The 57265-nt window shown below is 56.4% G+C and carries 53 protein-coding genes and 2 pseudogenes (1 of these 55 cut by a window edge); 29 read left to right on the top strand and 26 right to left on the bottom strand.

What is annotated here, in order from left to right:
• The 11 genes from paaC to paaY all read left to right on the top strand — a co-directional run.
• Window positions 1-293, top strand: the end of a protein-coding gene (gene paaC, locus V5P19_RS06295) for a 1,2-phenylacetyl-CoA epoxidase subunit PaaC (protein ID WP_334401289.1). The gene continues 454 nt to the left of window position 1, outside the view; the window shows 293 of its 747 coding nt (coding positions 455-747); the start codon falls outside the window, past its left edge; the stop codon is at window positions 291-293.
• Between the two features lie 14 nt (window positions 294-307).
• On the top strand, window positions 308-805 hold the full coding sequence (gene paaD / locus V5P19_RS06290) for a 1,2-phenylacetyl-CoA epoxidase subunit PaaD (protein ID WP_334401286.1): 498 nt from the start codon (window positions 308-310) through the stop codon (window positions 803-805).
• A gap of 7 nt (window positions 806-812) precedes the next feature.
• Window positions 813-1883 (top strand): 1,2-phenylacetyl-CoA epoxidase subunit PaaE, encoded by a 1071-nt coding sequence (gene paaE / locus V5P19_RS06285; RefSeq protein ID WP_334401284.1) that lies wholly within the window; start codon window positions 813-815, stop codon window positions 1881-1883.
• Complete coding sequence (paaF, locus tag V5P19_RS06280) at window positions 1880-2647, top strand: 2,3-dehydroadipyl-CoA hydratase PaaF (RefSeq protein WP_334401282.1); 768 nt, start codon at window positions 1880-1882, stop codon at window positions 2645-2647. Before paaE ends, paaF begins: the two co-directional genes overlap by 4 nt.
• 2 nt (window positions 2648-2649) lie before the next feature.
• Window positions 2650-3435 (top strand): 2-(1,2-epoxy-1,2-dihydrophenyl)acetyl-CoA isomerase PaaG, encoded by a 786-nt coding sequence (gene paaG, locus V5P19_RS06275; protein WP_334401280.1) that lies wholly within the window; start codon window positions 2650-2652, stop codon window positions 3433-3435.
• A gap of 1 nt (window position 3436) precedes the next feature.
• Complete coding sequence (gene paaH / locus V5P19_RS06270) at window positions 3437-4858, top strand: 3-hydroxyacyl-CoA dehydrogenase PaaH (RefSeq protein ID WP_334401278.1); 1422 nt, start codon at window positions 3437-3439, stop codon at window positions 4856-4858.
• Entirely contained in the window at window positions 4848-5270 is a 423-nt protein-coding gene (paaI, locus tag V5P19_RS06265) for a hydroxyphenylacetyl-CoA thioesterase PaaI (protein WP_334401276.1), read from the top strand. The genes paaH and paaI overlap by 11 nt, the downstream gene beginning before the upstream one ends.
• On the top strand, window positions 5270-6475 hold the full coding sequence (gene pcaF / locus V5P19_RS06260) for a 3-oxoadipyl-CoA thiolase (RefSeq protein WP_334401274.1): 1206 nt from the start codon (window positions 5270-5272) through the stop codon (window positions 6473-6475). The genes paaI and pcaF overlap by 1 nt, the downstream gene beginning before the upstream one ends.
• A gap of 26 nt (window positions 6476-6501) precedes the next feature.
• Window positions 6502-7818 carry a phenylacetate--CoA ligase PaaK gene (gene paaK / locus V5P19_RS06255; RefSeq protein WP_334401272.1) on the top strand — a complete coding sequence of 439 codons (1317 nt, stop codon included), beginning with the start codon at window positions 6502-6504 and terminating at the stop codon, window positions 7816-7818.
• A gap of 87 nt (window positions 7819-7905) precedes the next feature.
• A complete protein-coding gene (paaX, locus tag V5P19_RS06250; RefSeq protein WP_334401270.1) occupies window positions 7906-8841 on the top strand; it encodes a phenylacetic acid degradation operon negative regulatory protein PaaX in 936 nt (311 codons plus the stop codon).
• Window positions 8842-8850: 9 nt separating this feature from the next.
• Window positions 8851-9447, top strand: a complete 597-nt coding sequence (gene paaY, locus V5P19_RS06245; RefSeq protein WP_334401268.1) for a phenylacetic acid degradation protein PaaY — start codon at window positions 8851-8853, stop codon at window positions 9445-9447.
• Window positions 9448-9520: 73 nt separating this feature from the next.
• On the opposite strand, the gene V5P19_RS06240 is transcribed toward paaY, so the two are convergent.
• On the bottom strand, window positions 9521-10459 hold the full coding sequence (locus V5P19_RS06240; RefSeq protein WP_334401266.1) for an omptin family outer membrane protease: 939 nt from the start codon (window positions 10457-10459) through the stop codon (window positions 9521-9523).
• A 226-nt stretch (window positions 10460-10685) separates the two neighbouring features.
• Between V5P19_RS06240 and V5P19_RS06235 the strand changes: the two genes are divergently transcribed.
• A complete protein-coding gene (locus V5P19_RS06235) occupies window positions 10686-11591 on the top strand; it encodes a LysR substrate-binding domain-containing protein (protein ID WP_334401264.1) in 906 nt (301 codons plus the stop codon).
• Between the two features lie 70 nt (window positions 11592-11661).
• On the opposite strand, the gene V5P19_RS06230 is transcribed toward V5P19_RS06235, so the two are convergent.
• From V5P19_RS06230 to V5P19_RS06195, 8 genes are all read right to left on the bottom strand, one after another.
• Complete coding sequence (locus V5P19_RS06230; RefSeq protein WP_334401262.1) at window positions 11662-12174, bottom strand: hypothetical protein; 513 nt, start codon at window positions 12172-12174, stop codon at window positions 11662-11664.
• Between the two features lie 138 nt (window positions 12175-12312).
• Window positions 12313-12930: an NAD(P)H-dependent oxidoreductase gene (locus V5P19_RS06225; RefSeq protein ID WP_334401260.1), complete on the bottom strand. Its 618-nt coding sequence runs from the start codon at window positions 12928-12930 to the stop codon at window positions 12313-12315.
• A gap of 73 nt (window positions 12931-13003) precedes the next feature.
• Window positions 13004-13597, bottom strand: coding sequence for a TetR/AcrR family transcriptional regulator (locus V5P19_RS06220; RefSeq protein WP_334401258.1), 594 nt, complete (start codon window positions 13595-13597; stop codon window positions 13004-13006).
• A 33-nt stretch (window positions 13598-13630) separates the two neighbouring features.
• The gene (locus V5P19_RS06215) at window positions 13631-16726 is read right to left on the bottom strand and encodes an efflux RND transporter permease subunit (RefSeq protein ID WP_334401256.1); all 3096 of its coding nucleotides are present in this window, start codon (window positions 16724-16726) and stop codon (window positions 13631-13633) included.
• Window positions 16723-17832 carry an efflux RND transporter periplasmic adaptor subunit gene (locus V5P19_RS06210; RefSeq protein ID WP_334401254.1) on the bottom strand — a complete coding sequence of 370 codons (1110 nt, stop codon included), beginning with the start codon at window positions 17830-17832 and terminating at the stop codon, window positions 16723-16725. Before V5P19_RS06210 ends, V5P19_RS06215 begins: the two co-directional genes overlap by 4 nt.
• A 74-nt stretch (window positions 17833-17906) precedes the next feature.
• Window positions 17907-18521: a TetR/AcrR family transcriptional regulator gene (locus tag V5P19_RS06205; protein WP_334401252.1), complete on the bottom strand. Its 615-nt coding sequence runs from the start codon at window positions 18519-18521 to the stop codon at window positions 17907-17909.
• A 281-nt stretch (window positions 18522-18802) separates the two neighbouring features.
• Entirely contained in the window at window positions 18803-19117 is a 315-nt protein-coding gene (locus V5P19_RS06200) for a PTS cellobiose transporter subunit IIB (RefSeq protein ID WP_334401250.1), read from the bottom strand.
• Window positions 19118-19213: 96 nt separating this feature from the next.
• Window positions 19214-19681, bottom strand: coding sequence for a nuclear transport factor 2 family protein (locus V5P19_RS06195; RefSeq protein ID WP_334401248.1), 468 nt, complete (start codon window positions 19679-19681; stop codon window positions 19214-19216).
• Window positions 19682-19783: 102 nt separating this feature from the next.
• Between V5P19_RS06195 and V5P19_RS06190 the strand changes: the two genes are divergently transcribed.
• Window positions 19784-20359: a TetR/AcrR family transcriptional regulator gene (locus V5P19_RS06190; protein WP_334401246.1), complete on the top strand. Its 576-nt coding sequence runs from the start codon at window positions 19784-19786 to the stop codon at window positions 20357-20359.
• Window positions 20360-20398: 39 nt separating this feature from the next.
• Here V5P19_RS06190 and V5P19_RS06185 read toward each other — a convergent pair whose 3' ends face one another.
• Both V5P19_RS06185 and V5P19_RS06180 read right to left on the bottom strand, forming a co-directional pair.
• The gene (locus V5P19_RS06185) at window positions 20399-21160 is read right to left on the bottom strand and encodes a hypothetical protein (protein WP_334401244.1); all 762 of its coding nucleotides are present in this window, start codon (window positions 21158-21160) and stop codon (window positions 20399-20401) included.
• A gap of 1 nt (window position 21161) precedes the next feature.
• On the bottom strand, window positions 21162-21359 hold the full coding sequence (locus V5P19_RS06180; protein WP_334401242.1) for a hypothetical protein: 198 nt from the start codon (window positions 21357-21359) through the stop codon (window positions 21162-21164).
• A gap of 258 nt (window positions 21360-21617) precedes the next feature.
• Here V5P19_RS06180 and V5P19_RS06175 point away from each other — a divergent pair, with 258 nt between their 5' ends.
• Genes V5P19_RS06175 through V5P19_RS06140 form a run of 8 tightly spaced genes read left to right on the top strand, consistent with a single transcriptional unit; the run spans window position 21618 to window position 27495 of the window.
• Window positions 21618-22052 carry a nuclear transport factor 2 family protein gene (locus tag V5P19_RS06175; RefSeq protein WP_334401239.1) on the top strand — a complete coding sequence of 145 codons (435 nt, stop codon included), beginning with the start codon at window positions 21618-21620 and terminating at the stop codon, window positions 22050-22052.
• The gene (locus V5P19_RS06170; RefSeq protein WP_334401237.1) at window positions 22049-22768 is read left to right on the top strand and encodes an SDR family NAD(P)-dependent oxidoreductase; all 720 of its coding nucleotides are present in this window, start codon (window positions 22049-22051) and stop codon (window positions 22766-22768) included. Before V5P19_RS06175 ends, V5P19_RS06170 begins: the two co-directional genes overlap by 4 nt.
• Window positions 22765-24033 carry an FAD-dependent oxidoreductase gene (locus V5P19_RS06165; RefSeq protein ID WP_334401235.1) on the top strand — a complete coding sequence of 423 codons (1269 nt, stop codon included), beginning with the start codon at window positions 22765-22767 and terminating at the stop codon, window positions 24031-24033. The genes V5P19_RS06170 and V5P19_RS06165 overlap by 4 nt, the downstream gene beginning before the upstream one ends.
• A complete protein-coding gene (locus tag V5P19_RS06160; RefSeq protein WP_334401232.1) occupies window positions 24026-24748 on the top strand; it encodes a DUF1365 domain-containing protein in 723 nt (240 codons plus the stop codon). The genes V5P19_RS06165 and V5P19_RS06160 overlap by 8 nt, the downstream gene beginning before the upstream one ends.
• Window positions 24745-25965, top strand: a complete 1221-nt coding sequence (locus tag V5P19_RS06155; protein WP_334401230.1) for a cyclopropane-fatty-acyl-phospholipid synthase family protein — start codon at window positions 24745-24747, stop codon at window positions 25963-25965. The genes V5P19_RS06160 and V5P19_RS06155 overlap by 4 nt, the downstream gene beginning before the upstream one ends.
• Entirely contained in the window at window positions 25962-26447 is a 486-nt protein-coding gene (locus V5P19_RS06150) for a DUF2878 domain-containing protein (RefSeq protein WP_334401228.1), read from the top strand. The genes V5P19_RS06155 and V5P19_RS06150 overlap by 4 nt, the downstream gene beginning before the upstream one ends.
• Window positions 26444-26971 (top strand): hypothetical protein, encoded by a 528-nt coding sequence (locus V5P19_RS06145; RefSeq protein ID WP_334401226.1) that lies wholly within the window; start codon window positions 26444-26446, stop codon window positions 26969-26971. Before V5P19_RS06150 ends, V5P19_RS06145 begins: the two co-directional genes overlap by 4 nt.
• Window positions 26968-27495 (top strand): DUF3833 domain-containing protein, encoded by a 528-nt coding sequence (locus tag V5P19_RS06140; protein WP_334401224.1) that lies wholly within the window; start codon window positions 26968-26970, stop codon window positions 27493-27495. Before V5P19_RS06145 ends, V5P19_RS06140 begins: the two co-directional genes overlap by 4 nt.
• 2 nt (window positions 27496-27497) lie before the next feature.
• Here V5P19_RS06140 and V5P19_RS06135 read toward each other — a convergent pair whose 3' ends face one another.
• Window positions 27498-27956 carry a DMT family transporter gene (locus V5P19_RS06135; protein WP_334401221.1) on the bottom strand — a complete coding sequence of 153 codons (459 nt, stop codon included), beginning with the start codon at window positions 27954-27956 and terminating at the stop codon, window positions 27498-27500.
• Between the two features lie 4 nt (window positions 27957-27960).
• Entirely contained in the window at window positions 27961-28395 is a 435-nt protein-coding gene (locus V5P19_RS06130) for a DMT family transporter (protein WP_334401219.1), read from the bottom strand.
• Between the two features lie 99 nt (window positions 28396-28494).
• On the opposite strand from V5P19_RS06130, the gene V5P19_RS06125 reads away from it, so the two are divergent.
• Window positions 28495-29427 (top strand): LysR family transcriptional regulator, encoded by a 933-nt coding sequence (locus V5P19_RS06125; protein WP_334401217.1) that lies wholly within the window; start codon window positions 28495-28497, stop codon window positions 29425-29427.
• A gap of 12 nt (window positions 29428-29439) precedes the next feature.
• On the opposite strand, the gene V5P19_RS06120 is transcribed toward V5P19_RS06125, so the two are convergent.
• The 4 genes and pseudogenes from V5P19_RS06120 to V5P19_RS06105 form a co-directional block, all read right to left on the bottom strand.
• Complete coding sequence (locus V5P19_RS06120; protein WP_334401215.1) at window positions 29440-30468, bottom strand: methionine synthase; 1029 nt, start codon at window positions 30466-30468, stop codon at window positions 29440-29442.
• A 23-nt stretch (window positions 30469-30491) separates the two neighbouring features.
• Window positions 30492-31466, bottom strand: coding sequence for a DUF1852 domain-containing protein (locus V5P19_RS06115; RefSeq protein WP_334401213.1), 975 nt, complete (start codon window positions 31464-31466; stop codon window positions 30492-30494).
• Window positions 31467-31645: 179 nt separating this feature from the next.
• Window positions 31646-32094 (bottom strand): annotated as a pseudogene (locus tag V5P19_RS06110) (Hcp family type VI secretion system effector).
• Window positions 32093-32203 (bottom strand): annotated as a pseudogene (locus V5P19_RS06105) (DUF2778 domain-containing protein); the annotation flags it as partial. The pseudogenes V5P19_RS06105 and V5P19_RS06110, both read right to left, overlap by 2 nt.
• A 269-nt stretch (window positions 32204-32472) precedes the next feature.
• Here V5P19_RS06105 and V5P19_RS06100 point away from each other — a divergent pair.
• Complete coding sequence (locus V5P19_RS06100; protein WP_334401211.1) at window positions 32473-33012, top strand: DUF2058 domain-containing protein; 540 nt, start codon at window positions 32473-32475, stop codon at window positions 33010-33012.
• 7 nt (window positions 33013-33019) lie between these two features.
• Here the strand turns inward: V5P19_RS06100 and V5P19_RS06095 are convergent, their stop codons facing one another.
• On the bottom strand, window positions 33020-33706 hold the full coding sequence (locus V5P19_RS06095) for an RluA family pseudouridine synthase (protein ID WP_334401209.1): 687 nt from the start codon (window positions 33704-33706) through the stop codon (window positions 33020-33022).
• Between the two features lie 88 nt (window positions 33707-33794).
• Window positions 33795-34400, bottom strand: coding sequence for an FMN-dependent NADH-azoreductase (gene azoR, locus V5P19_RS06090; RefSeq protein ID WP_334401207.1), 606 nt, complete (start codon window positions 34398-34400; stop codon window positions 33795-33797).
• A gap of 205 nt (window positions 34401-34605) precedes the next feature.
• Here azoR and hrpA point away from each other — a divergent pair, with 205 nt between their 5' ends.
• Window positions 34606-38508, top strand: coding sequence for an ATP-dependent RNA helicase HrpA (gene hrpA, locus V5P19_RS06085; RefSeq protein WP_334401205.1), 3903 nt, complete (start codon window positions 34606-34608; stop codon window positions 38506-38508).
• A 32-nt stretch (window positions 38509-38540) separates the two neighbouring features.
• Here hrpA and V5P19_RS06080 read toward each other — a convergent pair whose 3' ends face one another.
• From V5P19_RS06080 to V5P19_RS06065, 4 genes are read right to left on the bottom strand one after another with little or no spacing between them, the layout of a single operon-like run.
• Window positions 38541-39200 carry an O-methyltransferase gene (locus V5P19_RS06080; RefSeq protein WP_334401203.1) on the bottom strand — a complete coding sequence of 220 codons (660 nt, stop codon included), beginning with the start codon at window positions 39198-39200 and terminating at the stop codon, window positions 38541-38543.
• A gap of 16 nt (window positions 39201-39216) precedes the next feature.
• Window positions 39217-40593, bottom strand: coding sequence for an efflux transporter outer membrane subunit (locus tag V5P19_RS06075; RefSeq protein ID WP_334401201.1), 1377 nt, complete (start codon window positions 40591-40593; stop codon window positions 39217-39219).
• On the bottom strand, window positions 40590-41672 hold the full coding sequence (locus tag V5P19_RS06070; RefSeq protein ID WP_334401199.1) for an HlyD family secretion protein: 1083 nt from the start codon (window positions 41670-41672) through the stop codon (window positions 40590-40592). The genes V5P19_RS06075 and V5P19_RS06070 overlap by 4 nt, the downstream gene beginning before the upstream one ends.
• 33 nt (window positions 41673-41705) lie before the next feature.
• On the bottom strand, window positions 41706-43352 hold the full coding sequence (locus tag V5P19_RS06065) for an MFS transporter (protein WP_334402702.1): 1647 nt from the start codon (window positions 43350-43352) through the stop codon (window positions 41706-41708).
• Between the two features lie 225 nt (window positions 43353-43577).
• Between V5P19_RS06065 and V5P19_RS06060 the strand changes: the two genes are divergently transcribed.
• A complete protein-coding gene (locus V5P19_RS06060) occupies window positions 43578-44372 on the top strand; it encodes a YdcF family protein (protein ID WP_334401197.1) in 795 nt (264 codons plus the stop codon).
• 198 nt (window positions 44373-44570) lie between these two features.
• Complete coding sequence (aldA, locus tag V5P19_RS06055; protein WP_334401195.1) at window positions 44571-46010, top strand: aldehyde dehydrogenase; 1440 nt, start codon at window positions 44571-44573, stop codon at window positions 46008-46010.
• A 38-nt stretch (window positions 46011-46048) separates the two neighbouring features.
• On the opposite strand, the gene gap is transcribed toward aldA, so the two are convergent.
• Window positions 46049-47050, bottom strand: coding sequence for a type I glyceraldehyde-3-phosphate dehydrogenase (gene gap, locus V5P19_RS06050; protein ID WP_334401193.1), 1002 nt, complete (start codon window positions 47048-47050; stop codon window positions 46049-46051).
• Between the two features lie 188 nt (window positions 47051-47238).
• On the opposite strand from gap, the gene cybB reads away from it, so the two are divergent.
• Window positions 47239-47769 carry a cytochrome b561 gene (cybB, locus tag V5P19_RS06045; protein WP_334401192.1) on the top strand — a complete coding sequence of 177 codons (531 nt, stop codon included), beginning with the start codon at window positions 47239-47241 and terminating at the stop codon, window positions 47767-47769.
• Window positions 47770-47805: 36 nt separating this feature from the next.
• Here cybB and V5P19_RS06040 read toward each other — a convergent pair whose 3' ends face one another.
• Window positions 47806-48873, bottom strand: a complete 1068-nt coding sequence (locus V5P19_RS06040; RefSeq protein ID WP_334401190.1) for an oxidoreductase — start codon at window positions 48871-48873, stop codon at window positions 47806-47808.
• Window positions 48874-48886: 13 nt separating this feature from the next.
• Window positions 48887-49630: a DeoR/GlpR family DNA-binding transcription regulator gene (locus V5P19_RS06035; protein WP_334401188.1), complete on the bottom strand. Its 744-nt coding sequence runs from the start codon at window positions 49628-49630 to the stop codon at window positions 48887-48889.
• 749 nt (window positions 49631-50379) lie between these two features.
• Between V5P19_RS06035 and V5P19_RS06030 the strand changes: the two genes are divergently transcribed.
• Together V5P19_RS06030 and V5P19_RS06025 are read left to right on the top strand one after the other, a co-directional pair.
• Window positions 50380-51717, top strand: a complete 1338-nt coding sequence (locus tag V5P19_RS06030) for a TolC family outer membrane protein (RefSeq protein WP_334401186.1) — start codon at window positions 50380-50382, stop codon at window positions 51715-51717.
• A gap of 119 nt (window positions 51718-51836) precedes the next feature.
• Window positions 51837-57265 (top strand): Ig-like domain-containing protein (locus tag V5P19_RS06025; protein WP_334401184.1); only part of this gene is annotated, 5429 nt, incomplete at its 3' end.

Raw genomic sequence — 57265 nt, 5'->3', positions numbered from 1 at the left:
CACGGAAAATGCAGCAGGCGGTTGACGCCCTGTGGCGCTTTACGGCCGAGCTGTTTGAAGCCGATGATGTTGAGCTGGCGCTGATGGAATCCGGCGTGGCGGTAGACCCGCGCACCCTGCGTCAGCCATGGGAAAACGAAGTCTTTGCCGGCCTGCGGGAGGCCACCCTGTGCGTGCCGGATGAAGCGGCGTATCGCACGGGCGGCAAGCGAGGGCTGCACTCCGAACATCTGGGGCCGATGCTGGCAGAGATGCAATATCTCCAGCGCATGTACCCCGGCCAGCAGTGGTAAGGAAGGAGAACGCCATGCAACGTCTCGTCGACATCGCTCCCGCGCAAATCCCGCAAATCTGGGCGCTGCTCAGCCAGATCCCGGACCCGGAAGTCCCGGTGCTGACGATTACCGATTTGGGCATGGTGCGCAGCGTCGCGGCAAAAGGGGAAGGTTGGGTGATTGGCTTCACGCCAACGTACTCCGGTTGCCCGGCGACGGAACACCTGCTGGGTGCGATCCGCGAGGCGATGACGGCGCAGGGGTTTACCCCGGTGCATATCGTGCTCCAGCTAGAGCCCGCCTGGACGACCGACTGGATGACCGGGGACGCGCGTGAACGTCTGCGTGAATATGGCATCAGTCCGCCCGTGGGCCACAGCTGTCATGTCCACGTCCCTGCTGAGGTCACCTGTCCGCGCTGCGCGAGTACCGACACCGCGCTTATCAGTGAATTTGGTTCAACGGCCTGCAAAGCGCTCTACCGCTGCAATACCTGCCGTGAGCCTTTCGATTATTTCAAATGTATTTGAGGCTGCCATGACAACGTTTCATTCATTAACAGTGGCAAACGTGGAACCCGAAACCCGCGATGCGGTGACGATAACGTTCGCAGTGCCTAACGATTTGCAGGAGGCTTACCGCTTCCGCCCGGGTCAACACCTGACGCTGAAAGCCCGGCTGGGTGGCGATGAACTGCGTCGCTGTTATTCCATTTGCCGCAGCGCCGCGCCGGGGGAAATTAGCGTGGCGGTCAAAGCCGTCGAAGGCGGGCGATTTTCCCGCTATGCGCGGGACGAGATCAAACCGGGCATGGCGCTGGAGGTGATGGTGCCGCAAGGGCATTTTGGCTACCAGCCGCAGGCCGGGCGTGAAGGGCACTATCTGGCGATCGCCGCAGGCTCCGGGATCACCCCGATGTTGGCGATTATCTCCGCCACGCTGGTCACTGAACCTAACAGCCATTTCACCCTGATTTACGGTAACCGCAGCAGCCAGAGCATGATGTTCCGCCAGGCGCTGGCGGATCTGAAAGACACATACCCACAGCGCCTGCAGCTGGTGTCCCTCTTCAGCCAGGAGACGCTCGACAGCGAACTTCTGCACGGCCGCATCGACGGTGAAAAACTGCAGGCGCTGGCGAAAACAGTGATCAACTTCCGTCAGTACGACGAAGCCTTTATCTGTGGCCCGTCGACGATGATGGATGAGGCCGAAGCGGCGCTTAAAGCGCTAGGAACGCCGGAAAACGCCATTCACCTTGAGCGCTTCAACACGCCGGGAACCGCCGTCAAGCGCACGATCGGCGTGCAGGCCGAAGGACAAAAAGTGACCGTGCGCCAGGACGGGCGCGACCGCGAAATCACCCTGACGGCGGACGATGAAAGCATTCTTGATGCGGCCCTGCGCCAGGGGGCAGACCTGCCGTATGCCTGCAAAGGGGGCGTATGTGCCACCTGCAAATGCAAGGTGCTGCGCGGCAAAGTGGATATGGTCACTAACTACAGCCTGGAGCCGGACGAGCTGGCCGCCGGATACGTGCTGAGCTGTCAGTCGCTGCCGTTAACCGCCGACGTGGTGGTCGACTTTGATGCGAAGGGGATGGCATGAGCGAACTGATTATCTCTCGTCACAGCCGCGTGCTGCAGCTCACGCTAAACCGCCCGGCGGCGCGCAATGCGCTGAACAATGCGCTCTTGATGCAGATTGCGGACGTGCTTGACGCCGCCGCCGCCGATAGCGCGATCTCTGCCTGCGTGATTTACGGCAGCGAACGCTGCTTTGCGGCCGGGGCAGATCTCAACGAAATGGCGGAAAAGGATCTGCCTGCCACCCTGAACGATATCCGCCCGCAGCTTTGGACGCGGATTAACGCCTTTACGAAACCGCTGATCGCCGCCGTTAACGGCGTTGCGCTGGGGGCCGGGTGCGAACTCGCGCTGCTCTGCGACGTGGTGATTGCCGGGGATAACGCGCGCTTTGGCCTGCCGGAGATCACGCTCGGCATTATGCCAGGGGCTGGCGGCACGCAGCGCCTTATCCGTAGCGTGGGCAAATCCCTCGCCAGCAAGATGGTGCTGACGGGGGAGAGCATCAGCGCGTTCCAGGCGCTGAGCGCCGGTCTGGTCAGCGACGTGTTCCCGGCATCGCTGACGCTGGAGTACGCCCTCAAGCAGGCTGGGCTGATGGCCCGCCACTCTCCGCTGGCGCTGCAGGCGGCGAAGCAGGCGCTGCGCCAGTCTCAGGAAGTCCCGCTTCAGGCCGGGCTGGCTCAGGAGCGGCAGCTGTTTACGCTGCTCTCTGCCACCGACGATCGCCGCGAGGGCATCGATGCCTTCTTTCAAAAACGCACCCCCGATTTTAAAGGACGCTAACCGTGGAATTTATCCTGAGTCATGTAGAGCAAGGCGTGATGACCCTTACCCTAAACCGTCCGGATCGCTTGAACAGCTTCAACGACGTGATGCACCAGCAGCTTGCCGAATGCCTGAAGCTGGCCGAGCGCGATGACGCTATCCGCTGTCTGCTGATAACCGGCGCCGGTCGCGGTTTCTGTGCCGGTCAGGATCTCAATGACCGCAACGTCGACCCCAACGGCCCGGCGCCGGATTTGGGGATGTCCGTTGAAACCTTCTACAACCCGCTGGTGCGTCGCCTGGCAAAACTGCCGAAACCCGTTATCTGCGCGGTCAACGGCGTGGCGGCGGGCGCAGGGGCAACGCTGGCGCTGGGATGTGATGTGGTCATTGCGGCCCGCTCAGCCCATTTTGTGATGGCCTTCAGCAAGCTCGGGTTGGTCCCGGACTGCGGGGGCACCTGGCTACTGCCGCGCGTAGCGGGGCGCGCCCGTGCGATGGGGCTGGCGCTGCTCGGTGACACGCTCAGCGCTGAACAGGCGCAGGACTGGGGGATGATCTGGCAGGTGGTGGATGACGACCAGCTTTCCACGACGGCACAGAAGATGGCGCTGCACTTTGCGTCACAGCCAACCTTTGGTCTCGGGCTGATTAAGCAGGCATTCAACGCTGCCGAGACCAACACCCTCGACGCGCAGCTTGACCTGGAGCGTGACTATCAGCGTCTGGCCGGGCGTAGCGCTGACTATCGTGAAGGCGTCAGCGCCTTCATGGCAAAACGCGTTCCGAACTTTACGGGGAAATAAGATGGTGAACATTCGCACTGTCGCCGTGATCGGCAGCGGCACCATGGGCGCGGGGATTGCCGACGTCGCGGCCAGCCACGGGCATCAGGTCCTGATTTACGACATTGCCGCTGACGCCATTTCACGTGCCGTTGACGGCATTCGTGCGCGGCTGGCTTCCAGAGTCGCGCGCGGCAAGCTCTCTGCCGATGCCAGCGGGCAAATTCTCGCCCGGCTGATCCCGGTAACGGATATCGAAGCCCTCGCGGCGGCAGATCTGGTCATTGAGGCGGCGTCCGAACGCCTTGAGGTAAAAAAGGCGCTGTTTGCAAAGCTGGCTGACGTCTGCCCGGCGCAGACGTTGCTGACCAGCAACACCTCATCCATCTCCATCACGGCGATTGCGGCAGAGATTCGCCACCCGGAGCGCGTGGCGGGGCTCCATTTCTTTAACCCCGCGCCGGTGATGAAGCTGGTGGAAGTGGTCAGCGGGTTGGCGACCTCATCTGAAGTGACGGATGCGCTGTGCGAACTGGCGATGAACTGGGGAAAACAGCCGGTTCGCTGCCAGTCAACGCCTGGGTTCATCGTCAACCGCGTGGCGCGTCCGTTCTATTCCGAGGCCTGGCGCGCGCTGGAAGAACAGGTGGCAACACCCGAGACAATCGACGCCGCGCTGCGCGAAGGCGGCGGTTTCCCAATGGGGCCGCTGGAGCTGACGGACATGATTGGCCAGGACGTTAACTTTGCCGTGACCTGTTCCGTGTTTAACGCCTTCTGGCAGGAGCGCCGTTTTCTGCCGTCGCTGGTTCAGCAGGAGCTGGTGTTGGCCGGACGGCTAGGTAAAAAAAGCGGGAAGGGTGTATACGACTGGCACGCTGACAGGCCTGCCGTGCAGTGGAGTGCGTCCGTCAGCGATAGCAACCCGGTGCGGGTAGAGAAAATAAGTGACAGCGTCACAAGAATTGACGAGCTGCTGTTAATTGAAACGCAGGGCGAGACGGCGCAGTCGCTGGCGGTGAAGCATAACAGACCGGTGGTGGTGGTAGACCGCATTGAGCGCGATGTGGCCGTGATTGCGGCGGCGTTCAGCAACCCCGACAGCGTCACGCGCAAGGCCATTGGGTACCTGCAGCAGCAGGGAAACCGGGTGGTGCAGATTGCGGATTACCCTGGCCTGCTGGTCTGGCGGACCGTCGCGATGATTGCCAACGAAGCGCTGGACGCCCTGCAAAAAGGCGTCGCCAGCGAAAAAGATATCGATACCGCGATGCGTCTGGGCGTGAACTACCCGAGCGGGCCGATTGCCTGGGGGGAGCGTCTTGGCTGGCAGCGTCTGTTAACCCTGCTGGAAAACCTACAGCGTCATTACGGTGAAGAGCGCTATCGCCCCTGTTCACTGCTGCGCCAGCGCGCGCTTCTGGAGTGTAGCTATGAGTCATAACGCCTGGCGTAACGCCCGCATCATGTATGAACAGGACGCCTGCGCTCAGGCGTTGGGGATCGACATTATGGACATGGACGACGGTTACGCGAGGGTGACCATGACCATTACCCCGCAGATGCTTAACGGGCATAAAACCTGCCACGGCGGACAGCTCTTTTCGCTGGCAGACACCGCGTTTGCTTATGCCTGCAACAGCCAGGGGCTGGCGGCGGTTGCCTCCGGTTGCTCCATCGATTTCCTGCGTCCGGGCTTTGCCGGCGACACGCTGACCGCCACGGCGCGGGTTAAGCATCAGGGCAAGCTGACCGGCGTGTACGACATTGAAATTCACAACCAACACCAAAAAACAGTCGCTCTTTTTCGCGGGAAATCTCACCGCATTGGCGGCAGTGTGACAGGAGAAGCCTGATGCGTGACGCATTTATTTGTGAGGGTGTTCGTACCCCGGTCGGTCGTTACGGTGGCGCGTTATCTGGCGTGCGCGCCGACGATCTGGGCGCCGTACCGCTGCGCGCGCTGCTGGCGCGCTACCCGCAGTTAGACGTGGAGCGGATTGATGATGTGATTTTCGGCTGCGCCAACCAGGCGGGTGAAGACAACCGCAACGTGGCGCGTATGTCGGCGCTGCTGGCCGGTCTGCCGCAAACCGTATCAGGCACGACGATCAACCGCCTGTGCGGCTCCGGGCTGGACGCCATTGGTTTTGCCGCTCGTGCCATCAAGGCCGGTGATGGTGACCTGCTGATAGCTGGCGGGGTGGAATCCATGTCCCGCGCGCCGTTTGTGATGGGCAAAGCCACTGCCGCGTTTCAGCGCCAGTCAGAGATCTTCGATACCACCCTCGGCTGGCGATTTGTGAATCCGCTCATGCATCAGCAATACGGAACTGACAGCATGCCGGAAACGGCGGAGAATGTAGCTGAAATGTTAAATATCAGTCGTGCCGATCAGGACGCGTTTGCGTATCGCAGCCAGCAACGCACCGCTCAGGCACAGCAGAACGGCGTGCTGGCACAGGAGATCGTCTCGGTGCAGGTGCCAGGAAAACAAGGGACGGTGACGGCGGTCTGCGAGGATGAACATCCGCGGGCGGACACCACGCTGGAACAACTGGCCGGGCTAAAAACCCCGTTTCGCAAAAATGGCGTGGTCACGGCGGGCAATGCCTCCGGCGTCAACGACGGCGCGGCTGCGCTGATTATCGCCAGTGAGCAGATGGCGCTCGCTCAGGGGTTAATCCCGCGCGCGCGTATCGTCGCCATGTGTACGGCTGGCGTTGAACCGCGTCTGATGGGATTAGGCCCCGTTCCTGCAACGTGCAAAGTGCTGGAGCGCGCCGGACTCAGCATTACCGATATGGACGTCATTGAACTCAATGAAGCCTTTGCTTCCCAGGCGCTGGGCGTGTTGCGCCAGCTGGGCCTGGCGGATGATGCCGCGCACGTTAACCCGAACGGCGGGGCGATTGCCTTAGGTCATCCGTTGGGGATGAGCGGTGCCCGGCTGGCACTGGCCGCCAGTAATGAACTGCATCGACGCAACGGGCGCTACGCGCTGTGTACGATGTGCATCGGTGTGGGTCAGGGCATTGCCATGATCCTTGAGCGTGTTTGAGCGATTAACACTGTGAGTACCCTACAATGACAAATACAACAAAGCTTGATCCGATCGAAACCGCGTCCCTTGATGAGTTACAGTCCCTGCAGACCGAGCGCCTGAAATGGACGCTTCATCACGCTTATAACAACGTTCCGATGTACAAACGCAAGTTTGACGCGGCGGGCGTTCATCCTGACGATTTCAACGAGCTGGCGGACATTCGCAAATTCCCGTGTACCACAAAACAGGATTTACGCGATAACTACCCGTTCGACACCTTTGCCGTCCCGATGGAGCAGGTGGTGCGTATTCACGCCTCGTCCGGCACCACCGGCAAGCCGACCGTGGTGGGATACACCCAAAATGACATTGATAACTGGGCCAATATCGTTGCGCGCTCCCTGCGCGCGGCGGGCGGCAGTGCGAAGGACAAAATTCACGTGGCCTATGGTTACGGGCTCTTTACCGGCGGCCTGGGCGCACATTATGGCGCAGAGCGTTTAGGCGCGACGGTGATCCCGATGTCCGGCGGACAGACGGAGAAACAGGCGCAGCTGATCCGCGATTTCCAACCGGATATGATCATGGTGACGCCGTCCTACTGCCTCAACCTGATTGAAGAGCTGGAGCGCCAGATGGGCGGCGATGCCAGCCAATGTTCCCTGCGCGTGGGCGTGTTCGGCGCCGAGCCGTGGACGCAGGCGATGCGCCGCGAAATTGAAAAGCGTCTGGGTATCACCGCGCTGGATATTTATGGGTTATCCGAAGTGATGGGGCCGGGCGTGGCGATGGAGTGCCTTGAAACCGCCGATGGCCCGACCATCTGGGAAGATCATTTCTTTCCTGAAATCGTTCACCCTAACGACGGCACGCCGCTTAATGACGGCGAGCAGGGCGAACTTCTGTTTATGACGCTGACTAAAGAGGCGCTGCCGGTTATCCGCTACCGTACCCGCGATCTGACGCGCCTGCTGCCCGGAACGGCTCGCACCATGCGCCGCATGGACAGGATCGGCGGGCGCAGCGACGATATGCTGATCATTCGCGGCGTTAACGTTTTTCCGTCACAGCTTGAGGAAGAGATCGTCAAGTTTGAACATTTATCGCCACACTACCAGCTGGAGGTCAACCGCCGCGGTCATCTTGATTCGCTTTCCGTGCGCGTTGAGCTAAAAGAAAGTAGCTTAACGTTGACGCACGAGCAGCGCTGTCAGGTCTGTCACCAGCTGCGCCATCGCATTAAATCGATGGTTGGGATTTCAACCGATGTGACGATCGTCAACTGCGGCAGTATCCCACGCTCGGAAGGCAAAGCCTGCCGCGTGTTTGACCTGCGCAAGGCGGCGGCCAACGGCTGAGCGTAGCGGTCGTTATCCCTCTCCCCGTGGGAGAGGGATATGTTTAATCCTGTGCTATGATTCATCAAGGAAAAAAATCACAACAGAATGAATCACATGAATAAACTCGACGCCTTCATCCAGCACGCGGTCAGCTCGGTACCCATCAGTGGAACATCGCTTATCTCCTCGTTATACGGTGACGCACTTTCCCATCGCGGCGGTGAAATCTGGCTTGGAAGCCTGGCCGCGCTGCTGGAAGGAATGGGATTTGGCGAGCGCTTCGTGCGAACCGCGCTGTTCCGCCTTAATAAAGAAGGTTGGCTGGATGTCGCCCGCATCGGGCGGCGCAGTTTTTACCGCCTGAGCGATAAGGGCCTGCGGCTGACCCGCCGCGCGGAGAGTAAAATTTACCGTGCCGAACTGCCCGCATGGGATGGTAAATGGCTGCTGCTGCTTTCTGAAGGTCTGGATAAAACCACGCTTGCCGACGTCAAAAAACAGCTTATCTGGCAGGGGTTTGGCACGCTGGCGCCGAGCCTCATGGCCTCGCCATCGCAGCATCTGGCCGACGTGCAGTCATTGCTCCACGATGCCGGTGTCGCGGAAAACGTTATCTTTTTTGAGGCCCATTCACCGCTGGCGCTTTCCCGTGCGGCGTTACGGGCGCGGGTGGAAGAGTGCTGGCAGCTTACCGAGCAAAACGCGATGTACGAAACCTTTATTGACTCGTTCCGCCCGCTGCTGCCGCTGCTGAAAGAGTCCGAGCCAGACGAACTCTCGCCGGAACGCTGCTTCCAGATCCAGCTATTGCTGATTCATTTTTATCGTCGCGTTGTACTTAAAGATCCGCTCCTGCCGGAGGAATTGCTTCCGGCGCACTGGTCGGGTCAAAGCGCGCGACAGCTCTGCATCAACATCTATCAGCGCGTGGCGCCGGGAGCGCTGGCGTTTGTCAGCGAGAAAGGTGAAACCTCGGTCGGCGAGCTGCCGGTGCCGGGCACGCTCTATTACCAACGCTTTGGTGGTCTTACGATTGCATAAGGAGTGAGGATGCCTGTTTATCAAATTGACGGCCTGACGCCGGTGGTGCCAGAAGAGAGCTATGTTCACCCGACGGCGGTGCTTATCGGCGACGTGATTTTGGGCAAAGGGGTTTACGTGGGGCCTAACGCCAGCCTGCGCGGAGATTTTGGCCGCATCGTGGTAAAGGAGGGGGCCAATATCCAGGATAACTGCGTGATGCACGGCTTCCCGGAGCAGGATACGGTGGTGGAAGAGGACGGGCATATCGGTCACAGCGCCATTCTACACGGCTGCGTTATTCGCCGTAATGCGCTGGTGGGAATGAACGCCGTGGTGATGGACGGCGCAACGATTGGTGAAAACAGCATCGTTGGTGCGGCGGCCTTTGTGAAGGCAAAAGCGGATATGCCTGCCAACCATTTAATTATCGGCAGCCCGGCGAAGGCGATACGTGAGCTGAGCCCACAGGAACTCGAATGGAAGAAGCAGGGAACCCGGGAATATCAGGTGCTGGTGGAGCGCTGCAAGCAGACGATGCATCAGGTAGAACCGCTGCGCGAAGTGGAAGAAGGGCGCAAGCGGCTGGCGTTTGATGAGAATTTACGGCCAAAATCGGCGAGCTAGGGCCGGTTATTGTTGCAGTCGTCAAAAAAGCCCCATCAGGGGCTTTATGTTTAATTAACGCATGCAGGTTGAATCAGAAGCGATATTGCAGGCCCGCTGTCAGGGTATAGTTTCTGTTTGAAATACCTGCTGCATCACCGCCAATAGAGTCTGATTCGCCACGGGTGGTGTCAATCATCTGAGTGCCGCCTTTGCCCTCTTCATAGCTGCTATAGGCAAATTCGGCAAAGACTTTAGCTTGGGGCGTTACGTAATATCCCGCATCAATTGACGCGCCGTAATAGCGAGAGTTTGTCGTTTTTTCACGGAAAGTCAGATCGCGCATGTAGTGCTCGTCGTTATCGTGTGCGCGAACCCAGTCACTGAATTTGAACAGGGCGTTAAATTCAACGTTATTAATGCGATACTGACCCACAAGGCCGATGTAAGGCATAGAGAATCGCTGACTATATCCAATACCCCGTTCACCGGCAGGGAAATTGCCCGTATTTGCGCCGTTGTCATAATTGTATGACCCACCGGTCGCCGTCCAGCTGAAACGGGTTTCCTGATAGCCCGCGGTTACCCCCGCTTTATAGTTACTGTCCTGGAATATCCAGCCTTTGACGTTAAGATCGTATTCGTTGGCATAATTCACATTCGTCGCAGGATGGGAGGAGTGGTCTGTCCAGGAGGATTGTCTTTCGTTCATCCAGTCATAGTCATCCATATGACCGGAGCCTGATGCCAGCGAGGTCCAGCCGCGAGCGTTAAGGGTAAGGAAAGTGTACGCATCCCAGGATACATCACCTTTCAGAATGGCAACGTTTTTTATTTTCCAGTCCAGCTGGCTTATTTTTCTCCCTGTAACGTCATCATAAACCATTTCATGAGATTTCCCACTCAGCATCCCACCAGAGGCTGAGACAGTGATGCTGCCTGGGGAAAAGTCAGGCGTAAATTGTGCTTGATCTGCATAAGCTACACCTGAAAACGTGGCTACCATCATTCCTGCAATAATACTTTTTTTCATTTTTATATCCCTAAACCAAATTTAATAAATAAGTGGCGGCTGAATATTAAAAGTCATACAAATAAGAATCAACTGCCAGTTTTGGTGATATTTTTTTGGGATCCATAGTGAGAGCATCCGTTTTCCTCTGATTGCTATGAACAATAATTTTATTTACGGACAAATTTGTTAGGATACTGACTTCGGCTGCGGGTCTGCTGAAAAAACCCTTATATTGAGGAGTATTATGTCCTTACCTCCACTGTATGCCCTGCGTGCCTTTGAAGTTGCTGCGCGGTTAAACTCATTCAGTAAAGCCGCTGAAATACTGAATATTACGCCCGGCGCGGTCAGCAGACATGTCCGTACCCTGGAAACGTGGTTCGACTGTGAGCTTTTTAAAAGACAGGGACCACGAGTAGAGGTCAGTGAAGCTGGGCGTGTTCTGGCAGGGCAGCTTAACGAAAGCTTCAGGAGTATGGAGTGGGCCTGCGGCGCATTCAAAAGTGAAAATCATTTGCTGCGTCTCAAAGCACCCAGCACCCTTACCATGAGATGGCTTCTTAACGTCCTGAGATCGTTTCGTGAAAATCATGAAAAACCCAAAATTGAAATAGCCAGCGTCTGGATGGATATTGATACCGTTGACTTCAGCCGTGAGCCGTTTGATTGCGCAATCCTGCTGGGTAATGGCAATTTTGGCGAGTCCACCGAGAGCAGGCTGCTTTTCAGTGAATGGCTTGTTCCCGTTTGTACTCCCTCTTTGCTGGAATCTGCCCGACAGCATCTTCCTCAATGCGATCTTATCCATACCACGCCTGACCGACGGGACTGGAAACGGTGGCTGAGAGAAACGGGATTATTTCCCGGCCTGGAGATGAGTGGCGGGGTGGTTTTTGACACGCTGGAGCAGGGAAGTCTTGCGGCCATGAACGGGCACGGCGTTGCAATGGCTGACCTGCGTCTCACGGCGGAGGCGCTGGAAAGTGGCCTTCTTGCCCTGCCTTTCAGGGAGGCCATCGTAACGGGCGACGGCTACTACATTGTCTGGCCAAAAAACTCGCTCCGAAAACAGAGCATAGATAGCCTGCTGGACTGGCTGAATCGCCACGCGCCGGGTGAGCCATCGCAGAATGTGGTGTGTCTTGATTGAGGATATCAGTCAGGAAAAAAAAAGCAGGATATTCGGTATGGAATATCCTGAAGAGAAGGCACATCTCTTTTTATGAATAGGGAATGTTAGCCATTTTTTTATATCTTTCCGGCAAGGCGCTGTTCAGGTTGAGCAGTTTATCCAGAATGGTAAATGTCGGTGCCGATCTCGCGTGCTCTGAATCCAGTAGCGCAGCGCGTAATATATTGGCCGCAGACGTCACTTTACTAAAATAAGCCTCGGACTCAGGGGTCTGTACCTCACCTGAAAGTGCATAACGCACCTGTGGCCAGGCTGAAAAGTCAAGTAATGGCCAGGTTTCTTCCTCTTTCGGCAAATTGGCAATGAGCAGCGCCTCGGCCTTAGCGGGGTCGCTTTGGGCAGCAGAAAGAATAGTCAGACGATGTATCAACGGCGAAATGACATCAGAATGGTTTTCTTCTGATGACAGCATATTAATTAACTCACGCAAATGAGAGTCGGGCGTTTTTGTATCAAACGTAATATTTTTCTTATCGTCACCGGCGTTTTTTTTACGTGACGATGCTATATCCATTAACTGCAATAAAACCTCAAGTGTCATGTGCGCTCCCTATACTCTCATCATTTATAGTTGAAGTGGTTTTGTTATTTTCGATCAACAATAAAGCAGGTGTTAGAGGATGATATTTCAGGAAGCGCGCGTTTGAAAAACGACAAATAATGGACTTTAACTTGAGTTTTACTCAACGTTCCCGTTTACAGCATCACTTTCAAGGCGTTGCATGAACGCGTCCACCTGCGCATGTGTGGCAGTATCGGCCTGATAGAGGATATCCAGCGTGACGTTTTTGAGCCCGCAGAAGCCAAACACCCCTTCAACCAGCTGAGTATGAAGGGCCGTGTTATAACCGTGCTTCTCGAACCCGTCGATATCGCTGCCTGCCGTCGCGATAAGACGGACGGGGACGTCGCGTAAGCTTCCCACAACCCGGCCATCTTCCGCCACTTTGTAAGCCCAGTTCAGGGTCAGCACGCGGTCAAACCAGCCTTTCAGCAGGCCGGGAACTGACCACCAGTACACCGGAAAAACAAACACCAACATATCTGCGCGATCCACGCGCTGCTGCTCACGCAGAATATCGTCGGGAAGCGCGCCGGCATCCCCGTGATAGAGCGCGAGATCGGGACGGACCATCGCCGGAGAAAAACCTTCAGCATGCAAATCCGCAATCTCTACCTGCGTACCTTGCTCCCGTAGCTTCGCGGCAATTCGCGCCGCCAGTGAATGTGATAACGAATTTTCGACAGGGTGAGCCGTGACGATCAGCGCATTGTTTATGGCAGTTGTTGTAGACATAGCGACCTCAAATAGGGATTTGTTAATCTATATGTTACTACTGGTAACTTATCTGTCAATCCGCAAACGCCGATCATTTTGTGCTGTTCGCGTAAGCCTCCAGGACTCCGGTCATTGCCCCCGTGAGCATATCTTCCGCGACATTGCGCGCGAGCACCCCATTGCCCGCAGCGGCGCTAAGCGCATCCGCCGCGCCAATGATGGCCGTCAGCACGGCTTCACCCGCAACACCTTTCAGGACGATGAACGGGGAAAGCGCGGTCCGCAGGCAGTCAGCACATTCGGCGACGCAGGCCTCCAGAAAGGCCTGCAATGCCCGTGAGCCGGACAGGGCTGCGGCGATTGGCCCTGTCTCTGGGCCTGCGCTGATTGCGCAATCAATATACGCGGCGCTGAAAAAGCGGAGAGTCTGTGCCAGCGTTTTGTTATCCACCGTCAGCGTCTCGCGGAATTTTTTTAACTGCCTATCGCTGTAATCCTGGTACAGCGCCATCAACAGGCCTTCACGATCGCCAAAGTGGTCGTAGGGGATAGGCTTAGTGACGTTCGCCCGCTCGGCGAGATAGCCCAGCGTCAGCGCCTCAGTGCCCTGCTGGCGCACGATTCCACGCGCCACTTCCAGCAGCTGCACCCGACGCTCCTCTTTTCTTAAGCGCTTAACAACCATAATGTCCTCATGTATGTATCTACTATTAGTAGTTTACAGGGTTTGTGCGGATGGGGATACGCCGGGTTTTGCTCCCTCAGCGCGGATCCTGAACCAGATGGCATACATCGCGGGCAAAAAGACCAGGGTAATAATGGTACCGCCCAGCGTTCCGCCAATGAGCGTATAGGCCAGCGTTCCCCAGAACACTGAATGCGTTAGGGGAATGAACGCCAGAACTGCCGCCAGCGCCGTGAGGAGCACCGGCCGTGCTCGCTGTACCGTTGCCTCAACGACCGCGTGGAAAGGATCGAGCCCATCCTTTTGGTTATGATCGATTTGCCCGATAAGAATCAACGTATTACGCATCAGAATACCCGAGAGGGCAATCAGTCCGACCAGCGCATTGATGCCAAACGGTTGATTGAACAACAGCAGCGTAGGTACCACCCCTACAAGCCCCAGCGGTGCGGTAAGAAAGACCATGACCATTGCCGACATGGACCGCACCTGCACGATGATGATCAGCAACGTCAGGGCAATCATAATGGGGAACAGCGGCGCCATTGCACGGGTTGCTTTGCCGGATTCCTCAATCGATCCCGCCATTTCGATACGGTATCCGGGCGGAAGTGAATCAATTATTGGCTGGAGCTGTTTCATCATGGCGACAGACACGTCCGGTGGCTGTAGATTGTCAGCGATATCGCCCCGCACGGTAATCGTGGGCGTGCGGTCGCGACGACGCAATAAAGGGTCTTCCATTCCGATCTCAACATCCCCAATTTGCGAGAGTGGAACGCGTTGACCCGCATTACCCACCAGGGTAAAGCCCTCAATTTTTGCCGGATCCAGACGGATATCACCGGCCGCGCGGCCGATCACCTGAACCGAACGAATATCTTCCCGCACGGACGTAATGGGCACGCCTGATAACAGGAACTGCAGCTGCTGGGCAACGGAATTCGATGTTAAACCGGTTGCCTGCAGACGGTTCTGGTCGAGGGTGAAATGCAGCGTGGGTACCCGCGATCCCCAGTCGGTATTGACGGTCCTCATCATTGGGCTTGCCTGCAGTACGGCTTTAACCTTATCCGCAATGTCGCGCAACGTGTTGGTATCTGGCCCCATAACCCGCCAGGCGACCGGGTAGGGAGAGTACGGACCAAACACCAGCTGCGTGACGCGCACGCGTGCTTCAGGTGCCAGGCCGCTGGCAACCGCTTCGCGAAGCCTGAACTTGAGCGCTTCACGAGACTCCGGGCTGTCCGTTAACACCACCATCTTCGCAAACGAGGGATCGGGCAACTCGGGGGCCATTGCCAGGTAAAAACGCGGTGACCCCTGGCCAATGTAGGCGGTCACGATCCTGGCTTCAGGCTGTTTGTTCAGCCACTCTTCTATTTTCGCCGTGGCTGCGCTGGTCTGCTCGATAGACGTGCCATAGGGCATCTGGACTTCAACCAACACTTCTGGGCGGTCAGACGTCGGGAAAAATTGTTTTTTCACCAGACCCATCCCCAGAATGGCGAGGATAAAAATGCCGATAACGGAACCGGCGACAAGCCATTTTCTGCCGATAACGCGGGTCAACAGCAGGCGGAACCGGTTATAGCGAGGCGTGTTATAAATGGCGGTATGACCACCTTCCACTTTATGAATATCCGGCAGCAGTTTTACGCCAAGGTAAGGGGTGAAAACGACGGCAACGACCCATGAGGCAATCAGGGCGAGGCCAACAATCCAGAACATGTTGCTGGTGTATTCCCCGGCGGTCGACTGAGCGAAGCCATTGGGCATAAAGCCGATGGCAGTGACCAGGGTGCCCGCCAGCATAGGGGCGGCGGTATGGCTCCAGGCGTAAGCAGAGGCCTTGATTCTGTCGTAGCCTTCCTCCATTTTAACGACCATCATTTCGATGGCGATAATGGCATCATCCACCAGCAGGCCCAGGGCAAGGATCAGCGAGCCCAGCGTGATGCGGTCGAAGTTAATCCCCGAGGCTTCCATCACCACAAACACAACCGCCAGCGTCAACGGTACCGCGGCCGCAACTACCACGCCCACGCGCCATCCCATGCTGACAAAACAGACGACCATCACCACCAGCAGCGCGACGAAGAATTTGATCATAAACTCGTCGACCGACGAGCTGATGTTCACGGACTGATCGGTAACCTTCGTCAGGGTCATCCCCAGAGGCATAGCGTCGTTAATTTTTGCCGTTTCGGCATCCAGCGCTTTCCCCAATGCCAGCCCGTTCCAGCCTTCACGCATCACAATTCCTAGCATCAGCGCCGGTTCATGCTGGTTACGGATCAGCAGGGTAGGAGGATCTTCATATCCGCGTTCGACCGTGGCGACATCGGAGAGCTTGAGCGTTTTGCCCTGCGCGATAAAGGGCGTATCGCGGATCTTCTGCAGCTTGTCGAACGCGCCGTCGAGGCGGATAAAGATTTGCGCGCCGCGGGTTTCAATTGAGCCTGCCGGGGTTAATACGTTCTGATTGTTTAGCGCACTGAAAATATCCTGAGGCGTTAGCCCCATCGTGGCGAGACGATCGTGCGAGAAGGCGATGTAAATGCGTTCGGCCTGCTCGCCGATGATGTTCACTTTTTTGACGCCAGGCACGTGCAGGAGCTGCTGACGCAGCGTTTCGGCATCGCGCACCAGAAGACGCTGGGGCTCGCCTTTTGCCTTCAGCGCAAAGAGGGCAAAAGTGACATCGGCGAACTCGTCATTGAACATCGGCCCCATCACGCCGGCCGGGAGGTTTTGGGTTTCATCCCCCAGCTTCTTTCGAGCCTGATAGAACTGTTCTTGCACCTGAGACGGTGGCGTATTGTCCTGCAAAGAGAGGGTGATAAACGCCATGCCGGGACGAGTATAGGTCTCGGTGCGATCATACCATTTGAGTTCCTGCAGGCGCTTTTCCAGCGGCTCGGCCACCTGATCCTGCATCTCCTGCGCGGTTGCGCCGGGCCAAGCGCTGATGACCGTCATTTGCTTAACCGTGAAGGGCGGATCTTCCGCGCGCCCTAGCCCGAAAAATGCGTAGATACCGGCAAGGGTAATCAGGATTATCAGAAACAGCGTGACGGAACGCTCGCGTACGGCAAGCGCTGAGAGGTTAAAGCGTCCTTCGCTCATGGCTGGCTCCTCGACTGCGCTGCATCTTGTCGATCGGCGAGCCGAACGGCTTCGCCTTCGTGCAGAAGATGCGCGCCTAATGCCACAATCTTCTCACCGGGCTTCACGCCACCCGTCACCTGCGCGGCGTCATCACCGACGCTAACCACGGTGACGGGCTGCCACGAAACCGTTGCAGGCCGAGCCGAAATCCGCCAGACGCCAGGCCCTTTGCCCGCATCGTAGAGCGAGGCCAGAGGAACCTGCATGACCTGGCGGTGTTCCGTGTTTTTTTCAATGTTCAGCGTGACGGTCGCCCCCAGCGGCGCGTTCGCCAGCGAGCCTTCCAGCACGTATCGTGCCTCGTAGGTGCGGGTAGTGGCATCGGCGGAATCGGACAACAGCCGCAGTTTGGCCGTAACAGGCTGAGTTTCTTTGCCGTAGAGCGTAGCCTGCGCTTCGCTACCCACCGCGGGGCGCAAGGTTTCTGATAGCTGCACCAGCGCCTCCCGCTGTCCCGCTCTGGCCAGCCGGATCACCGCCTGACCGGCACTGACGACCTGCCCGGGCTCGGCGAGGGTGTCCATCACCACCCCGTCAGAATCGGCCAGCAGGACGGCATATCCCGTCGCGTTTTGCGCCACACTTGCCTGCGCGCGGGCAGCGCTAAGCTCCGCTTTGGCCGCATCGGCGGCGGATTTTATCTGATCGTATTCTGAGGCGGAGACGGCGCCGGTCTTCACAAGGCCGCGATACCGCCCCTCATCACTGACCGCTTTCCTCGCGCGTGCCTGGGCGGCATCCACCGCCTGCTGCTGCGCCTGTGCCTGCAGCTTCAGGTCTACAGGATCAAGGCGCATCAAGGGTTGACCCTGCTTAACGGTCTGCCCCGTATCAACAAGGCGTTCCAGAATTTTGCCCTGAACCCTAAAACCGAGATCGCTTTGCGTTCTTGCCACGACTACCCCCGTAAAGGCGTGGGATGTATCGGCCGCAGGAATAACGGATGCAGATCTGACAAGCGGTGGCCGCGTGCGAGGATCGTCACTCGCGTGGTTATCGCCGCACGCCACCAGGGCGAACGGCAGGAGGCAAATGGCAAAACGGGCTGAATTGAGCCTGAGCATGGGAACCCTTATTGAATTAACAGGACGGATTCCGCATTCTCTGACTAGTGACCAATAAAGTCAATGGTCACTAGTCAGGGGGCGAGGCTTCTGAGAATGAGAGAGGAGAGAAGGACTGACGCCGTGGGGGCTTCTTCAAGATTGTACTGCAGCTGAATGGGGTTGATGAACGGGCACATGACCAGGTGGATCGCCTGCGTCACCTCGTCCAGCGGCGTTTTTCGTTCAAACTCACCGGCCTGTCTGCCCTCGACAACAATGCTCTCTATCAGCTTCATCAGCCCTTCTGCGTACTTCTCGGTTGAAGGCCACTTGTCACGGGCGGCAACGGCAGCAATGTCGTAAAGTTTACGATCGTGGAAAAAGAGTTCACTTCCTGCTTCAGTGAGCGCCCTGAACAGACGGCGCAGTTTTTCACTTGCCGACGGCGAATCGGCTATCGCTGAATGCACGGCAGCCATGATCAACTCCAGACGGTTAGCGCAAATAACCTCACCGATAGCCTGCTTGGAATCAAAAAACTTATAGATGTAGGCTTTTGAAATACCGATAGATTTGGCCAGTTCTGCCACGGTGGTTTTTTCGTAGCCGTAATGGCCGAAATGCTCAAAAGCCGCTTCGACGATTTGCTCGCGGACGGTGTGATCGAGTGGACCACGTATAGAGGGGATAGTCATATTTTTAGTCATTATTTCAGCTTAGCGTGACGGGCTTCGATTGACAATGAGTGACCATGTTATGATTTGGTCACTCCTGCAAAGGGTGAACCTACGCGTTAATCAGCCTGTTGAAACCCGACGAAGATAGATGGGCTGAGTGTATCACTGTTTTTCGCGCGATAGTGCGATACTGCGTGCGACTCTCGGGCGTAATATTTTTTCAGCGACGATGCCCCGGTAGCCGACCCGTTTTCTTCAGAACAAAACAAACTTTATACATAACAAAGGCCGCAAATAAAGCGGCCTTTCTATTAGAGGAACAGCTCAGGCATTTCGGCTTTAACAAAGGTCAAAACGTTTTCCGCATTAAGTGACGCATACGGCAGACTTTGGATGATGGCGATGGCGCGATCGTTTCCGACATTTTCTTTTATCTCATCGAGTTTATATTGAACGTGCGGTGCAATGAGAAACGCGTCGAAAGCGGGGGCTACGCTGGCGAAATTATCCAGCCCCACGGCACTAATGATGAGCGAGTCGCCTTTACGTTCAGCCAGCGTCTGCATTTTTTTGGCCAGCGAGTTTGCAGTATTCCCGAACAAACAGCATATCAGAAGCTTTTTCATTTTTTACCTCCTGAAAACCGTTCATAGGGTATTCCTGATGACTTCGCTGAAGTGAGCGTCACCTCTAACTTTTGTGTGCGGGAAATTAAAGTACGTTTACAGCCCAAGATCGCTCAGCGAAGGGTGGTCATCAGGGCGTCTGCCCAGCGGCCAGTGAAACAGTCGTTCAGAGGCAGTGATCGGCATATCGTTTACGCAGGCGAAACGGCGCGTCATGAGCCCGTCCGGGGCAAATTCCCAGTTTTCATTGCCGTAAGAGCGGAACCAGTTGCCTGAATCATCATGCCATTCATAGGCATAACGTACGGCGATTCGGTTTTCAGTAAATGCCCAAAGTTCTTTTATCAGGCGATAATCGAGCTCTTTTTTCCATTTTCGCTGCAGAAATGCCTGCGCTTCATCGCGATTATTCGCGAATTCAGCGCGGTTGCGCCATTTCGTTTCCAGAGAATAGGCCAGTGCGACTTTCGAAGGATCGCGGCTATTCCAGCCGTCCTCAGCCAGCCTGACTTTTTCAATTGCACTTTCACGTGTGAACGGGGGTAACGGTGGACGAGTATTCATTTCAATGACCTCAGATGCGTTGAGGTAGACAGGTCTGTCTACTGGTGTTAATCTATGCCTCATAATAACCACTGTCAACACATCACTTGAGGTCTCTGTCCTGTGAATACATCCCCCGCCAGTAACGATGCCAAAATCAGCGTGAAGGAGAAAATACTCAATACGGCGCATGATTTGTTTTATTCCACAGGCTTCAAGGCAACGGGGGTCGATACCCTGATCAAGCAGGCAAAGGTCACGAAAGTAACTTTTTATCGCTATTTCCCGAGTAAGAGTTTGCTTATCCTGGCCTATTTAGATTATCGACACGTACTGTGGATAAACTGGTTCGAAACCGCGCTGCGCCGCAATCTTGAAAAGGATAAGACCGCATCAGAGGCATTGTCTGAAACCTTAAATGAGTGGTTTATTTCCCCGGTATTCCACGGTTGCGCCTTTATTAACGCCAGCGCAGAAGCAAAATCCGAAGAGATTGAAAGTGAAATAAAAGAAATTTGCCGCAAACATAAATGGGCGACTCAGCGCAAAATCACTGAGTTGACCGGGATTGCCGATCGGGACGTTATTTCTGACATCATGATGCTGATAGATGGAGCCATTATTCATGCGCAAATGGGGATGGATACCCACGATATTATCAGCCAGCTGAAGCGCAGTTTAGAGAGAGTAACACGCTAAATCAGCTGCAGGCAGAATAACAGCTCCGGGCGAGAGCGCTCAATCTTCTTGCCGGGCCATCGTTAACGCGCTGGCGCTTGCAGGATCAAAGAGTGAAAGACTCTCAATCTGGTTCAACATAATCACTTTTCTGAAATCCATCGCGCTTTTGGGTTCCGAATCGAGCGAAATATCATGCCCGGCGTACCATTTGCTGTAGTTATTTTCGATGCAGAAGTTCATCGACTTTTCGTCGCGGTAGCCGCTCAGCATGGGGATAAGCACGATATTTGCCGTCTTTTCATATTCCAGCGTCGCGGTATGGATCATGCCGACGTAAATTCGCCTCGACCGTAAAGTGATCTGCGCCAGTTCGCCTTGCTCCATACACTGATAAAGCAGTTGTTCAATACCGCTCGACTGGGCCAGGCGTTGATACAGCTTTTTCCGACCTTCGCCGTCCAGCCGCGCGCTGCCCGCCCAGTTTGAACGATAGAGGCAAAAGAGAATGGCGAAGGCCAGCATCACCACGACCGGCGCCTGGATGCCTAAAAAACTCCAGTTCATAAAATCCATTTGCCAGTCAGCATACTTCTGCGAGGTGATATGGAACGTATTGTCGGCAGCCGAGAGCGCAAACAGCAGCAGCCAGAGCAGGCCGGTTGCGATCACGCCCTGTAAAACAAAAATACAGCCGTAAAGCGCGACGAGAAAGTAGACATCCCAACCGAAAGAACGCTTAATTTTAAACCGCGTCGAAAGATCGCGGCTGGTATACCAGTACCCGCAGACCATCAGCACCATGAATATTGCTGTTCCCATATCAGGCCCTCTTTAACGTATTAACATGGCGCAGGAAATCCTGGCGAACCTCGTTGCTCTTGTAGTTAACCGAGGCATTCCCATCCTGGTCGATAATAATACGATCCCCATCCTCTACGGCTTCGACGATCTCCTGCTGACTCATCACCTGCAGTAACGACTCAGGACTGGAAAAGAGTGACATCACTATGCGTCTCATGGTGCGGCATCCTTATGAATAAAAAGGATAAGCCTGGAAGAAAGAGGGCGTATTTGCCTTAAGGTAAAACTGAAAAGCAAAATACTGTGGGCGGCGAAATTTGAATCCCCCTAAAAAAGCGTGCTGAATGATAACTTTAATTCATTGAAAAATAATGATTATTAAAAATATCCTTGTGTAAACTTGGACAAATAACGTTACTTGTGTAAGTTTTAATTATGCGCTTACGCCACGTTGTTTACAGCCAGGATGTGACCCATGAGTACGTTGCCTTCCGTCATTTGTCGGTTTGTTGATTACTACGACACGCTGGATGCCCAGCCGCCGTCTGCGCTGGCCGCGCTTTATCATCCTGATGCCACGCTTATCGATCCTTTTGGCGAGCACCACGGGCTCTTTGCGCTCCAGCGTTATTTCACCCATCTGCTGGCGAATATCGAAAACTGCCGCTTTACCACCGATTCCCCCTTCGTGAGCGAACGCCGTTTTGCTGTGACCTGGGTTATGCACTGGTCGCATCCGCGCATCGCAGGGGGGGCCCCGCTGGAGCTGCCGGGCTGTAGCGTGGCGGATATCGAAAACGATCTGATTGTCCGCCAGCGCGACTACTACGATGCCGGAGAGATGATCTACGAACACCTTCCCGTGCTCGGCTGGGCGGTTCGTGGCGTTAAGCGGAGGGTGAAATCATGATGACGGTGCTGATCACCGGCGCAAGCTCCGGCATTGGAGCCGGGCTGGCTAAATCCTACGCCAAAGAGGGGCACCATGTGATCGCCTGCGGGCGCGATCCTGCGCGTCTCGAAGCGCTGCATCAGCAGTATCCCACCATCACGGTTCGCCTGTTCGACATGACAGACAGGGGCGCCAGTCGCCTGGCGCTGGCGGACTGCTATGCCGATCTGGTCATTCTCTGTGCCGGGACCTGCGAATATCTCGAACGCGGCGAGGTGGATGCCGCCCTGGTGGAGCGGGTCATGATGACCAATTTTCTGGGACCGGTGAACTGCATTGCCGCGCTGCAGCCGCAGCTTGCGTCGGGCAATCGCGTGGTGCTGGTCAGTTCTATGGCGCACTGGCTGCCGTTCCCACGGGCGGAGGGGTACGGCGCGTCCAAGGCTGCACTGAGCTGGTTTGCCGAGAGCCTTCGTCTTGACTGGGAGCCGAAAGGGGTTGCCGTCACGGTCGTCTCACCCGGTTTTGTCGATACGCCGCTGACGCGCAAAAATGATTTTTCAATGCCGGGCAGGGTGAGCGTTGACGAGGCCGTGCGGGCGATTCGCGCGGGGCTGGCGAAAGGAAAAAACCATATCGCTTTTCCGGCCGGATTTGGTCTGGCGATGCGGTTGCTCTCCGCTTTGCCCGCGTGTCTTCAGCGCCCGCTGCTGCGCAGGATGGTGCGTTCATGAAAATCGCCATTATCGGTAGCGGTATCTCCGGGTTAACCTGCGCCTGGCGGCTTGCCGGACATCATCAGGTTACCCTGTTCGAAGCCGGAGCCACGCCGGGCGGTCATACCGCGACGGTTGACGTGGCCACGCCGCAAGGCACCTACGCCATCGACACCGGGTTTATTGTCTATAACGATCGCACCTATCCGCGCTTTATGGGCCTGCTCAGCGAATTAGGCATCAGCGGGCAGAAAACGCAGATGAGTTTCTCGGTGCACAACCCACAGAGCGGACTGGAATATAACGGACATACCCTGATGTCGCTCTTTGCCCAGCGTCGAAATCTGGTGAATCCGACGTTTTGGCGGCTCCTCAGGGAGATAGTCCGTTTCAACCGGCTGGCGAAGCAGGCCCTGGCCGGTGAGGTCGACCCGCGCGACACGCTGCAATCGTTCCTGGAACGGCACCGCTTCACGCCCTATTTTGCGCGTCACTACATCCTGCCAATGGGGGCCGCCATCTGGTCTTCGTCACTGCAGGAGATGAAGCGTTTTCCGCTGCCGCTCTTTCTACGCTTCTTTGAACATCACGGCCTGCTGGATATCACGCATCGTCCGCAGTGGTACGTGGTGCCTGGCGGCTCGCGGGAGTACATCCGCGCCATGCTGGCGGCGCTTGGCAATCGTCTTACGCTGCACCTTAACGCGCCGGTTCAGCAGGTTATTCGTCATGAGCGCGGCGTGAATATTCAGCTCAAGAACGCCAGCCATACGTTCGATCAGGTAATTTTTGCTTGCCACTCCGCGGAGGCGCTCGCCATGCTGGACGCGCCAACGGACGCTGAACGCGATGTCCTGGGCGATATCGGCTGGCAGCGCAATGAGGTGGTTCTGCACAGTGACCGGCGCTGGCTCCCCGTGCGCGAGCGCGCCTGGGCGAGCTGGAACTACCGCCTCAGTGAGCGAGAACAGGCCAGCGCATGCGTTACCTACAACATGAATATTTTGCAGGGGCTACCGCCAGAAAGCCCGCTGTTCTGCGTCACCCTCAATCCGGAAACGCCGGTGGATGACCGTTTCGTCCTGAAGCGCTTCGTCTACGAGCATCCGCTTTTTAACCCCAAAAGCTGGCGCGCTCAGGCGCGGCGCGGCGAGATTAATGGGCAAAACCGGAGCTGGTATTGCGGAGCCTACTGGTATAACGGTTTTCATGAGGATGGCGTACGCAGCGCCCTTGACGTCGTGAAGGGATTGGCGCTCGGGGAGGGTAACGGCCATGAATAGCTGCCTTTATCACGGCGTACTGCGCCACCGCCGTCTTCAGCCTAAAGCACACCGCTTCACATACAGCGTCTTTATGGCATGGCTTGATTTGGATGAGCTGGATGCGATCGCGTCTGTGGGCGTACGCCGCAATCGCTTCGCCGCGGCCGCGTTCTATGACGCGGATTATCCGCTGGGTACGCCGCTCAAGGAAAACGTGCTCAGCCGTCTTGAGAACCTGACCGGCGAGCGTCCGGCCGGGAAGGTCATGCTCCTGACGCAGTTACGCTATTTCGGGTTTCATTTTAATCCGGTCAATTTTTACTACTGCTATGACCTGGAGGATACGCTGCGCTGGGTCCTCGCCGAGGTGCGCAATACTCCCTGGAACGAACGTCATTACTATGCGGTGGAGGGCCGGAACGCGCGCCCCGTTCAGAAAGCATTCCACGTTTCGCCCTTTAATCCGATGGATATGGTCTATCACTGGCGCTTTAACAGCCCGGAGCAGACGCTGCACATGCATATAGAAAACCACCAGGCGGCGAAGGTGTTTGACGCCACGCTCGCGCTGCGCCGGGAGCCCCTTACGCGATCCGCGCTGCGGTCGCTAATGTTGCGCATCCCGCTGATGACGCTCAAAACCGTTTTCGCTATTTACTGGCAAGCGCTGAGGCTATGGCTGAAGCGCGTGCCGCTGCATAACCATCCTGTCAGCAGGAGTGAACGCTCATGACCGATCCCGTCTTTGCGCTAGAACCCGATATCCCGCGCAACGTCCGCATCGCACGCTGGTTGCTTTTCCGTCTGCTGAGCGGTATTCGGGGTGGCTCACTCACCGTGCGTGAGGGGGCTCAGACCTTTCAGTTTGGAGAGCCTGCCGCTGCGCTGCATGCTGAGGTGCAGATCCTGACGCCGGGCCTTTACTGGCGCGTCTTAACGGGCGGCAGCCTCGCGGCGGCCGAGGCCTGGATGGATGGTGAATGGGACACCTCCCAGCTTACGCCGCTTCTGCACATTCTTGCGCTCAACGCAGACGTGCTTGGCCGCCTGGAAAAAGGTTTTCGGTTGTTCGGGAAACCGCTGGCGCGGCTGCGCCACTGGTCGCGGCGTAACTCCCGCGAACAGGCGCGTGAAAATATTGCAGCGCACTATGACCTGGGCAACGCCTTTTACGCGCATTTCCTCGACCCGGAGCTGCTTTACTCCAGCGCGCTGTTTACCGCCGAGGATCAGGATCTCACTGCGGCTCAGCAGGCTAAAATGGCGCGCCTGTGCGAACAGCTGTCGCTCAAGGCAAGCGATCATCTGCTGGAAATTGGCACCGGCTGGGGCGCGATGGCGGAATACGCTGCCCGTCATTATGGTTGCCGCGTCACCACCACCACGCTGTCGCAAGAACAGTACATCTGGGCGAAAGCGCGAATTGCCCGCGCCGGGCTGGCGGATCGGGTCGAGGTACTGCTCTGCGACTACCGCGACCTTACCGGTGAATACGACAAGCTGGTCTCTATTGAAATGATTGAAGCCGTGGGGCAGCGCTATCTGCCCACGTTTTTCCGCACCTGTCAGGCGCGTCTGCGCCCAGGGGGACGCATGGCAATTCAGGCCATCACCATTCAGGATCAGCGCTATCGTGATTACAGCAAGAGCGTCGATTTTATACAGCGCTACATTTTCCCCGGCGGATTTTTGCCCAGTATCACCGCGATGAATGAACTCATGACGCGTCATACCGATTTCGTGGTCAGAAATCTCTTTGATATGGGGCCAGACTACGCCCGCACGCTGTCGCAGTGGCGACAGCGTTTTGTCCATGCCTGGCAGGAGATTGAAACGCTAGGCTTCGATGAACGCTTTCGCCGGATGTGGCTGTACTACTTTGGCTACTGCGAAGCCGGGTTTAACGCCCGCACCATCAGCGTGGTGCAGCTTACCGCCGAGCGCGTATGAAGCATTACGTGCAGGTTTTCATCATGGCTATCGCGTTCGATCTCTACTGGACGCTGGTGGTGCTGTTTCGTGAGAGGGGGCTGATTATCTGGCTCGGGCTGGCGATAGTGGCGTGCCTGATGCTGTCGCCTGCACGTCGCGTGTCTGCCCTTTTGCTGGCGGCGGCGGGCAGTGTGCTCGACGCGCTGTGGGCCCTGACGGGGCTTATTGCCTTTACCGGGGAGTCACTGATGCCGCTGTGGATGGTGGCGCTGTGGCTGATGTTCGCCACCGTCTGGACACACCTGACCACCATCAGCACCTTGCCGGGCTGGGCGCTCACGCTGCTGGCCACGCTCGGCGGCCCGGTGGCGTATCTTATCGGCGAGCGGCTGGGGGCGATCGTTTTTCTGGAGCCGACCTTTATCGTCGTCTCCTGGCTGGCACCCGGCTGGCTGGTATTGATGCTGTTTTTCCACCTGCTGTTGGGGAGGCAACAATGAGAAACGCGTTACTGTGTATCGCCTGGCTCATGACGATGGCGCCGGGTGTACAGGCTGCCGACTGGCTCAGCTGGCGCAAGGTGGGGGATGCGACGCTCACCTGGGGGCCGTTCACCGTTTACTCTTCACAGCTGCGCACGCCGGACGGTCGTTATGCGGGGCCTGGTGAGGATCAGGCCCTGATCATCACCTATGCCCGCGATATCGACAAGGACGAACTGGTCGAAGCGACCCGTAATCAGTGGCAGGCACAGGGCATCCTGCAGCAAGAGCCGCAGAGCAACGCCTGGCTACGCATGTTGCAATCGCTCTGGCCTGACGTAGGGCCGGGAACGCAGCTGGCCTTTGTGCTTAACGACGGGCAGGGGCAGTTCTGGTATCGCGCGTCGGCTGCACAAAAACGTTTTATCCCTCTGGGGCCACGCCAGCCAGAAGCGTTCAGCTTGCGCTTTCTGGGCATCTGGCTCGATCCCCGCACGCAATATCCTGAACTGCGTCAGCAGCTGATCGGAGGTTCAAAATGAAACGTATCCTGATAATGGCGTTTGTCCTGACGATGCTGCTGGCAGGCTGTAGCACCGACGTCGCAGAGTACCGTGAGCAGCAGCCGAAGCTGGACATTTTTACCTGGTTTCAGGGCAACACTGAAGCATGGGGCATGGTTCAGGATCGCAGCGGTAAGCAGATTCGTCGGTTCCACGTGGTCATTGCCGGGGACGTTATTGGCGATACGCTGACGCTCAATGAACGTTTCGTTTACGACGACGGCGAGAAGCAACAGCGCGTGTGGCACATCCGCCGCGTCGGTGCCGATCGCTATGAGGGCACGGCAGGTGACATTGACGGCGTGGCTAAGGGGCAGGCGGCGGGTAATGCCTTTAACTGGCAGTACAGCATGAACGTTAAGGCCAGCGGCAACACCTGGCTACTGCACTTCGATGACTGGATGTACCTGCAGGATGAAATGCATCTGTTCAACAAAACGGAGATGAAGAAATTCGGCGTCACCGTCGCCACGGTGACGCTGTTCTTTACCCGTAAGCCCTGAATTTATTCGCGGGCGGCTTGCGGTTTACTGCTGGAATAGATGAAGACCAACGCAATGCCCAGGCAGACGACGGCGGCTAACCGACTCATTGAGAACGGAATAGCGTTGTTGCCCAGCCAGCCAAAGTTATCGATGAGCATGCTCATGGCCAGCTGGCCCAGGATAACAGCCACGGTGGCGACGGCAGTCCCGATACGCTGTACCGCGAGCACCATAATGACGATATAGGGCACGCCACACAGCGCCCCCAGCAACTGCCATTTTGGCACATCCAGCAGGCTGACCGCCTGTTTTGGCTCAAAAAAGAAAATGAGCAGGGCGGTCACCAGTGCACCAACGGAAAAGGTCAGAAAAGCGCTTTTGAACACGCCCACGCGGCTGCCCAACTGCCCATTAATCGCGGCCTGAATGCTCAGCGTCGCACCGCCCAGCACCGCCAGAATTATCATAATTACGGTCATATCGTTATCCCTGTGCAACCAACACCAGCGCGGCAATGATGAACGCCAGCGCGATGAGGCGTTTCGTGTTGATCTTCCGGTGAGGCGTTCCCAGCAGACCATAGTGGTCGATAATCAGGCTCTTAAAGACCTGACCGGCCAGAATGCCGATCATCGTCATGGCGATACCAATCACCGGCGCGGCAATCGTAAGAATGATGACATACACCGGGCCGAGCACGCCGCCGAGCAGCTGCCATGCCGGCTGCGCGAAAAATGACGGGCTGTTGCGCGGGCTGAAAAACAGCATCAGCAGGAACGTGAGTGCGGCCCCCACGCTGAAGATGCTGAACGTTGCCCACAGATCCCCAACTTCGCCACCCAGCGGACCCAGCAGGCCTGCCTCTATGGACAGCCCCATGCCGCCGGCAATCACCAGTAAAATTAAAATAAGCTGCATTGCACCTACTCTGTCGTTGTTGAGGCGACGAAGATTACGGCGTTAAAGCTTTGAGAAAAATGCCATAATGAAGGAAACACCTTTGCAGGATATGCATTAATGCACGACGCCGGAAACATCAGTATTCGATCGCTGCTGATCTTTATCGCGGTCTATGAATCGCAGAATTTTTCCGTGGTTGCGCGGCGGGAAGGTATCTCCGCATCGCAGGTTTCTCGGGTGATCCATCAGCTTGAAGACGCACTCGGCCAGCAGCTGTTCTATCGTAATACCCGGGCGATCATTCCGACGGAGAGCGGGCATCTGTTTGTGCGCTATGCGAGGGCGATGGCGGGAAATCTTGAGGATGCGCGACGCGAGCTTGATGAACGCGCGAGCGAGCCTTCGGGGACGATCCGCATGAATGCGCCGGTGTTTTTCGGCCAGAGGCATGTTGCGCCGGGCCTTCCCGGGCTGACGGCACGCTACCCGCGGCTGACTCTTGACCTGACGCTCACCGACGATTTTATCGATCCGCACAGGGACGCCGCCGACGTTATCTTTCGTATCGGCACGCTGACGGACTCGTCGTTTCACGCGCGCCCGTTTGGCCACCAGTTTTATTATCTGGCCGCATCGCCAGCCTATCTGCGAAAATTCGGCGCGCCCGAGGGGCCGGACGACTTAAGTCGCCACAGCTGTCTTGTCTACCGAGGATCTTCTGGCCCTAACCGCTGGCTGGTTCGCAGGCCGGGGGACGAGTGGGTCCATTATCCCGTTGCGCCGTTAATGACATCCAATAATGCAGAAACCTTGCTCATTGCGGCGCTGGGGGGAATGGGGATTGTGCTGTTTCCCGACTGGCTGGTGAGTGAGCGACTGAAAAGTGGCGAACTGATTGCGCTGATGCCGGAATTCGACTGTTCCATCAACACCGAACCCCAAACCATTGCGGCGATCTATCCCAACGCGCGGCATCCGCCCCTGAACGTCAGGGCGGTCATCGATTATTACGTTGCGCTATTCGGTACGCCGCTCTACTGGCAAACGTAAGCGGCATGGAGATTATCGGGTCAGTTCACGACGAATAATGTCAGCGCCCGCGCTCAATGCGTTCAGCTTGCCGTTAGCCACCTGACGAGACAGCGGCGCCATACCGCAGTTGGTGGAAGGGTAGAGCTTGTCAGCGTCAACAAACTGCAGGGCCTTACGCAGCGTATCGGCAACTTCCTCTGGCGTTTCAATGCCGTTCGTTGCGACATCAATCGCGCCGACCATCACTTTTTTCCCGCGGATCAGCTCCAGCAGATCCATCGGTACGCGAGAGTTGTGGCACTCTAGGGAGATGATGTCGATATTCGATGTCTGGAGCTTAGGGAAGGCTTCTTCATACTGACGCCACTCCGAGCCGAGGGTCTTTTTCCAGTCGGTATTGGCCTTAATGCCATACCCGTAACAAATGTGTACCGCGGTTTCGCATTTCAGCCCTTCCACGGCGCGTTCCAGCGCGGCAATTCCCCAGTCATTCACCTCATCGAAAAACACGTTAAAGGCAGGCTCGTCAAACTGGATGATATCCACCCCGGCCGCTTCCAGTTCCCGGGCTTCCTGGTTGAGGATTTTGGCGAATTCCCAGGCCAGCTTTTCACGGCTTTTATAGTGGGCGTCATACAGCGTATCGATCATCGTCATCGGCCCCGGCAGTGCCCATTTGATAGGCTTATCCGTGAGCTGACGCAGGTATTTTGCATCGTCAACGAACACCGGCTTTTGACGCGTCACGGCATCCACCACAGTGGGTACGCTCGCGTCATAGCGGTTGCGGATGCGCACCGTCTGGCGGTTCTCAAAATCAACGCCGCTCAGGTGTTCAATAAAGGTGGTCACGAAGTGCTGGCGCGTTTGTTCCCCGTCGCTGACGATATCAATCCCCGCGCGAAGCTGTTCGTCGAGGGAAAGACGCAGTGCATCCTGTTTCCCCGCGGCTAATTCCTGATCCTGTAACTTCCAGGGGGACCAGAGCGTTTCAGGCTGGGCCAGCCAGGTTGGCTTAGGCAGGCTGCCAGCCGTAGAAGTCGGGAGCAATGTTTTCATAATAAAAGACCTTTTTTGATGAATTAAAGCGTGTAGTTATCAGACCACTGCTCAAGAATATGTTTGTAGGGCTTAATGAAATACGTTTCTGTAAATCGACCCTGTTCAATCGCCAGGCGGCTTCTCTCTTCACGGTCATAAACAATTTTTGTTAATGAGTGATCCTGCTGGTTCAGATCCGGTCGATAGCACAGTCCCGCTGCCGAGTTAGCGTTATAAATCTCCGGACGATAAATTTTCTGGAACGTTTCCATCGTGCTGATGGTACCGATAAGTTCCAGATCGGTGTAATCACTCAGTAAATCCCCGGTAAAGAAGAACGCGAAAGGCGCCACGCTGTTCTCCGGCATGAAATAGCGCACGCTCAGGCCCATTTTCGCGAAATACTGTTCCGTTAAGGATTCACCCTCCGGTTGATACTCAATGCCCAGAATGGGGTGCTCGTTGCCCGTGCGGCGATAGGTATCCTTACTGGAGACGCTCAGACAGATCACCGGTGCTTTTCTGAAGTTCTCTTTGTATTCAGGTGACTTCACAAAGTGACGGAAAATATTGCCGTGCAGTTCGCCAAATTTTTCCGGAATGCTGAAGCGTTGCTGGTTCTTGTTGTGCTCCAGCAGCAGTACGCTGAAATCGTAATCCCGCACGTAAGAAGAGAAATTATTCCCGACGATACCTGGAATACGCTGGTTATTTTTTTTGTCGACAATATACGTTTGTAATATCTCAATGGCCGGGAATGATTTTTCCACGCCAATATTCAAATCGACTGAGATGATTTCAAGCTCAACCGCGTAGCGATCGGCGTTGGGGTTATCCCAGCGCGCTAGGGCGTTAAAACGGCTGTTGATCATCACCAGCGTATTGCGCAGGTTTTCCTGACGTTTTTCCCCACGCGCCAGGTTGGCAAAGTTGGTGGTTGTACGCGTATTTTCTGACGGGTTGTAATTCTCATCGAAGCAACTGCGCTTAAGGGTATATGTGAAAGCTTTGCTCATTGTGGTTATGCATCCTAAGTTCATGTTGCTAAGAAGTTACCAATGCATAATTTATGCCTGAGCCCGCGGCGCAGGGGAAGTGACTTAATTTCACTGCAACATGAGCGAACTTCATGAACAGTATTGCGCACAGGCTGGCGAGGGAAGTGAAAGAGTAAGGGGCATCACGCCCCTTAGCGTTATGCTGAAGGACGTTCGTTCCAGGCGTCACTGTGCATGATGTTCCCGTCGACGATGCGCCAGGTAATTTTTTCGTACTGCAGGCTTACGTTTTCAATATGGTTCATTTTATCGTTGGCAGCGATCTTCACGTTTGGCACGCTGCAGTTAACACCAGTAACCTTTACGTTCTCCATGAGTACGGTGTAATAACAGACCTTCTGTCCGGCATCATTAATATGATAGAACTTGATTTCAGCGCTTTTAAGCGCCTGACCGGTAGATGCTGCTTTGTAGAGATAGGGCGTGGAGCTATCAACTTCCTTTTCAATCCGCATGGATGAGTGTTGACGCGTGCCGGTGATCTTGCCGTTACGCTGTCTACCGGGAGGTTAATGCCATGGCTCAGCCCTATGATCTCAATGCTACCTTCACGGTCCTGAACATCAACGGAACCTTTAATATCCATTATTTCCGTAAATTCCCTGCCCGGAATGCGCCATAAACACGCCAACACCGTGCAGGTTAAAAGGCGCATAGTCAGCACCGTTAAGCAGCATTGTTCCTTTTAAGACCATATTTTCACCCACCCTTTTAATAATAAAAAGGCAGCCTACGCCTGTAGTGGGGACAGATATTGAACTCACATCATATTTATGATGTTGCTCATTTCTTATTAAGAAAATGACCTGACAATTTTTAATCACTCTTTAGGCGGTAACGTTAGTAAATGCTGAAGGAATAATGAACCAGACTCAGGCAACAAAACGCCATGCCTACTTCTCTGGCACACGCTCAGCAATTCCCGCTATAATCCCCAAAATTTCCAACCGGTTTAGAAACGATCATGACAAAACTCACCTTACAAGAGCAGATGCTGAAAGCGGGCCTGGTCAGCAGCAAAAAAGTGGCGAAAGTTCAGCGCACGGCAAAGAAATCACGCGTTCAGGCACGTGAAGCTCGGGAAGCGGTAGAAGAGAACAAAAAAGCGCAAATCGAGCGTGATAAGCAACTCAGCGAACAGCACAAACAGGCCGTGCTGGCGAAAGAGTTTAAGGCGCAGGTGAAACAGCTTATTGAGATGAACCGTATCACCGTTTCAAGAGGTAACATCACCTTTAACTTTACGGATGGCAACCTCATCAAGAAGTTAGAGGTGGATAAGCAGACGCAGGCCCAGCTGATCAACGGCCGTTTGGCCATTGCGCGCCTGGTGATTAACGCCAACGGCGACTGTGATTACGCTATTATCCCTGCCGTGGTGGCCGATAAAATTGCCCAGCGCGACGCGGAAAGCATCGTCTTAAACAGCGCCCTGAGTCAGGAAGAGCAGGATGAAGACGATCCGTATGCAGATTTCAAGATCCCTGACGATTTGATGTGGTAAGCCGCGTTCAAAACGACGCAGCGTGACGAGCGTTGATTGTTTTCCCGCTCACCGGATGAACAAAGTCCAGCGCGCTGGCATGCAGCATCAGCCGTGACGCGTTCTCCGCGCCCGGCATGTTAAGGCCGCCATACAAATCGCAGCCTAAAATAGGGTGACCCAACTGCTGGCAGTGAATGCGCAGCTGGTGGGTTCGCCCGGTTTCCGGCATCAGCGCTACCCGCGTCAACGCCAGCCCCGTATCCTGATAAAAGCGATCGACAACCCGGTAGCGAGAGCGGGCCGGTTTACCCGTGATGGCGCAAATCGACATCAGCGGAAAAAGCGCCGGATCTTTCGCTATCGGCGCATCAATGATCCCTTCGTCTTCCTCGACATGCCCGCAAAGCAGGGCGCTGTATCCCTTTTGCACGGCGCGCTGGCTGAACTGATGGCAAAGCGCGGCGTTAATCGCTTTATTGCGCGCAATCACCATCAGCCCGGACGTGCCAAAATCAAGGCGATGCACCAGCGTACAGCCGGGAAACGTCTGTACAAGACGGTAATGGACCGAATCGAGATTTTGCGGATTCTTGCCTGAAAGGCTCAGCAGACCGGAAGGCTTATCGATCAGCAGCAGATGTTCGTCCTGCCAGAGGATCTCAATGTCATCAAGACAGGGTGGGGCAATAAAATTATCGACAATGACTGACATCGGGCTGCCCGGCGGATGATTGGGAGCGGATGATAACGAATAACAGGGGAAAGAAAAACCCTCCCACCGGGCGGTGAGAGGGGGAATCTTAGGCTGCGACGAAGCCGTCGATAGCGGCTTTCGCATCAGACTGTGCTTTGGTCGCCACTTCCGGACCGTAAGCGATACCTTCAGCAAACACGAAGTTCACGTCGGTGATGCCGATGAAGCCCAGGAACACGCTCAGGTACGGCGTCACCAGGTCAGTTGCGGTATCTTTATGAATACCACCGCGGCTGGTCAGTACCACTGCACGTTTGCCTTTCACCAGACCTTCCGGGCCGTTTTCGGTGTAACGGAAGGTTACGCCAGCGCGCGCCACCAGGTCGAAGTAGTTTTTCAGTTGAGTGGGGATGTTGAAGTTGTACATTGGGGCGTTGATCACGATAACGTCGTGCGCCTGGAGTTCTGCAATCAGCTCGTCAGACAGGGTCAGCGCTTCCTGCTGGCGTGGGGACAGCGGAGCATCGCTTGGACGCAGTGCGCCAACCAGTTCGCCATCCAGCACAGGAATAGGCTGGGCCGCCAGGTCACGCACGGTGATTTCGTCAGCAGGATGCTGTTCACGCCACTGTTCAACGAAATAGTCGGACAACTGACCAGACTGTGAGTACCCTGCCAGAATACTGGATTTCAATACTAATACTTTGCTCATGGGTGATTCCTGTTTTTGCATTTGATTGAAGGGGGTTGCCCCGTTGCTTGTTGACACTCTATTCACAATCCTGTCGCAGGGATAGCGCAATATATCGAAGTCTATGTTCGAATTTTTTGAATAAGGCGCTGAAACCGCCGATGTGGTACTCTATATCAATCATTAAAAAGAGATTTTATCCGGCAGTGCACTGCCCGTTAACGCTATGACAGAACAACACAAATTAACCTTCCCGATACTCCTGCAACAGCTTGATAGGCTGACGCTACGCGACAAACAGCGGTTTGCCCGCCGTCTGCACGGGGTTAAGAAGGTTAAAAATCCTGATGCACAACAGGCCATTTACCAGGAGATGGCGAAAGAGATTGAGCAGGCCGTCGGTAAAGTCGTGCTGCGCGAAGCCGCGCGTCCGGCAATAACCTATCCGGAAAACTTGCCCGTCAGTCAGAAAAAACAGGACATCCTCAACGCCGTTCGCGATCACCAGGTGGTGATTGTTGCGGGGGAAACGGGCTCCGGTAAAACCACCCAGCTGCCCAAAATCTGTATGGAGCTGGGACGCGGAATAAAGGGGCTGATTGGTCACACCCAACCGCGTCGTCTGGCGGCACGAACCGTCGCCAACCGTATTGCCGAAGAGCTGCAAACGGAGCCGGGCGGCTGCATCGGGTATAAAGTCCGCTTCAGCGACCACGTCAGCGATAACACCATGGTGAAGCTGATGACCGACGGTATTCTGCTGGCGGAAATCCAGCAGGACCGGCTGCTGATGCAGTACGACACCATTATTATCGATGAAGCGCACGAACGCAGTCTGAACATCGACTTCCTGCTCGGCTACCTGAAAGAGCTGCTGCCGCGTCGTCCGGATCTGAAAATCATCATCACCTCTGCGACCATCGACCCGGAACGTTTTTCAAAGCATTTTAACAATGCGCCGATTATCGAAGTGTCTGGCCGTACCTTCCCGGTAGAGGTACGCTATCGCCCGATTGTGGAAGAGGCGGACGATACCGAGCGCGACCAGCTGCAGGCCATCTTCGATGCGGTTGACGAGCTGGGCAACGAAAGCGCGGGCGACATTCTGATCTTTATGAGCGGCGAGCGAGAAATCCGCGATACCGCCGATGCGCTCAGCAAGCGCGATTTGCGCCATACCGAAATCCTGCCGCTTTACGCCCGCCTGTCGAACAGTGAACAAAACCGCGTGTTCCAGGCGCACAGCGGGCGTCGCATCGTGCTGGCGACCAACGTGGCGGAAACCTCGCTGACCGTACCGGGCATTAAGTATGTAATCGACCCGGGCACGGCGCGCATCAGCCGCTATAGCTATCGCACTAAGGTGCAACGCCTGCCGATTGAGCCCGTCTCACAGGCGTCAGCTAACCAGCGTAAAGGCCGCTGCGGCCGCGTGTCGGAAGGGATCTGTATTCGTCTCTATTCCGAAGACGATTTCCTGTCACGCCCGGAGTTTACCGACCCTGAAATTCTGCGCACCAACCTGGCGTCCGTCATCCTGCAGATGACCGCGCTGGGGCTGGGCGATATCGCGGCGTTCCCGTTTGTTGAAGCGCCGGATAAGCGCAATATCCAGGACGGCGTGCGCCTGCTGGAAGAGCTGGGGGCGATTACCACCGACGAGCAGGCGACCGTCTACACGCTGACGCCGCTGGGCCGCCAGCTCAGCCAGCTGCCGGTTGACCCGCGTCTGGCGCGTATGGTGCTGGAAGCGCAGAAGCACGGCTGCGTGCGTGAGGCGATGATCATCACCTCGGCGCTCTCCATTCAGGATCCGCGCGAGCGTCCGATGGACAAACAGCAAGCATCCGACGAGAAGCACCGCCGCTTCCACGATAAAGAGTCCGATTTCCTCGCCTTTGTGAACCTGTGGAACTACCTCGGCGAACAGCAAAAAGCGCTGTCGTCCAACCAGTTCCGCCGCCAGTGTCGCGTAGAGTTTCTTAACTATCTGCGCGTGCGCGAGTGGCAGGATATCTACACCCAGCTGCGCCAGGTGGTGAAAGAGCTGGGTATTCCGGTGAACAGTGAACCGGCGGAGTACCGCGAAATTCATATCTCGCTGTTGACCGGTCTGCTCTCGCATATCGGGATGAAAGATGCGGAGAAGCAGGAGTTCACCGGGGCGCGTAACGCCCGTTTCTCTCTCTTCCCGGGGTCTGGTTTATTCAAGAAACCGCCAAAATGGACGATGGTCGCAGAGCTGGTGGAAACCAGCCGCCTGTGGGGACGCATCGCGGCGCGTATCGATCCGGAATGGGTTGAACCGGTGGCTCAGCATCTGCTGAAACGGTCATACAGTGAACCGCACTGGGAGCGCGCGCAGGGCGCAGTGATGGCGACGGAGAAAGTCACCGTTTACGGCCTGCCGGTTGTCGCGGCGCGTAAGGTCAACTACAGCCAGATCGATCCGGCGCTGTGCCGCGAGCTGTTTATTCGCCACGCCTTGGTGGAAGGGGACTGGCAGACGCGGCATGCGTTCTTCCGTGAAAACCTCAAGCTGCGAGCCGAAGTGGAAGAACTTGAGCACAAATCCCGTCGTCGCGACATTCTGGTCGATGATGAAGCGCTGTTCGAGTTCTACGACCAGCGCCTTAGCCACGACGTGATTTCTGCCCGTCACTTCGACAGCTGGTGGAAGAAAGCCAGCAAAGAGACGCCGGACCTGCTCAATTTTGAAAAGAGCATGCTGATTAAAGAGGGGGCGGAGTCGGTCAGCAAGCTCGATTATCCGAACTTCTGGCATCAGGGCAACCTCAAGCTGCGCCTGACCTATCAGTTTGAACCGGGCACCGATGCCGACGGCGTCACCGTCCATATTCCACTTCCTCTGCTCAATCAGGTGGAGGAGAGCGGGTTTGAATGGCAAATCCCTGGCCTGCGCCGCGAGCTGGTGATAGCCCTGATCAAATCGCTGCCTAAGCCGGTGCGCCGCAACTTTGTTCCCGCACCAAACTACGCCGAGGCGTTCCTGGGCCGCGTCACGCCGCTGGAGTTACCGCTGCTGGACGCTCTCGAACGTGAATTCAGACGGATGACCGGGACCACCATCGATCGCGAAGACTGGAACTGGGATCAGGTGCCCGATCACCTGAAAATCAGCTTCCGCGTGGTGGATGACAAAAACAAAAAGCTGCAGGAAGGTCGGTCGCTGACGGCGCTTAAAGAGGCCCTGAAAGGTAAAGTTCAGGAGACGTTATCCGCGGTGGCGGATGACGGCATCGAGCAGAGCGGGTTGCATATCTGGAGCTTTGGTCAGCTTCCGGAAAGCTACGAGCAAAAGCGTGGCAACTACAAAGTGAAGGCCTGGCCTGCGCTGGTAGATGAACGTGACAGCGTGGCGATCAAACTGTTTGATAATCCGTTGGAACAGCAGCAGATGATGTGGCGCGGGCTGCGTCGTCTGCTGCTGTTGAACATCCCGTCGCCGATTAAGTATCTGCACGAGAAGTTACCCAACAAGGCCAAGCTGGGCCTCTACTTTAACCCGTACGGTAAAGTGCTGGACCTGATTGACGACTGCATCTCCTGCGGCGTCGACAAGCTGATTCACGAGGCGGGTGGACCGGTCTGGACGGAAGAGGCGTTTGCGAAACTGCATGAGAAGGTGCGCGCCGAGCTGAACGACACCGTGGTGGACATTGCTAAACAGGTCGAGCAGATCCTGACGGCCGTTTTCAACATCAACAAGCGTCTGAAAGGGCGCGTGGATATGACCATGGCGCTGGGTCTGTCTGACGTCAAAGCGCAACTGGCAGGCCTGGTCTACCGCGGTTTTGTTACCGGCAACGGCTTTAACCGCCTGGGGGATACGCTGCGTTATCTACAGGCGATTGAAAAACGTCTGGAGAAAATGGCCATCGATCCGCACCGCGATCGTGCGCAGATGCTGAAGGTTGAAAGCGTGCAGCAGGCGTGGCAGCAGTGGCTTAATAAACTGCCGCCCGCTCGTCGCGACGATGAAGACGTGCAGGCTATCCGCTGGATGATTGAGGAGCTGCGCGTCAGCTTCTTCGCGCAGCAGCTGGGGACGCCGTACCCGATCTCGGATAAGCGTATTTTGCAGGCGATGGAGCAGATCGCGGCGTAAACATCGGGTGGTGTAGCCACCACCCGGCGTTATTAGCCGTTCACCACGGCGAGCGTAAAACCATCCCACCCTTTCACGCCCACGGTCTGTAAGGCCGTGGCCGTTAAGCGCGGATTATCGCCAATCATCTCGATGAACCGCCGTACGCCCAGCACGCGCGCGTCGTCGCTTTGGCCGTTAATCACATCACCATCGCGCACCACGTTATCGCCAACGATAAGCGTGCCCGGCCGCGAATAGTGCAGCGCCCATTCCAGATAGCCTGGGTTGTTTGGCTTATCGGCATCGATAAAGATCAGGTCAAAAGGGGGGCTATCGCTCAGGTTTTCGAGGGAAGCCAGCGCCGGACCTTCAATGAGATCGATACGATCCTTAAGCCCCGCCAGTTGAATGTTTTGTCGCGCTACGTGGGCATGCGTTGGGTCAGCTTCAAGCGTAATCAGCTTGCCGTCCGGCGGTAGGGCGCGCGCCATCCAGATGGCGCTGTAGGCGCCCAGCGTGCCGATTTCAAGAATACGCCTTGCCTGGACCATACGGACAAACAGCGCCAGCAGCTGTCCCTGATTGGCCGCAACGTCGTGTTCGGGTAACCCGGCACGTTGATTGTTTTCGAGAACCTGCTGGAGCACCTCGTCCTGCGGAATAAGCGAAGAAATCATATAATTATCTACTGCAGACCACTGTTGTTGCATAGATTGACTCCTTGATTTACGAAGACCATCCGCCGCCCAGCGCTTTATACAAATCAATCTGCGCCAGCAGCAGGTTATTTTTCACCTGTACCACGCTGGTTTGTACCGTGTACAGCGTACGCTGCGCATCCAGCACGTCCAGATAAGACGAGTAGCCGTTGTTATAACGGTTTTGCGCGACCCTAAGCGTCTCCTGAGATACGGCCTGCTGTGCCAGCAGTTCCGTTAGCTGTTCCTGATAGCGCGTAATGGCATCGAGGCTATTGTTGACCTCAGCGAAGGCATTACGCACGGTTTTCTCGTAACCGTAGAGCGCCTGATTGCGCTGGGACTGCGAAATATCGACCTGGGCATTCAGCGCCTGGCGGTTTAGCAGCGGCGCAAGAATGCTGCCTCCCGTGCTCCAGAGCTGCAGCGGATTGTCCAGCAGGCCCGACAGGGTGCGATCCTGTATCGATCCCGTCGCCGTCAGGTTGATCGACGGCAGAAGGCTGGCGCGCGACGCGGCAAGCGTGGCGTCAGCCGCAATCAGCTGCCGTTCTGCCTGCACAATATCGGGACGGCGATTGAGCAGGGTTGAAGGCAGCTGTGACGGTAAGGCCAGCGGCGTCAGCGCCTCGAAGCGTTCGCTGCGTGCGACCTCACCGGGGTTACTGCCTAACAGCAGACGCAGGGCGTTTTCCTGCTGTGCAATCTGGTGCTGTATCAACGGCACCTGCGACCGGGTTGCACGCAGTTCGGAGTCGGATTGCATGAGCTCCAGACGCGAGCTGTAGCCCGTTTCAAACTGCCGCTTAGCGAGGTTGAATGCCTCCTCACGGGATTTTAGCGTGGACTGGGTTACGCGAAGCTGTTCATCCAGTGACAGTAGGGTGACATACCCTGACGCCACCGAGGAGGCAACGGTCAAATCTGCGGCAGCGGCCGCGGCTTTCTGCGCGTCGAGCGACGCTTCTGCGGCGTTGGCCGTGCTGCGGTTCACGCCCCAGATATCGACATCATAGTTGGCGGTGAGGCTGCCTTTGTACACCGTGCCGTAGATCGGTAATCCCGTCGCGGCAGATTGCGAGCGGGCGCGCGTGCCCGTGACGCCTGCGTCCAGCGTGGGAAAGAGGCTACCGTCGGCGGCGTAAACCCGTGCCTGATATTCATTCACCCGTTCGCGGGCAATCAGCACGTCGCTGTTGTTTTTTAGCGCAAGATCGACGTAGCGGTTCAGGTTGCTGTCGTGAAAGTTACGCCACCAGAGCTGTTCCGCCGGGCTGGCGGGGCCGGCATCAGCGCGCCATTGTGTGGGGATCTGCAGTGAAGGTTGCGCGGGTTTTACGTCAACCGACTGGCATCCGGCCAGTATGACCGCCATCAGCAGGCCTGCTATCGGGCGCAGGGTCATTGTTTAGGCGCCCCCGTATCAATCGTCACCTGAACCGACATGCCCGGGCGTAAGAGCGCGGACTCTTCAGGTTTGCCCAGTACCTCGATGCGCACCGGAATACGCTGCGCAATTTTGACAAAGTTACCGGTAGCATTATCGGGCGTGATCGCGCTGAACTCGACGCCGGTCGCCGGAGAAATACTCTCCACGCGGCCCTGATACGCTTTATCGTTTAACGCATCGACGGTGAATTTCACCGGCTGTCCGACGCGTAAATTCGCCAGCTGCGTCTCTTTAATATTGGCGATTACCCAGTGCTGCGGCGGTACCAGCGTGGTGAGGTGCGTCCCGGCGGTCACGTACGCGCCCAGACGCACGGCGATTTGCCCCAGTTGGCCGTCGCGTGGGGCGACGATGCGCGTGTTTTGCAGATCGATTTGCGCCAGCTCCAGTGCGGCTTTGGCATTATCGACGTCCGCTTCCAGCGCGCCGCGATTCACAATCACCGTTTGCAGGTCCTGACGCGACATCTCAAGCGTCGCTTTGGCCTGGTCGATATCCGCGCTGCCCTGGGCGGCGCTGGCCAATGCCGCGTCACGCTCCCGGATCGAGAGCGAACCGTCGGCAGTTAGCTCCTTGACGCGCTTCAGGTCTGCCTGCGTTTTCAGGCTCTGGGCGTGGGCATTTTTCAGCGCGGCCTCGTTTTTAACGATCGTCGCCTCCGCGCTTTTACGCTGCTGGAGATTGTTATTGAGGGCGGCGATTTTCATCGCCAGCTGGGCTTCAGCCTGATGAACGCGCTGGCGATAGATACGGTCGTCAATCTGCAACAGCACATCGCCTTTTTTGACCTGCACGAAATCCTGAACATTCACCTCGGTGATATAGCCATTTACCTGCGGGCTGATGAACGTGGTCTGTCCACGCACGTAGGCGTTATCGGTGAACTGCGCGTGGCGGGTAAAAGGAGGCAACTGCCAGGCGTAAAGGATCACCAGCACGCCGACAATACCGATGGCTGCGGCGGTGAACACAGAAACAATGCGCACATTTTTGCGCGTGTTGGCCTGCTCTTTGGCGGCATCCTGCTGACTCATAACGTCTCCCAAAACTTCATTTATCACTATCCATTATTTGTTGCCAGTGGCGTTTTTCAGGGCCATGCGGGCGGTTATACGCAGGCGCAGCAAACGCCATAAAATCCAGACCAGCGTGGCGGCGGCAATGCTCGCCGTGAGAAGGTAAGTATCGTTGTAAGCCAGAATGTTTGCCTCAAGAGCGGTCACCGTTTGCAACTGAGTGATTGCCTGCGTCCCGAGCAGCGCGCTGTCGCCTATCAGGCTTTGGTACATCTGGGTATAGGCCTGTATGCGTTCACTCACCAGCGGGTTAAGCGTGGTGAGCTGATCGGCTAGCAGGCTGGAGTGGTACTTTTCGCGCCAGGTCTGGAAGGTGCCGAGAATGGCGGACCCCAGAAGCCCACCGAGGTTTTGGCTCATGCCAAACATTACCGAGAAGCTCACCAGGTTGCGCGGCTCGGCGATCACGCCGCCAATGGCTGCCAGCATCGCCGGGGCGAGGAAGAAGGCGCTGCCAAAGCCCAGCAGGAACTGGCTAAACATCAGCTGATCCGGGCGGGTGAGGTTGGTGGACTGGCTGTCGAGCAGCGACGCAATAATCATCAGCACCAGCGAGGTGATAATCGGCCACGCCAGCTTCGTCGGTTTGATCGTCAGACAGCTGGCGACAATCCCGCAGGCAATACCGGCAAAAATCGACCATGCCAGGTGCGTCATCTGTTCATTCTGCAGGCCGACATACTGCAGCCAGCCAATGACGCCGGTGTTTTGCTCCGCCAGGACGATGCGGATCAACAGCATGATCAGCCCCAAACGCACGATACTGCCGCTCGACAGCCAGCGCGTATTGAGCAAGGGGTTAGTGCGGTTGTGTTCGAAAACGATGGCGGACACAATTAACACCAGCGACAACGCTAAAGACCAGCCTATCCACGGGGCTTCGAACCACCAGTCCAGACGACCCAGGGAGAGCACGGCGCACAGCAACGCCATGCCGGGTGCCAGCAGAAAGAAGGTCACAAAATCTTTTTTCTCGAATACCTTACGCCGATCGCCGGGAGGCAGTTTTAATACCATCACGCAGGCCAGCGATATCAGGGCCAACCCCAGTTCGAAGAAATACAAACCACGCCACTCGTCCAGCTGGAGCAGTTCAGTAGAAAACAGCCGGGCAAGCGGGATAGCGAGCGACGATCCGGTGATGCCGATCGTCAGCGCCTTCAGGCGGTGCTTCGCGGGCCAGGCCTGAATCTGGTAATAAATTCCCAGCGAGCTAAGCGCGGCGGCCACCATTCCGTGCGCGGCGCGAACCATTAGCGCCGAGCTGAGATCGTTCACAAAGAGGTGGAAAAACGTGACCAACACATACAGCACCAAAAAACCTTCGGTGAAGGCGCGCAGGCCGTATTGTTGACGAAATTTCACCAGCAGCAGGTTGATGGAGATGTTGGTCATGACGTAGACGGCGGGCAGCCAGGCAATCTCTGTCGACCAGGCACCGAACGTACCCTGGAGGTTCTGCAGATTGGCCGTCACCACCGCATTGCCCAGCGCGCCCGTCAGGCACACCAACAGGCCAACGATGCCATAGGCGATCCGCTTTGGCGTGGGGTGTCCCGGTGTGGAGGGCGAACCCAGCAGGGCGGGTTTCTCATGTGGCTGCCACTCGCGAGGAGCATAAGGGTCGCGTTGAGGCAGGCGCATAACGTCTTTACCTTAGAAAAAGTTGAATAGTGATCGGACTAATGATTCTACGTCTGACGATAATCATAATTCAAATGAATATGATTATTGCATGTTAATCATCTGCCAAATGAATAGTTAAGGAAAAAGAGCGGCCTGGCGACGTGATGTTTCAGAGAGATCTCCTTTTTCGATATCATAATCGCGGTAGGCTAACCTAAACGCTGTAAGGAGGTTACGATGACACTGCCACTTTTTCCCTGTCTGCCCGAAGCCACGCTCAACGCCGTGAACACCGTCGGGCAATGGCTGGCGCAGGATGATTTTCACCCCCCACAGCCTGTGGATCGCGTGATTCTGGCGGGCAACGCGGTAATGCCTACGATCGATGCTGCCTGTCGCGTGGCGTCCGGGCAGGGCATTCCGCTGCTCATCAGTGGGGGGATCGGCCACTCGACGACGTTCCTCTATTCTGCCATTGCTCAGCATCCGCGCTATAACACTATCCCGACGACCGGACGAGCAGAGGCGACGATCCTGGCGGATATTGCCCGCGAATTCTGGAAAATTGCGGCGGACAAGATCTTGATTGACGATCGCTCTACCAACTGCGGGGAAAATGCACGCTTTAGCTGGAATATGCTTAAACATCACGGGCTACAGGCCGAACGGGTACTGGTGGTGCAGGACCCGACCATGCAGCGCCGCACGATGGCGACCTTCGCGCGGGTGTGCCGGGATGAAAAAATGTCCCCGGTATGGGTAAGTCATCCCGGTTTGACGCCGGTCCTGCAAAACAGCGATAACGGTCTGGTTTTTGCGGGCCCAAACGAGGGGCTTTGGCCGGTTGAACGGTATTTGTCGCTGGTGCTGGGCGAGATGCCGCGCCTGCGCGATGACGTCAACGGCTATGGCCCGGCGGGGCGAGACTTTATTGCGCACGTTGAGATCCCCGCGGAGGTTGACGCGGCCTGGTACACGCTGCGTAATGACGCCATTCTTACGGACGCGCTTGTAAGCCGTTCCCTGCTGTAACCCTCTGCCCGTTTGCGCCATCCTTTTCGCAAACGGGCATTAAATGTTGCTAGTTTGTAATTTTCAAATCCAGCTGACCCGATTCTTCTATGAGGTGCCTCACATAATCGGCGCGTCCGGTTAGGCATTTTGTCCTGTGACTATAGGTTTTAACAATGCATTTACTTGTTAAAAACAGCGTAATTACAGGAGCAGGTTATGACAGTACCCGTACAACATCCTATGTATATCGATGGACAGTTTGTTGCCTGGAAAGGGGATGCCTGGATTGATGTGATCAATCCGGCCACCGAAGAGGTCATTTCCCGCATTCCGGACGGCGGCGCCGACGATGCGCGCAAGGCCATTGACGCCGCAGAGCGCGCGCAGGAGGCATGGGAAGCGCTCCCCGCGATTGAGCGCGCGACCTGGCTGCGAAAAATCTCCGCCGGGATCCGCGAGCGTGTAAGTGAGATTGCCGCGCTGATCGTGGCGGAAGGCGGCAAAATTCAGCCGCTCGCGGAAGTCGAAGTTAACTTTACCGCTGACTATATTGATTACATGGCCGAGTGGGCGCGCCGCTATGAAGGCGAAATTATCCAGAGCGATCGTCCGGGCGAGAACATCCTGGTCTTTAAGCGCGCGCTGGGCGTGACCACCGGTATCCTGCCGTGGAACTTCCCGTTCTTCCTGATTGCCCGCAAGCTCGCGCCCGCGCTGCTCACCGGCAATACCATTGTGATTAAACCCAGTGAATTCACGCCGAATAACGCCATTGCCTTTGCCAAAATTGTTGATGCGATCGGCCTGCCGAAAGGGGTGTTCAACCTGGTGCTGGGGCGCGGTGAAACCGTGGGCCAGGAGCTGGCGGGCAACCCGAAAGTGGCGATGGTCAGCATGACGGGCAGCGTAGGGGCGGGCGAAAAAATCATGGCTGCGGCGGCGAAAAACATCACTAAAGTCGGGCTGGAACTGGGCGGTAAAGCGCCCGCCATCGTGATGGACGATGCCAACCTGGCGCTGGCGGTAAAGGCAATTGTCGATTCCCGCATGATCAACACCGGGCAGGTTTGCAACTGCGCCGAGCGCGTGTACGTGCAGAAGGGCATTTACGACCGCTTTGTAAACCGTCTGGGCGAAGCCATGAAGGCGGTACAGTTTGGTAATCCTGCGGAGCGCACCGATATTGCGATGGGGCCGCTGATCAACGCCGCCGCGCTGGCGCGCGTTGAGCAAAAAGTCGCGCGGGCGGTGCAGGAAGGGGCGAAAGTGGTCCTCGGTGGCAAAGCGGTGGAGGGAAAAGGTTACTACTATCCGCCAACCCTGCTGCTGGACGTGCGTCAGGAGATGTCCATTATGCACGAAGAGACCTTCGGCCCGGTTCTGCCGGTGGTGATGTTCGACACGCTGGAGGAGGCGCTGAAGATGGCCAACGACAGCGACTACGGCCTGACCTCTTCTATTTATACGCAAGATCTGAACGTGGCGATGAAAGCCATCAAGGGGCTCAAGTTTGGCGAAACCTACATCAACCGCGAGCACTTTGAAGCGATGCAGGGCTTCCACGCCGGCTGGCGCAAGTCGGGGATTGGTGGGGCAGACGGGAAACATGGCCTGAATGAGTATCTGCAAACGCAGGTGGTGTATTTGCAGTCATAGCAGGACGTTCCCCCTCTCCTTCGGGAGGGGGCGCTGGATCACAACGATGCAAACTTATCGAGCGTACGTACCAGCTGCGTAACAAACCCATATTCATTGTCATACCACGCAACCGCTTTCACCAGCTGCAGGTCGCCTGCTTCGCTTACCTCGGTCTGCGTAGCGTCGAATATAGAGCCAAAGTGCGAGCCGATGACGTCGGACGACACAATCTCTTCATCGGTATAGCCAAAGGATTTATTGCCCTGGGTGGCTTTTTTCAGCGCGATGTGAATCTCCTCGACCGTCACCTTTTTCCCCAAAATGGCGACCAGCTCGGTAACGGAACCGGTTTTCACCGGCACGCGCTGGGCGTGGCCTTTCAGCTTGCCGCTCAGAGCAGGGATCACCAGGCCAATCGCTTTTGCCGCCCCGGTGGTGTGGGGAATGATGTTCTCCGCCGCCGCGCGCGAGGCGCGAAGGTCTTTCCCGCGCGGACCATCTACCAGCGCCTGGGTGCCGGTATAGGCGTGGATGGTGGTCATGGTGCCGACTTTAATTTCGAAGGCGTCATTCAATGCTTTCGCCAGCGGGGCCAGGCAGTTCGTGGTGCAGGAGGCAACGGATATGATGGTATCAGCGGCATCCAGCGTGTCATCGTTGACGTTGAACACAATGGTTTTCATTTCTCCCGCCGGAGCAGAGATCAGCACCTTTTTGGCGCCCGCGTCCAGATGGGCTCTGGACTTCTCTTCGGAAGTGTAAAAACCGGTGCATTCGACGACGATGTCGACGCCTGCCGTTTTCCACGGAATATGTTTGGCCTCTTTTTCGGCGTAAACCGCGATGGTTTTGCCGTCCACAATCAACGCGTCTTCGGTGAAATCCACGCTCCACGGAAAACCACCGTAGTTAGAGTCATGCCTGAGCAGATAGGCCAGAACTTTGGGAGAGGTCAGATCGTTAATGGCGACGACGGTATTGCTGTCCTGGGTTTCAAGAAGGCGACGCAGTACAAGACGTCCAATGCGGCCAAAGCCGTTAATGCCAATTTTACTCATAATATTCTCCTGGTGAATGTGCTAATACGCCCGTTTGAACTCATCCAGGCTTAGACCATGCGAGGGCGGGCGGCAATTGAAGAAGCTTCATGCGCAGGGAAGTCATTGAAAAAGCATATAGAAAACTTAATGAATTTTTAAGGAAAGGGGATTATGTTGGCGCTAAATATGTCCCTTAAGGAAATCGTATGCGCACTAAATATACAGGCCTGCAGATAGGCATTCACTGGCTGGTGTTTTTGTTGGTTATCGTGGCGTATTGCGCGATGGAGTTCAGAGGCTTCTTTCCGCGAACCGACCGCCCGCTGATCAACATGATCCACGTTTCGTGCGGGATGTCGATCCTGGCGCTGATGGTGTTGCGATTGCTGGTTCGCCTTAAATTCCCGGCCCCGCCGATTCAGCCTAAGCCCAAGCCGATGGTCACCGGCATGTCCCATCTGGGGCATCTGATTGTCTACCTGCTGTTTATTGCGCTGCCGCTGATCGGTATTGTGATGATGTATTACCGCGGTAATGACTGGTATGCCTTCGGCATGGTGATGCCGCATGCCGCCGAGGGAAATTTTGACCGGGTGGACACCCTGAAAGCGTGGCACGAGACGCTGGCGAATCTGGGGTATTTCGTGATTGGCCTGCACGCTCTGGCGGCGCTGATGCACCACTATTTCTGGAAAGATAATACGCTGCTGCGCATGATGCCGAAAAAACGTCACTAACCTGGAGCCCTGCGCGATTGCGCAGGGCTCGCTTTCTTACTGCAGCTGAGCGCGTTCCTCAGCCGTTAAGTCCAGCGTCTCCGTCGAGCCGCTCTCAGACGATTTCACCGCCGCTTCCAGCACCGCCATGACCGCCAAGGCCTCGACAGGATGAACCGGGTTATCCATTTTGCCCGTTAATGCGTCACGCACGTTGATATAATACTGACGCTGATCGCCTTTCGGCGTCTTGATGTTCTGGGGCTCACCATTAGCATCAAACAACACCATATCGTCACTGTCCTCACCCCAGCGTTCACTGCCGGGCGTCACGCCGGCCAGAAGCTGCGCTTCCTGCTGATCGATACGCGATTTGACCACGCTGGCGTGGTCGCCGTGTACGCTAAAGCGGGACGTCCCACCTGCAACCAGCATGCTGCAGTGCAGAATGACCTTGTGCTCAGGGTAATTGAGCACTACGTGCGCCCAGTCATTAATCTCCGCGCCGTCGCGCAGTGTTGCAATATTGCCCTGGACCGACTGCGGCAGGCCAAAAAGCTGCAGCGTCTGGTCGATCAGGTGCGGGCCCAGGTCAAACCATAAGCCGCTTCCCGGCACGTTCTGTTCTCTCCAGCGCACGCGCACTTCCGGGCGGAAACGATCAATATGCGACTCAAAGAGTTTTACCTTGCCGATGCGGCCATGCTCAATCACCTGCTTTACACCGAGGAAGTCGCTGTCCCAGCGGCGGTTGTGGAAAACGGAGAGCAGCAGCTGTTTTTCATCCGCCAGCGCAATCAGATCGCGGGCTTCCTGCATGTCGAGGGTGAAGGGTTTGTCCACGACCACGTGTTTACCTGAGTTCAGGGCAAGCGTTGCCAGAGGGGCGTGAGTGGCGTTAGGGGAGGCAATAACCACCAGATCGATATCAGGATGCTGAATGGCTTCCTCCGGCGTTGCCACTACCTGAACGTCGGGAAGGTCGCGTTTTACCTTCTCTTCATCACGTGAAGAAACCACCGCCAGCTTAAGCCCGTCCACGGACTGGATGAGCGGAGCATGGAACGTCTTGCCCACAAATCCATAGCCGATCAGCGCAATGTTAATTGTCTTCACTTTATTCATGATTTTCTCCACGTTAATTCGCGCAAACCGTGACCTGCAATGCGCCTGTATCCCCAAGCTCAGCCCAGGGACGATCTAAATACAGTTGATGAATGTCGGTTAAGCCGCACACCCGATGCGGTTCGCAGTGATTGAGCTTGAGATGGTCAGCAACAATCCAGTGCTCATGACTTGACGCCAGCATGGTGCGTTTAACGTCTGCATCGTCTTCTTTGCTGGCGCTCAGACCGAGCTCAGCATGAATGGCGCAGGCGCCCAGAATCGCGATATCTGCCCGGTATCGGGAGAGGAGGGACAACGTGGCGCTCCCCGCAAACAGGCGTTGTTTCTGATCCCATTTTCCGCCGAGCAGGATCAGCTCGATGTCATCGCGATCGCTAAAGTGTTGTGCAATATCCAGAGAAGAGGTGATAACCGTCAGCGGCCCCTTGAGGAAGGTGGCGACGGCCAGTACCGTGCTGCCGGCATCCAGAAACAGCGTCGACCCGGCAGGAACGTTCTGCGCCACGCCTTTTCCGAGGCGCTGTTTGGCTTCAGGCAGCAGCGTGTTTCTGCCCTGACGATTCATGGCGGAAAGGTTCAGCGCAATGGCGCCGCCGTGGTTCTTCTGCGCCAGCCCCTGATTTTCGAGGTCGGTCAGATCGCGGCGAATGGTGTCCGTAGAAACCTGCAGCGTCTCTGCCAGCTCGGTAATGCTGGCCTGACCCTGCTCGCTGATAATTTCAAGCACATACTTCTGGCGGGCGGTTTTGTGCATAAGCGTGTAATCCTGCAAAATGTCGCAATAGTTTGCATATTACAGCATTTGGTGGGAAAGGAAATCGTGCACCCGTCAGGGAAGCGCAGCGGCAACGAGTCGGGACGGCGATTATTCATACAGGTGATTATTAAAATAGTATTAATCGGTTAGATCACAATTGTTTTGAATGGTAATCGCAGTGTTATTGTTATGTTTTTCTTAACTATTTGGGTCATGCAACCTTAATGTAAGCATTTATTGGAGTTAATGACTGCTTAATTTGTATTGAGTAGTGTTTTAATCTGATATTAATCACATTTAAGGAGTATAATATCGACATAACTGGGTGGGCTACTTAAATTGACAGTTCTTTGAAAATCTTTGTGTCTGATGCGCTTAGAAATTAACGCAAAAATGTACAGTTTACGATTTTGAAATTTTACTTAAATAACAATAGCTTTGTTTGTTTCATTTGAAAGGTCATTTTTAGGAGTTTGTACAGAAACCTTAGGCTTTTTCTTATATGCAACACCTTGTTAACATTGTGGGTGTAGTTGCCTATAACACATTTTGTTAGACTGCGAATCAGTTAAAGAATAAGTAAATTCTTAATTTTATATAAGCCTTAAGGCCACTTCATCTCCAATGGAAATGGGTATGGGGACCTTTTACCTCAAATTTGATGAGAGGGAGTGAAGGTTATTTGACTACTTTTTTATACCTCTTTTGGGTAGGTATTTATCAACGCTCAGAGTCAGGGGGTAAAAATGACTTTATTGCAAAATTACCTGTTATTTAGATTGCCTGCTGCGGCGGTATTTATGGCGATAGCGATGAATACGGCGAATGCGAATAGCAGCCAGGTGGGTATGGCGCCCATTGCAACAATAAGCTTAAAAGAAAGCATTCTTTTTGCCATCGATCGCGATCCGTCCGTGAGTCAGCAGGCTGCGCAATTAGGTATTGGTCAGGCGCAAATAGACGAAGCGCGTAGCGGCTGGATGCCGCAAATCGCGCTGAGCGGGAGCACGGGGCACAGCCAAACCACCGATTCCAGCGGATCGCTGAAGAATTCCGCTGCCTGGGGATTGAGCCTGACGCAGCTGATTTACGACTTTGGAAAGACCAACAACAGCATCGATCAATCTTCGGCCCAGCGCGACAGCTATCGCTACCAGCTAATGGGCACGCTGTCTGACGTGGCGGAAAAAACGGCCCTCAGCTATGTCGAGGTTAAGCGCTATTCCGATTTGCTGCAGGCGGCGAAAGACAATGTGCAGGCGCTGAAAAACGTTGAGCAGCTGGCAAAGCTGCGCGCAGATGCGGGCGTGAGTTCAACCTCCGACGAACTTCAAACCCGCACGCGTATCGCCGGAATGCAGGCGACGGTAGCGCAGTATAGCGCGTCATTAAACAGCGCCCGCGCGAGGCTCGGCGTGTTGACCGGCATGCAGGCTGAGACCTATTCGCCTGTTCCGGCAAAACTCGCCGTAGAACAGGATTCGCTTAACCGCATCGATTATTCGCTGATTCCGACGGTGATGGCTGCACAGAATATGGAACGATCGGCGCAGTATGGCGTCGAGACCGCAAAGTCTCAGCACTGGCCAACGCTGAGTCTGAAAGGCGGACGCACGCGTTACGAATCCGATAATCGCTCGTACTGGGACGACCAGATACAGCTCAATATTGACGCCCCAATTTACCAGGGGGGCGCCGTTTCAGCACGCGTGCGTCAGGCAGAAGGTGCCAGAGCAATGGCTTCCTCTCAGGTTGATCAGGCGCGATTCGATGTCCTGCAAAAAGCCTCGGTGGCGCAAGCCGACTGGACCGGCGCGCGAGGCAGGATGGAGGCCGGCAGGTTACAGCTGGAAAATGCGTTACGTGCCCGTGAGGTCTACAAAAATGAATATACCCTGAGCAAGCGGAGCATTAACGATTTGCTCAGCGTTGAGCAGGATGTCTGGCAGGCCACGTCGGCAAAAATAATGGCTGAATATGATGGCTGGAGTTCGGCAATTAATTACGCTTCAGCGGTAGATAATTTGATGCCGCTTATTGGAATAGAGAAAAACGCTGCCGCAAAACTACCCGATTTAAGTTAAAAAAAGACGCGCCTTTCTGCGCGAAATAAGTCTGAAAATAATGGGTGAATTTCCCAGGGATAGCTACATCCATCTGGTGGTCATATCCACAGGAATCCGTGCACCTGCAAGGAGAAAATATGAGTAACGTAAAAGTTGTTGATGTCATCATTCGCAAGACAGCGGAAAAAACAAAATTAACCGGAGAGGGCAACCTGTCGGTCTCAATTTCATCGCCGAGCGTGATTGAAATCCAGGGTTCTGCTCAGGATGTGGTGCGCTATGTGCGCCAGGGTAAAGATCTCCTCATTTATATGAAAGATGGCAGCGTTATTCGCTGCAATAACTATTTCGTCGAAGATCCTGAAACACAAAGCCAGTCTGAACTGGTGTTTAACGATAATCAGGAGCTGACTCATATTTCTTTTGCCGATGCCGGGGAAGCGTCAGGCGTTGCGGTAACGGAATTAACCGCGCAGGCTACACCGATTAGCAGCATTGAACCTTTCCTGGAGCAGGGAAGCGTATTAAGCGATGCGCCGTGGGGCTGGATTGCCGGTGCGGCATTAGGCGGTGGCGCGATTGGCGCGCTGCTGGCACACGGCGGTGACGGCGAAACCAAAACGAAAGTCATCGACAACACCAAGGAAGTCGAGAGCGCGACGCCGACCTTTTTACTGACGGATAAAGCGGGTGACAAGCAGGGTGTGCTGAGTGCAAAAGAGGTCACGGACGATAACACCCCAACCTTCAGCGGTACCGGCCAGCCTGGCGCGACCATTCAGGTCAAAGACAGCAGCGGCAGCACCATTGCCAGCACCATGGTCGGAAAAGACGGGACCTGGACGGTAAAATTACCGACCCAGACGGACGGAGAACACACCTGGTCCGTTGTGCAGATCGACGGCAGTAAAACGACCTCTGCGGGCAGCATCACCGTCACCGTATCAACGGCAGACGCCACTGTTACGCTTGCCACGACGGCGGGCGATAACGTCATTAACGCCAGCGAACAGTCCGCGGGCTTCACGCTTTCGGGTGCCAGTAAAAACCTGGCACAAGGCACCGAACTGACCGTCACGCTGAACGGCAAATCCTATACCGCTGAAGTGGGTGCAAACGGCGCCTGGAGCGTGAAGGTGCCTGCGGCAGACGCACAGGCTTTGGGCGATGGCACGTGGACGGTGAACGTCAGCGGCAGAGACGCGGCGGGCAATACCGTGAGCGGCAGCCAGACCCTTGGCGTGGATACCACCGCCCCGACGCTGTCTGTAAATACCCTCACTCAGGACAACATCATTAATGCGGCTGAACACAATCAGCCCCTGACGCTGACCGGTAAAACGGACGCGGAAGCGGGGCAAATTGTGACGGTTACGCTGAACGGCAAAAACCATACCGCGACGGTCGGCAGCGACGGTTCCTGGTCCGTCACGCTCCCGGCCAGCGAGGTGGGCTCGCTGGCCGACGGCAATCATACCCTGACGGTTAACGTCAGCGACAAGGCGGGTAACGGTTCATCCACCACCGCCGATTTCACCGTGGATACCGCAGCCCCGGTTGTGACGATCAATACCGTCGCAGGCGACAATATCCTCAACACCGGCGAGCAGGGTCAGGCGCAGATTATTTCTGGCCAGGCGAGCGGCGCGGCAGCGGGCGACGTGGTCACCGTCACCCTTGGCGGCCAGACCTTCACCGGCGTGGTGCAGGCGAACGGCAGCTGGAGCGTTGGCGTACCTGCGTCCGTGATTGGCGCGTTGGGTGAGGGCAACCACAGCATTTCGGTATCCATCACCGATGCGGCAGGCAATACCGGTCACGCGACCCACGGCATTACTCTGAGCGGTAACCCTCCGGAATTTACCGTTGACGCCATTAGCCAGGACAACGTGCTGAATGCACAGGAGGCGATGCAGCCGCTGAGCCTGACCGGGACCAGCAACCTGCCAAACGGCAGCGCCATCGCCGTGACGCTGAACAACGTCACCTATCAGGCTACGGTCGAAAATGGCATCTGGGCCGTTCAGGTGCCGGTTTCTGACGTTCTGAATCTGGCGAACACCCTTTACACCGTCAGCGTCAGCGGCACTGACGGCGTCGGTAACAGCGGTTCCGCCGAGGCAACGCTTCTGGTGGATACCGTGCTGCCGCAGGTAATTATCAATACGTTTGCCGGCGACAACCTGGTGAACAACGCTGAAGTGGCGGTGGATCAAACCCTGAGCGGGCGCGTTATCGGCGCGGCGGCGGGCGATACGGTTTCTATTTCCGTGGGAGGCAAGAGCTACACCGCCACGGTGGGTAGCGATCTGACCTGGAGCGTGACCATTCCGTCAGCCGATCTGAACGCGTTTGGCGATGGCGATTTAACCTTCAACGCCTCTGTGACCAATGCGCACGGCAACACCGGCAGCGGCGAGCGTGATATCAACATCAACGCCGAGCTGCCTGGCCTGCGCGTGAACACCATTTCCGGCGATGACGTGATCAACGCCATTGAGCAGCAGCAGGATCTGACCGTGACCGGCTCCAGTACCCATCTGGCTGCAGGCACGCAGGTCATCGTCACCATCAACAGCGTCGATTACGCCGCCGTGGTCAACGCCAACGGCAGCTGGCAAATCGGCGTACCGGCATCCGATCTTCAGGGCTGGTCGGCAGGAAATATCGCCGTTCACGTCAGCGCAGAAGATGCCTGGGGCAACACCGTTTCGGCTGAGCACCCCATCGAGCTGGACCTGAACGCCGTGGCGGTCACCGTTGATACCATCAGCGGCGACGACATGCTGAATGCAGCCGAAAAAGGGGCGGATGTTACGCTCTCGGGTCAGACCCAGGGCGTAGAAGCCGGGCAGACCGTGGTGGTTAAATTTGCCGACCAGACGTTCACCGCGCAGGTTCAGCAGGACGGTTCCTGGAGCCTGACCGTTCCGGCCAGCGCCATGGAGACCCTGATCGACGGACGCGCGCAGGTGAGCGTCAGCGTTACTAACGTCAACGGCAACAGCGCCGATGCGTCGCGCGTGGTGACGGTGGATACCTTGCCGCCGTCCATCACGATCGATAACCTGACCGACGACAACATCATCAATGCCGCCGAAGCGCAGCAGGCGTTAGCGTTAAGCGGCAGCAGCAATGCTGAACCGGGACAGACCGTTACCGTTACGCTGAATGGCAAAAATTACCAAACTACCGTACAGGCTGACGGCACCTGGACGCTGAGCGTACCTGCCGCTGACGTCGGCGCGCTGGCTGACGGCACCGTAACGGTGACGGCAACCGTGAGCGACGTGGCGGGCAACACCAGCAGCGCGGACCGCGTTGGGCTGGTAGATGCGACCGTCCCGCAGGTGACCATTAACGATTTTGTCACTGACACCAACACCGTTAACCTGAGCGCCCATTCTCAGGCGCAGATCCTGAGCGGTTCCGTCACCGGCGCGGCGGCGGGCGATTTGGTCACTATCACCATTAACAACGTGGATTACACCACGGTGGTCGATGCGGCGGGCAACTGGAGCCTCGGCCTGCCTGCGTCTGTTGTTCAGGGCCTGGCCGACGGCACCTGGACCATTAACGTCTCCGTGACGGACCAGTCTGGCAATACGGGCAGCAGCGCGCTGGACGTGGTGGTCAACACGGTAACGCCAGTCATTGGTATTAATACCCTGGCGGCGGACGACGTGATCAACGCTACCGAGAAAGGCGAAGATCTGCTGCTTTCCGGGACCAGCAACCAGCCGGAAGGCACGACGATCACCGTCAGCCTTAACGGCATTAATTATACCGCAACCACCGACGCCAGCGGCAGCTGGAGCGTAACTGTGCCTGCCTCTGCGGTCAGCGCGCTGGGCGAAGCACATTACACCGTAAGCGCCAGCGTCACCGACAGCGTGGGCAACAGCGCCTCTACCACGCACGATGTGCTGGTCGACAGCGCGCTGCCGGTGGTCTCCATCGATACCCTGGCGGGCGACAACATCGTTAACGCCGCCGAAGTGGCGGCAGGGCAAACCCTGACCGGGAAAGTCTCTAACGCGGCATCGGGCGATACCGTCACGATTATTCTCGGTGGGCAAACATACACCGCGACCGTGCAGGACGATCTCACCTGGAGCCTGCCGTTAACCCAGGGCCAGCTGACCGCGCTCGGCAACGGCGACCTGACCGTATCGGCCAGCGTCACCAACGTGCACGGCAACACCGGCTCGTCGTCGCTGGACTTCACCATCGACGCCCAGCTGCCTGGCCTGCGTATTGATACCGTGGCGGGCGATGACGTCATCAACATCATCGAGCACGGTCAGAACCTGATTGTCTCCGGCAGCAGCACCGATCTGGCGGCGGGCAGCACCGTCACCGTGACCATCAACGGCAAGGATTATTCCGCCTCGGTACTGGCGGACGGCACCTGGCAGGCGGCCGTGCCGGCGGCGGACGTCTCCCAGTGGGCGGACGGCTCGCTGGCCATCAGCGCCAGCGCGCAGGACGCCTCCGGCAACCCGGTGAATATCGGCACCGTTGTCGACGTGGATCTCACCCCGGTTGCCATCAGCATCAACAGCGTGACCGCTGACAACGTGCTGAACGCGGCGGAAAAAGGCGAAGACCTGGTGCTCAGCGGCACCTCGGCCAACGTGGAGGCGGGGCAGACCGTGACCGTCACCGTTGGCGGTAAAACCTACACCACCACGGTAGACGCCAACGGCGACTGGACCTACACCGTTCCGGCAGCGGACCTGAGCGGCCTGAAGGACGGCGACGCCAGCGTGCAGGTCAGCGTCACCAACGTGAACGGCAACAACGCCTCCGCAGGGCGCGAATTCAGCGTGGATACCACCGCGCCGACGGTCACCGTCAACACCATCAGCAGCGACAACATGCTGAACGCGGCGGAAGCGGCGCAGGATCTGACCCTGAGCGGCACCTCAAGTGCCGAGGCGGGCCAGACGGTCACCGTGAGCTTCAACGGCAACACCTATACCGCGCAGGTACAGGCGGACGGCACCTGGACGCTCGACGTTCCGGCGGCGGACATGGCGGGCATTGCCGACGGTAATGCCACCGTTACGGCAACGGTTGCCGATAAAGCGGGCAACCCGGCGAGCGCGGGCGCATCCGTGCTGGTCGATACCACGGTTCCGCAGATTAGCTTTAACCTCGTGGCGGGCGACGACATCATCAATATCGCCGAGCACGGGCAGGCGCTGATCGTCTCCGGCAGCGTGAGCGGCGCGCAGGCGGGCGATGTCATTACCGTGACCCTGAACGGCAAAGATTACACCGCAATGCTGGACGGTGCCGGAAACTGGAGCATGGGGATTCCGGCGGCGGACGTGGGCGCGCTGGCGAATGGCGACCATACGATCTCTGCAACGCTGACGGATAAGGCGGGCAACAGCACCACCGCCACGCACGACGTTGACGTCTCCCTGACGGCACCGACGATTGCCATCAACACCCTGGCGGGCGATGACGTGATCAACGCCACCGAGAAAGGCGAAGATCTGCTGCTTTCCGGGACCAGCAACCAGCCGGAAGGCACGACGATCACCGTCAGCCTTAA

This window comes from Enterobacter sp. UNJFSC 003 (assembly GCF_036903355.1).
Classification (GTDB): Bacteria; Pseudomonadota; Gammaproteobacteria; order Enterobacterales; family Enterobacteriaceae; genus Enterobacter.
The sequence above is the reverse complement of the archived record's forward strand: the minus strand, read 5'-3'. Positions and strand labels throughout refer to the sequence as shown.

Bases quoted from the DNA above. Each gene is read 5' to 3' on its own strand.
- V5P19_RS06040 (WP_334401190.1), bottom strand. From the start codon at position 48,873: ATGAATAAAGTGAAGACAATTAACATTGCGCTGATCGGCTATGGATTT.
- paaX (WP_334401270.1), top strand. From the start codon at position 7,906: ATGAATCACATGAATAAACTCGACGCCTTCATCCAGCACGCGGTCAGC.
- hrpA (WP_334401205.1), top strand. From the start codon at position 34,606: ATGACAGAACAACACAAATTAACCTTCCCGATACTCCTGCAACAGCTT.
- V5P19_RS06170 (WP_334401237.1), top strand. From the start codon at position 22,049: ATGATGACGGTGCTGATCACCGGCGCAAGCTCCGGCATTGGAGCCGGG.
- paaE (WP_334401284.1), top strand. From the start codon at position 813: ATGACAACGTTTCATTCATTAACAGTGGCAAACGTGGAACCCGAAACC.
- V5P19_RS06240 (WP_334401266.1), bottom strand. From the start codon at position 10,459: ATGAAAAAAAGTATTATTGCAGGAATGATGGTAGCCACGTTTTCAGGT.
- V5P19_RS06205 (WP_334401252.1), bottom strand. From the start codon at position 18,521: ATGACTAAAAATATGACTATCCCCTCTATACGTGGTCCACTCGATCAC.
- paaI (WP_334401276.1), top strand. From the start codon at position 4,848: ATGAGTCATAACGCCTGGCGTAACGCCCGCATCATGTATGAACAGGAC.
- V5P19_RS06060 (WP_334401197.1), top strand. From the start codon at position 43,578: ATGACACTGCCACTTTTTCCCTGTCTGCCCGAAGCCACGCTCAACGCC.
- V5P19_RS06145 (WP_334401226.1), top strand. From the start codon at position 26,444: ATGAGAAACGCGTTACTGTGTATCGCCTGGCTCATGACGATGGCGCCG.
- V5P19_RS06120 (WP_334401215.1), bottom strand. From the start codon at position 30,468: ATGAAAACATTGCTCCCGACTTCTACGGCTGGCAGCCTGCCTAAGCCA.
- V5P19_RS06130 (WP_334401219.1), bottom strand. From the start codon at position 28,395: ATGCAGCTTATTTTAATTTTACTGGTGATTGCCGGCGGCATGGGGCTG.
- V5P19_RS06220 (WP_334401258.1), bottom strand. From the start codon at position 13,597: ATGGTTGTTAAGCGCTTAAGAAAAGAGGAGCGTCGGGTGCAGCTGCTG.
- V5P19_RS06030 (WP_334401186.1), top strand. From the start codon at position 50,380: ATGACTTTATTGCAAAATTACCTGTTATTTAGATTGCCTGCTGCGGCG.
- paaH (WP_334401278.1), top strand. From the start codon at position 3,437: ATGGTGAACATTCGCACTGTCGCCGTGATCGGCAGCGGCACCATGGGC.
- V5P19_RS06080 (WP_334401203.1), bottom strand. From the start codon at position 39,200: ATGCAACAACAGTGGTCTGCAGTAGATAATTATATGATTTCTTCGCTT.
- V5P19_RS06125 (WP_334401217.1), top strand. From the start codon at position 28,495: ATGCACGACGCCGGAAACATCAGTATTCGATCGCTGCTGATCTTTATC.
- pcaF (WP_334401274.1), top strand. From the start codon at position 5,270: ATGCGTGACGCATTTATTTGTGAGGGTGTTCGTACCCCGGTCGGTCGT.
- cybB (WP_334401192.1), top strand. From the start codon at position 47,239: ATGCGCACTAAATATACAGGCCTGCAGATAGGCATTCACTGGCTGGTG.
- V5P19_RS06115 (WP_334401213.1), bottom strand. From the start codon at position 31,466: ATGAGCAAAGCTTTCACATATACCCTTAAGCGCAGTTGCTTCGATGAG.
- paaK (WP_334401272.1), top strand. From the start codon at position 6,502: ATGACAAATACAACAAAGCTTGATCCGATCGAAACCGCGTCCCTTGAT.
- V5P19_RS06235 (WP_334401264.1), top strand. From the start codon at position 10,686: ATGTCCTTACCTCCACTGTATGCCCTGCGTGCCTTTGAAGTTGCTGCG.
- V5P19_RS06195 (WP_334401248.1), bottom strand. From the start codon at position 19,681: ATGAATACTCGTCCACCGTTACCCCCGTTCACACGTGAAAGTGCAATT.
- paaF (WP_334401282.1), top strand. From the start codon at position 1,880: ATGAGCGAACTGATTATCTCTCGTCACAGCCGCGTGCTGCAGCTCACG.
- V5P19_RS06185 (WP_334401244.1), bottom strand. From the start codon at position 21,160: ATGGGAACAGCAATATTCATGGTGCTGATGGTCTGCGGGTACTGGTAT.
- V5P19_RS06180 (WP_334401242.1), bottom strand. From the start codon at position 21,359: ATGAGACGCATAGTGATGTCACTCTTTTCCAGTCCTGAGTCGTTACTG.
- V5P19_RS06035 (WP_334401188.1), bottom strand. From the start codon at position 49,630: ATGCACAAAACCGCCCGCCAGAAGTATGTGCTTGAAATTATCAGCGAG.
- V5P19_RS06075 (WP_334401201.1), bottom strand. From the start codon at position 40,593: ATGACCCTGCGCCCGATAGCAGGCCTGCTGATGGCGGTCATACTGGCC.
- V5P19_RS06230 (WP_334401262.1), bottom strand. From the start codon at position 12,174: ATGACACTTGAGGTTTTATTGCAGTTAATGGATATAGCATCGTCACGT.
- V5P19_RS06135 (WP_334401221.1), bottom strand. From the start codon at position 27,956: ATGACCGTAATTATGATAATTCTGGCGGTGCTGGGCGGTGCGACGCTG.
- paaD (WP_334401286.1), top strand. From the start codon at position 308: ATGCAACGTCTCGTCGACATCGCTCCCGCGCAAATCCCGCAAATCTGG.
- paaY (WP_334401268.1), top strand. From the start codon at position 8,851: ATGCCTGTTTATCAAATTGACGGCCTGACGCCGGTGGTGCCAGAAGAG.
- V5P19_RS06175 (WP_334401239.1), top strand. From the start codon at position 21,618: ATGAGTACGTTGCCTTCCGTCATTTGTCGGTTTGTTGATTACTACGAC.
- V5P19_RS06165 (WP_334401235.1), top strand. From the start codon at position 22,765: ATGAAAATCGCCATTATCGGTAGCGGTATCTCCGGGTTAACCTGCGCC.
- V5P19_RS06225 (WP_334401260.1), bottom strand. From the start codon at position 12,930: ATGTCTACAACAACTGCCATAAACAATGCGCTGATCGTCACGGCTCAC.
- V5P19_RS06160 (WP_334401232.1), top strand. From the start codon at position 24,026: ATGAATAGCTGCCTTTATCACGGCGTACTGCGCCACCGCCGTCTTCAG.
- gap (WP_334401193.1), bottom strand. From the start codon at position 47,050: ATGAGTAAAATTGGCATTAACGGCTTTGGCCGCATTGGACGTCTTGTA.
- V5P19_RS06215 (WP_334401256.1), bottom strand. From the start codon at position 16,726: ATGAGCGAAGGACGCTTTAACCTCTCAGCGCTTGCCGTACGCGAGCGT.
- V5P19_RS06140 (WP_334401224.1), top strand. From the start codon at position 26,968: ATGAAACGTATCCTGATAATGGCGTTTGTCCTGACGATGCTGCTGGCA.
- V5P19_RS06155 (WP_334401230.1), top strand. From the start codon at position 24,745: ATGACCGATCCCGTCTTTGCGCTAGAACCCGATATCCCGCGCAACGTC.
- V5P19_RS06095 (WP_334401209.1), bottom strand. From the start codon at position 33,706: ATGTCAGTCATTGTCGATAATTTTATTGCCCCACCCTGTCTTGATGAC.
- V5P19_RS06150 (WP_334401228.1), top strand. From the start codon at position 25,962: ATGAAGCATTACGTGCAGGTTTTCATCATGGCTATCGCGTTCGATCTC.
- aldA (WP_334401195.1), top strand. From the start codon at position 44,571: ATGACAGTACCCGTACAACATCCTATGTATATCGATGGACAGTTTGTT.
- azoR (WP_334401207.1), bottom strand. From the start codon at position 34,400: ATGAGCAAAGTATTAGTATTGAAATCCAGTATTCTGGCAGGGTACTCA.
- V5P19_RS06070 (WP_334401199.1), bottom strand. From the start codon at position 41,672: ATGAGTCAGCAGGATGCCGCCAAAGAGCAGGCCAACACGCGCAAAAAT.
- V5P19_RS06210 (WP_334401254.1), bottom strand. From the start codon at position 17,832: ATGCTCAGGCTCAATTCAGCCCGTTTTGCCATTTGCCTCCTGCCGTTC.
- V5P19_RS06100 (WP_334401211.1), top strand. From the start codon at position 32,473: ATGACAAAACTCACCTTACAAGAGCAGATGCTGAAAGCGGGCCTGGTC.
- V5P19_RS06200 (WP_334401250.1), bottom strand. From the start codon at position 19,117: ATGAAAAAGCTTCTGATATGCTGTTTGTTCGGGAATACTGCAAACTCG.